42 protein-coding genes are annotated in these 45220 nt (G+C 69.4%); 24 read left to right on the top strand and 18 right to left on the bottom strand.

Annotation, left to right across the window (positions count from 1 at the left end; all coding sequences use genetic code 11):
- The 6 genes from EVS83_RS13020 to EVS83_RS12995 all read left to right on the top strand — a co-directional run.
- The coding region (locus EVS83_RS13020) for a M48 family metallopeptidase (protein ID WP_166636906.1) at nucleotides 1–728 on the top strand (728 nt) is incomplete at its 5' end.
- A gap of 369 nt (nucleotides 729–1097) precedes the next feature.
- Nucleotides 1098–2111, top strand: coding sequence for a hypothetical protein (locus tag EVS83_RS13015; protein ID WP_133501474.1), 1014 nt, complete (start codon nucleotides 1098–1100; stop codon nucleotides 2109–2111).
- Between the two features lie 94 nt (nucleotides 2112–2205).
- Nucleotides 2206–2643 (top strand): hypothetical protein, encoded by a 438-nt coding sequence (locus EVS83_RS13010; RefSeq protein ID WP_133501473.1) that lies wholly within the window; start codon nucleotides 2206–2208, stop codon nucleotides 2641–2643.
- The gene (locus EVS83_RS13005) at nucleotides 2640–3323 is read left to right on the top strand and encodes a C39 family peptidase (RefSeq protein WP_133501472.1); all 684 of its coding nucleotides are present in this window, start codon (nucleotides 2640–2642) and stop codon (nucleotides 3321–3323) included. Before EVS83_RS13010 ends, EVS83_RS13005 begins: the two co-directional genes overlap by 4 nt.
- Nucleotides 3323–3799: a hypothetical protein gene (locus tag EVS83_RS13000; RefSeq protein ID WP_133501471.1), complete on the top strand. Its 477-nt coding sequence runs from the start codon at nucleotides 3323–3325 to the stop codon at nucleotides 3797–3799. The genes EVS83_RS13005 and EVS83_RS13000 overlap by 1 nt, the downstream gene beginning before the upstream one ends.
- Before the next feature lie 22 nt (nucleotides 3800–3821).
- Nucleotides 3822–5243, top strand: a complete 1422-nt coding sequence (locus EVS83_RS12995) for an acetate kinase (protein ID WP_208108744.1) — start codon at nucleotides 3822–3824, stop codon at nucleotides 5241–5243.
- A gap of 70 nt (nucleotides 5244–5313) precedes the next feature.
- Here EVS83_RS12995 and EVS83_RS12990 read toward each other — a convergent pair whose 3' ends face one another.
- Nucleotides 5314–6162 carry an alpha/beta fold hydrolase gene (locus tag EVS83_RS12990; protein ID WP_133501469.1) on the bottom strand — a complete coding sequence of 283 codons (849 nt, stop codon included), beginning with the start codon at nucleotides 6160–6162 and terminating at the stop codon, nucleotides 5314–5316.
- The gene (gene hemH / locus EVS83_RS12985) at nucleotides 6162–7133 is read right to left on the bottom strand and encodes a ferrochelatase (protein WP_425456106.1); all 972 of its coding nucleotides are present in this window, start codon (nucleotides 7131–7133) and stop codon (nucleotides 6162–6164) included. The genes EVS83_RS12990 and hemH overlap by 1 nt, the downstream gene beginning before the upstream one ends.
- A 149-nt stretch (nucleotides 7134–7282) precedes the next feature.
- On the opposite strand from hemH, the gene EVS83_RS12980 reads away from it, so the two are divergent.
- Genes EVS83_RS12980 through tatC form a run of 4 tightly spaced genes read left to right on the top strand, consistent with a single transcriptional unit; the run spans nucleotide 7283 to nucleotide 9616 of the window.
- A complete protein-coding gene (locus EVS83_RS12980) occupies nucleotides 7283–8170 on the top strand; it encodes a lipid-binding SYLF domain-containing protein (protein WP_133501467.1) in 888 nt (295 codons plus the stop codon).
- 59 nt (nucleotides 8171–8229) lie between these two features.
- The gene (tatA, locus tag EVS83_RS12975) at nucleotides 8230–8460 is read left to right on the top strand and encodes a twin-arginine translocase TatA/TatE family subunit (protein WP_133501466.1); all 231 of its coding nucleotides are present in this window, start codon (nucleotides 8230–8232) and stop codon (nucleotides 8458–8460) included.
- Nucleotides 8461–8478: 18 nt separating this feature from the next.
- A complete protein-coding gene (gene tatB, locus EVS83_RS12970; RefSeq protein WP_133501465.1) occupies nucleotides 8479–8892 on the top strand; it encodes a Sec-independent protein translocase protein TatB in 414 nt (137 codons plus the stop codon).
- Nucleotides 8879–9616 carry a twin-arginine translocase subunit TatC gene (gene tatC, locus EVS83_RS12965; protein WP_133501464.1) on the top strand — a complete coding sequence of 246 codons (738 nt, stop codon included), beginning with the start codon at nucleotides 8879–8881 and terminating at the stop codon, nucleotides 9614–9616. The genes tatB and tatC overlap by 14 nt, the downstream gene beginning before the upstream one ends.
- 1 nt (nucleotide 9617) lies before the next feature.
- On the opposite strand, the gene EVS83_RS12960 is transcribed toward tatC, so the two are convergent.
- Nucleotides 9618–10538: a BPSS1780 family membrane protein gene (locus tag EVS83_RS12960; protein ID WP_133501463.1), complete on the bottom strand. Its 921-nt coding sequence runs from the start codon at nucleotides 10536–10538 to the stop codon at nucleotides 9618–9620.
- On the bottom strand, nucleotides 10535–11332 hold the full coding sequence (locus EVS83_RS12955; protein ID WP_133501462.1) for a glutamine amidotransferase: 798 nt from the start codon (nucleotides 11330–11332) through the stop codon (nucleotides 10535–10537). The genes EVS83_RS12960 and EVS83_RS12955 overlap by 4 nt, the downstream gene beginning before the upstream one ends.
- Nucleotides 11333–11452: 120 nt before the next feature.
- Here EVS83_RS12955 and glyQ point away from each other — a divergent pair, with 120 nt between their 5' ends.
- The 6 genes from glyQ to EVS83_RS12925 all read left to right on the top strand — a co-directional run bounded on the left by glyQ (nucleotide 11453) and on the right by EVS83_RS12925 (nucleotide 21402).
- On the top strand, nucleotides 11453–12361 hold the full coding sequence (gene glyQ, locus EVS83_RS12950; protein ID WP_425456105.1) for a glycine--tRNA ligase subunit alpha: 909 nt from the start codon (nucleotides 11453–11455) through the stop codon (nucleotides 12359–12361).
- Nucleotides 12358–13008 carry a glutathione S-transferase family protein gene (locus EVS83_RS12945; RefSeq protein WP_133501460.1) on the top strand — a complete coding sequence of 217 codons (651 nt, stop codon included), beginning with the start codon at nucleotides 12358–12360 and terminating at the stop codon, nucleotides 13006–13008. Before glyQ ends, EVS83_RS12945 begins: the two co-directional genes overlap by 4 nt.
- The gene (gene glyS / locus EVS83_RS12940; RefSeq protein ID WP_133501459.1) at nucleotides 13005–15095 is read left to right on the top strand and encodes a glycine--tRNA ligase subunit beta; all 2091 of its coding nucleotides are present in this window, start codon (nucleotides 13005–13007) and stop codon (nucleotides 15093–15095) included. Before EVS83_RS12945 ends, glyS begins: the two co-directional genes overlap by 4 nt.
- 99 nt (nucleotides 15096–15194) lie before the next feature.
- The gene (locus tag EVS83_RS12935; protein WP_133501458.1) at nucleotides 15195–16985 is read left to right on the top strand and encodes an autotransporter assembly complex protein TamA; all 1791 of its coding nucleotides are present in this window, start codon (nucleotides 15195–15197) and stop codon (nucleotides 16983–16985) included.
- On the top strand, nucleotides 16982–21118 hold the full coding sequence (locus EVS83_RS12930) for a translocation/assembly module TamB domain-containing protein (RefSeq protein ID WP_133501457.1): 4137 nt from the start codon (nucleotides 16982–16984) through the stop codon (nucleotides 21116–21118). Before EVS83_RS12935 ends, EVS83_RS12930 begins: the two co-directional genes overlap by 4 nt.
- A gap of 62 nt (nucleotides 21119–21180) precedes the next feature.
- Nucleotides 21181–21402: a hypothetical protein gene (locus EVS83_RS12925; RefSeq protein ID WP_133501456.1), complete on the top strand. Its 222-nt coding sequence runs from the start codon at nucleotides 21181–21183 to the stop codon at nucleotides 21400–21402.
- 7 nt (nucleotides 21403–21409) lie between these two features.
- Here EVS83_RS12925 and EVS83_RS15705 read toward each other — a convergent pair whose 3' ends face one another.
- The 3 genes from EVS83_RS15705 to EVS83_RS12915 all read right to left on the bottom strand — a co-directional run bounded on the left by EVS83_RS15705 (nucleotide 21410) and on the right by EVS83_RS12915 (nucleotide 22948).
- Nucleotides 21410–21586, bottom strand: coding sequence for a hypothetical protein (locus tag EVS83_RS15705; RefSeq protein WP_166636905.1), 177 nt, complete (start codon nucleotides 21584–21586; stop codon nucleotides 21410–21412).
- 147 nt (nucleotides 21587–21733) lie between these two features.
- On the bottom strand, nucleotides 21734–22426 hold the full coding sequence (locus tag EVS83_RS12920) for a DUF4142 domain-containing protein (protein WP_133501455.1): 693 nt from the start codon (nucleotides 22424–22426) through the stop codon (nucleotides 21734–21736).
- A gap of 228 nt (nucleotides 22427–22654) precedes the next feature.
- Nucleotides 22655–22948, bottom strand: a complete 294-nt coding sequence (locus tag EVS83_RS12915) for a hypothetical protein (RefSeq protein WP_133501454.1) — start codon at nucleotides 22946–22948, stop codon at nucleotides 22655–22657.
- 268 nt (nucleotides 22949–23216) lie between these two features.
- On the opposite strand from EVS83_RS12915, the gene EVS83_RS12910 reads away from it, so the two are divergent.
- From EVS83_RS12910 to EVS83_RS12900, 3 genes are all read left to right on the top strand, one after another.
- Nucleotides 23217–23396, top strand: coding sequence for a hypothetical protein (locus EVS83_RS12910; protein WP_133501453.1), 180 nt, complete (start codon nucleotides 23217–23219; stop codon nucleotides 23394–23396).
- 110 nt (nucleotides 23397–23506) lie between these two features.
- Nucleotides 23507–25441: a S9 family peptidase gene (locus EVS83_RS12905; RefSeq protein WP_133501452.1), complete on the top strand. Its 1935-nt coding sequence runs from the start codon at nucleotides 23507–23509 to the stop codon at nucleotides 25439–25441.
- Between the two features lie 67 nt (nucleotides 25442–25508).
- On the top strand, nucleotides 25509–26045 hold the full coding sequence (locus EVS83_RS12900) for a PA2171 family ribosome-binding persister protein (protein ID WP_133501451.1): 537 nt from the start codon (nucleotides 25509–25511) through the stop codon (nucleotides 26043–26045).
- A gap of 61 nt (nucleotides 26046–26106) precedes the next feature.
- Here the strand turns inward: EVS83_RS12900 and EVS83_RS12895 are convergent, their stop codons facing one another.
- Both EVS83_RS12895 and EVS83_RS12890 read right to left on the bottom strand, forming a co-directional pair.
- Nucleotides 26107–26805 (bottom strand): response regulator, encoded by a 699-nt coding sequence (locus EVS83_RS12895; RefSeq protein ID WP_133501450.1) that lies wholly within the window; start codon nucleotides 26803–26805, stop codon nucleotides 26107–26109.
- The gene (locus tag EVS83_RS12890; RefSeq protein WP_166636904.1) at nucleotides 26802–28229 is read right to left on the bottom strand and encodes a sensor histidine kinase; all 1428 of its coding nucleotides are present in this window, start codon (nucleotides 28227–28229) and stop codon (nucleotides 26802–26804) included. The genes EVS83_RS12895 and EVS83_RS12890 overlap by 4 nt, the downstream gene beginning before the upstream one ends.
- A gap of 167 nt (nucleotides 28230–28396) precedes the next feature.
- On the opposite strand from EVS83_RS12890, the gene EVS83_RS12885 reads away from it, so the two are divergent.
- The gene (locus EVS83_RS12885; protein WP_133501448.1) at nucleotides 28397–30289 is read left to right on the top strand and encodes a potassium transporter Kup; all 1893 of its coding nucleotides are present in this window, start codon (nucleotides 28397–28399) and stop codon (nucleotides 30287–30289) included.
- 3 nt (nucleotides 30290–30292) lie between these two features.
- Here the strand turns inward: EVS83_RS12885 and mnmG are convergent, their stop codons facing one another.
- Nucleotides 30293–32185, bottom strand: a complete 1893-nt coding sequence (gene mnmG, locus EVS83_RS12880; RefSeq protein ID WP_133501447.1) for a tRNA uridine-5-carboxymethylaminomethyl(34) synthesis enzyme MnmG — start codon at nucleotides 32183–32185, stop codon at nucleotides 30293–30295.
- 541 nt (nucleotides 32186–32726) lie between these two features.
- Nucleotides 32727–33323: a hypothetical protein gene (locus tag EVS83_RS12875; RefSeq protein WP_133501446.1), complete on the bottom strand. Its 597-nt coding sequence runs from the start codon at nucleotides 33321–33323 to the stop codon at nucleotides 32727–32729.
- Nucleotides 33324–33526: 203 nt separating this feature from the next.
- Here EVS83_RS12875 and EVS83_RS12870 point away from each other — a divergent pair, with 203 nt between their 5' ends.
- From EVS83_RS12870 to EVS83_RS12860, 3 genes are all read left to right on the top strand, one after another.
- A complete protein-coding gene (locus tag EVS83_RS12870) occupies nucleotides 33527–34474 on the top strand; it encodes a DMT family transporter (protein ID WP_166636903.1) in 948 nt (315 codons plus the stop codon).
- A gap of 66 nt (nucleotides 34475–34540) precedes the next feature.
- Entirely contained in the window at nucleotides 34541–35485 is a 945-nt protein-coding gene (locus tag EVS83_RS12865; protein ID WP_133501445.1) for a pyridoxal-phosphate dependent enzyme, read from the top strand.
- Nucleotides 35482–37017 carry an ArnT family glycosyltransferase gene (locus EVS83_RS12860; protein ID WP_133501444.1) on the top strand — a complete coding sequence of 512 codons (1536 nt, stop codon included), beginning with the start codon at nucleotides 35482–35484 and terminating at the stop codon, nucleotides 37015–37017. Before EVS83_RS12865 ends, EVS83_RS12860 begins: the two co-directional genes overlap by 4 nt.
- Here EVS83_RS12860 and EVS83_RS12855 read toward each other — a convergent pair.
- The 6 genes from EVS83_RS12855 to bioB are packed head-to-tail and all read right to left on the bottom strand — an operon-like array spanning nucleotide 36977 to nucleotide 42313.
- Nucleotides 36977–37930 carry a multidrug resistance efflux transporter family protein gene (locus EVS83_RS12855; RefSeq protein WP_133501443.1) on the bottom strand — a complete coding sequence of 318 codons (954 nt, stop codon included), beginning with the start codon at nucleotides 37928–37930 and terminating at the stop codon, nucleotides 36977–36979. The genes EVS83_RS12860 and EVS83_RS12855 overlap by 41 nt on opposite strands.
- Nucleotides 37927–38841 carry a malonyl-ACP O-methyltransferase BioC gene (gene bioC, locus EVS83_RS12850; protein WP_133501442.1) on the bottom strand — a complete coding sequence of 305 codons (915 nt, stop codon included), beginning with the start codon at nucleotides 38839–38841 and terminating at the stop codon, nucleotides 37927–37929. Before bioC ends, EVS83_RS12855 begins: the two co-directional genes overlap by 4 nt.
- Before the next feature lie 33 nt (nucleotides 38842–38874).
- Nucleotides 38875–39651, bottom strand: a complete 777-nt coding sequence (gene bioH / locus EVS83_RS12845; RefSeq protein WP_133501441.1) for a pimeloyl-ACP methyl ester esterase BioH — start codon at nucleotides 39649–39651, stop codon at nucleotides 38875–38877.
- Between the two features lies 1 nt (nucleotide 39652).
- On the bottom strand, nucleotides 39653–40048 hold the full coding sequence (locus EVS83_RS12840) for an ACT domain-containing protein (protein WP_133501440.1): 396 nt from the start codon (nucleotides 40046–40048) through the stop codon (nucleotides 39653–39655).
- On the bottom strand, nucleotides 40045–41313 hold the full coding sequence (gene bioF, locus EVS83_RS12835; protein ID WP_133501439.1) for an 8-amino-7-oxononanoate synthase: 1269 nt from the start codon (nucleotides 41311–41313) through the stop codon (nucleotides 40045–40047). Before bioF ends, EVS83_RS12840 begins: the two co-directional genes overlap by 4 nt.
- Nucleotides 41234–42313, bottom strand: a complete 1080-nt coding sequence (gene bioB, locus EVS83_RS12830) for a biotin synthase BioB (protein ID WP_425456104.1) — start codon at nucleotides 42311–42313, stop codon at nucleotides 41234–41236. Before bioB ends, bioF begins: the two co-directional genes overlap by 80 nt.
- A 49-nt stretch (nucleotides 42314–42362) precedes the next feature.
- Here bioB and EVS83_RS12825 point away from each other — a divergent pair, with 49 nt between their 5' ends.
- Complete coding sequence (locus EVS83_RS12825; RefSeq protein ID WP_133501438.1) at nucleotides 42363–43118, top strand: double zinc ribbon domain-containing protein; 756 nt, start codon at nucleotides 42363–42365, stop codon at nucleotides 43116–43118.
- Between the two features lie 250 nt (nucleotides 43119–43368).
- On the opposite strand, the gene EVS83_RS12820 is transcribed toward EVS83_RS12825, so the two are convergent.
- Nucleotides 43369–45220, bottom strand: a 1852-nt coding sequence (locus tag EVS83_RS12820; protein ID WP_133501437.1) for an autotransporter domain-containing protein, incomplete at its 5' end; no start/stop codon positions are given.

Below are 45220 nucleotides of genomic sequence, written 5' to 3'. Positions count from 1 at the left end.
CGCTGCCGGACGGTCGCATCGTGGACGTGCAGCGCGTCGACAACCGCCGCGTGCGCGGGCTGCGCCTGACCGTCACCGAGCGGGGCATCCGGCTCACGGTGCCGCCGCGCACGAGCGATCGTCGCGCGCTCGCCTTCGTGCAGGAACATGCCGCCTGGCTCGCCGGCCAGCTCGCGCATACGTTCGGCGACGTGCAGCCGCTGCGCATCGGCGAAAGCACGACGCTGCCGTTGCGCGGCGTCGATGCGCCGCTGCAGTGGCGCGAAGGCCGTTTCCTGCGCGTCGAGCTCGACCATGAGCAGGTAGTCGCCACGCTGCCGCCTGCGCTTGGCGAAGCCGCGGTGCGCAAGGCGTTCTCGAATTTCTATCTGGCGCAAGCGAAGGCGGACGTCGGGCGCTGGATGCCGAAATACCTGCCGACGCTGCCGCGCGCGCCGCGCACGACGACGATCCGTCCGCTCACGTCGCTGTGGGGCTCGCTCGCTCCGGACGACCGCATGCGCCTGGATCTCGCGCTCGTGCTCGCGCCGCCCGCGGCGTTCGAATACGTGCTCGTGCACGAGCTCTGCCATCTGATACAGGCGAACCACTCGCCCGCATTCTGGGCGGAAGTCGAACAGCGCTTTCCCGACTGGCAGACGCAACGCGAACTGTTGCGTTCGCGTGGTCGGCCGATCAAGGCCGCGTTGCGCGCCGTCTGCGAAGTGCGCGCGATCCCGCACGATTGAATTGCGTCGGCACGGTTTCGCATGGTCGTGTCCGCTGCCCGCGTTGGTCGTTGTCAGAGCTCCACACGCGCGAAAACGTGCACTGCGTGCGAAACGGCCATCTCGTTTTCGTGCTCGTTCGGTTAAAGCGGACTCGTGCGTGCAGCTTCATGCGCGGAAAAATTTTCGATGCTGTTGAACGGTTTGCAGACACGACATGTGAATTTCGAACGCCTCGCTTGACGCTCGGGTTCGCAAAGCATTCATCCATGTGGGGCGCGCGCGAATTCGTGACGTAGGTCACGGGTTGGCACGGGATATGCGACGAGGGCGATGCGTCCGAAAAGGGGCGCTTCCTCCCCTGAAATTCGACATCCCAAGGAGAACCACATGCGCAAGAACCTCATCGCCGCCTCCGTCGCACTGGCGCTCGGCTTTGCCGCTGCCCCGGCGTTCGCGCAGAGCGTGACCGACGCGTTGAACAGCAACGACCGCCTGACGCTCGCCGGCACCACCGCGACCGACAGCTCCACCAACGACGCCTACAACGACAACTCGACGAACGACTCGAACAACGACAACCGTTCGGGCTTCAATAACGACTCCACGAACGATTCGTACAACGACAACTCCACCAACCTCGACCTTGCGATCTCGGACTCGGGCAACGACAACTCGACGACCGACTCGCACGACGACAACTCGACGGACAACTCCACCGACAACAGCGTCGCCCTCGCCACGCTCGGCAGCGCGGCGGCCAACAACGGCGGCACCGCGTCGTCGAACATCTCCGACTCGTTCAACACCAACAGCGCGACGGCCAGCTCCGTGCTCGCGGGCGCGGTGAGCGGCAACGGCTTCGGCCAGGTCGGCAACTACGCCGACAACAGCGGCAGCGCGCGCGGCGGTAGCGGCGGCGACGGCCTGGGCCTGGGACTTGGCGTCGGTCTGGCCGGCAGCGGCAGCAACGACGGTGCCGACGGCCGTGGTGGCCGCGCACGTGGCGGCCGCGGCGGTGACGACGGTGGCGCGGCGGCCTCCGGCGGTACGCAGGCCCTCATCCCGATCCTGAGCGCGGTCGGTGGTGGCGACACCACGTCCGCGGTCGGTGGCGCGGGCGGCGACGGCGGAGACGCCACTGCCGGCGACGGCACCGGCGGTTCCAACACCAGCGGCGATGCGACGGCCGATGCGTCCGGCACCGGCACGGGCAGCGGCGGCGCCGGCGGCGCGGGTGGCACGGCCTATGCCGATGCGGGTTCGTTCGACATGTCGAACCAGGCCAACGGCTCGGCGAATGCCGCGGCCGGGATCATGGTCATCGGCCAGAACAGCGGCGCGATGTCGATGGTGCAGCAGGCGGTCACCGTGCAGTCCAACCTCAACGTGGGCGGTCACTGAGTCCGGCTCGGATGCGCCGCTTCGGCGGCGCATCTCCGGTTCCAACGATGCCGGCGGGGTTCGCCCCGCCGGTTCCGCCCATCAGGAGACTGCCATGCGACTGCTTTTCCCCACGGCCCTCGTGATCGCGGGCGCGTCCATGTTCGCGGCCCCCGCCGCGCGCGCGGGCGACGTCATCGATCCGCTCCTCGTTCCCGTCGTCGCCGCGGCCGCGGCCCAGCTTCCGGCTGCACCCGCCGACGGCACGATGCTGGCACCACCCGTCGCCACCGATGCACTGGACGATCTGCGCGGCGGTACCGACGTCAACATCGTCAACAGCAACAACAAGACCATCATCACCAACACGTCCGACGTGGACGGCACGGTCGACAACAACGTCGCACTCAACACGATCAGCGGCGGCAACATGGTCGGCGGCGGCTCGTTCGGCAATGCGGCCGGCCTGTCGACGGTGATCCAGAACAGCGGCAACAACGTGCTGATCCAGAACAGCACGGTGGTCAGCATCCAGTTCGCGCCGATGCCATGAGGCCCGGTGCGTCGCTGCTGCTGATGGTCGGGCTCGCCTTCGCGTCCTGCGCGACGGCGTCGACGGTCGATGTGCGGCCGCCCGGCCAAGAGTACACGGTGCCCGTCACCAGCCTGAAGGAGGCCCGCTTCCGCACCACGGTGCGCCAGCAGTTCGACTTCAGCTGCGGATCGGCGGCCACCGCCACGTTGCTCACCTTCCAGTACGGCAAGCCGGTGACCGAAGCGGAGGTGTTCAAGCAGATGTTCGCCACCGGCGATGCACGGCGCATCCGCAAGGAAGGCTTCTCGATGCTCGACATGCGGCGCTACCTCGCGTCGCAGGGCTACGAGGCCGACGGCTTCCAGCTGCCGCTGGACAAGCTGGCCGAGGAAGGCCTGCCGGCGATCGTGCTGCTCAACGACCGCGGCTACCGGCATTTCGTGGTGGTGAAAGGCATTCGCGGCGAACGCGTGCTGCTCGGGGATCCCTCCCGCGGTACGCGCTCGATGCCGCGCAGCCAGTTCGAACGGCTGTGGGACAACCGGGTGCTGTTCGTCGTGCACAACCGCCGTGAGTTCGCGCAGTTCAACAAGCCGGCCGACTGGCGCATCGCGCCCGCCGCGCCGATCGACACCGTCATCCAGCGTGAGGGCCTGCAGAACATCGCGATGCCCAAGCGCGGGCCGGGAGATTTCTGATGCGCTTTCCCGCCTTACTCGCTCCATTCCTGTTCGCGATCGTGGTGTTCGCCGCACCCGCGCGTGCCGACGAGGTCGATCTCGGCCCGCCGGTGCCGCAGGAGCGCCTGGACGAACTGCGCGGTGGGTTCGACCTGCCGACCGGGCTGTCTGTGGCGTTCGGCTTCGAACGCACCGTCACCGTCAACGGCGAACTGCTGGTCACGCAGCACGTCAACATCCCCGACATCTCCACCATGACCTCCGACCAGGCCGCGCAACTCGCCTCGGTCACGCAGGGCGTCACGGTGCAGATCGGCGGCGGTACGACGATCACGCCGAACGCCGGCACGTTGATCATCCAGAACGCGTTGGACGGTCAGTCGATCGAATCGTTGACATCCCTTCACGCCACCGTGAATACGCTGAGCCTGTTGCACGACATTCATTTCCAGCAGTCGCTGGGTGACACGTTGCAGCTCGGCGGCACGCACTGACGCCATTGCCATGAGGATTCCTATGTCACGGATGCTGGGTCGTCTTTCCCTCGCGGCGTCGATCTCGATCGCGGTCGCCGGCCACGCGCAGGCGCAGGAGGTCGATCGCGTCACGCAGCTCGAGGCGCTGGTGCATGCACAGGCCGACGAGCTCGCGACGTTGAAACAGACGATGGACGCGCAATCGCGTGACATCGCCGATCTTCGCCAGCAATTGCACGAGCGCGAACTCGACGCACTGCGCGGCGAAGGTGCGCCGGCCTCGTCACTGGCTGGTGCGGCAGCGACGGCGACGAGCGTGGTGTCGGCAGCGGCGACGCTCGATGCGATGTCCCCCCTCGCACCGCCGTCGTCGGGCGGCAGCGCACCGCTGATGGCGGGCGCAGCGCCCGCACCGCAGCAGTCGACGGGCACGGCGCCCGGCGGCCAGCAGCCGGTGGGTCGCGCACCGACCGAGGAGAGCACGCGTCCGCAGGTCGCGCAGATCTTCGACCAGCCGGGCGTGCTCACGCCGCAGGGCAAGTTCGTGCTCGAGCCGTCGGTGCAGCTCGGTTATTCGGCGTCCGACCGCGTCGCGCTGATCGGCTACACGATCATCCCGGCGATCCTGATCGGCCTGATCGACGTGCGCCAGGTGAAGGCCACCACCGCCACCGCGACGCTCACCGGCCGCTGGGGCGTGACCAACCGCTTCGAGCTCGAAGGCCGCGTTCCGTACCTGTACGCGAACACCGACACGATCAGCCGCGAGATCTTCACCGGCTCCGCGACCGATCGCGTGTTCAACACGCACGGCAGCGGCCTGGGCGACGTCGAGATGACCGCGCGCTACCAGTTCAACCAGGGCGGCCCGAACAAGGCGTACTGGGTCGGCTGGCTGCGCTACAAGTCGCGTACGGGCAAGGACCTGTTCGAAGTGCCGACCGACTGCGTCACGCGTTGCGTCGACAACGCCACCGGCACCGGCCTGCCGCTCGAACTGCCGACCGGCACCGGCTTCGAATCGCTGCAGCCGGGCGTGACCTGGCTGTTCGCGTCCGACCCGGTCGTGTTCTTCGGCGGCTTCAGCTATCTGCACAACTTCGAGCGCAATAACGTCTCGCGCACGGTGCTCACCGGCGCGCCCGACGGCTTCCCGCAGACGACGACCGAACCGCTCGGCGATCTGAAGGCGGGCGACGTGCTCGGCTTCAACGTCGGCCTCGGCCTCGCGCTCAACGAGAAGGCGGCGATCTCGCTCGGTTACGACCATTCGTGGGTCGACACGATCAAGCAGAACGGCGAAACACTGCCCGGCTCCGCGCGCCTGATGCTGGGCACGCTGCTGATCGGCGCGTCGTACACGTTCAACCAGCACGCGAGCCTCAACGTGTCGCTAGGCGTGGGTGTCACGCGTGACACCCCGGATACGACTTTCACCGTGCGTGTGCCCGTGACGTTCTGAACTCCCCCACGCCGAACGTCACCGCCCGCAACCCCGCGCCCCACGGCGCGGGGTTTTTATTTGCACAGTCTCAATGCTCGCCGCGCAGGAACGGGCCGATCGCGGCGGCCACGGTCTCGGGAATTTCCATGTGCAGGTGATGGCCGCCTTCGATGCCGACGACCTCGACCGTGCGCAGGTTCGCCGCGCGTGCATCGCGTGCATCGGCGGGGAAGAACCGGAACGCCGGCACCGCGTGCACCAGTCGCACTGGGCATTCGATCGCGGCGATCACGTCGCGCATCTGCCCTTCGGTCATGCGCACTGCCGTCGGCCGCGTGAGGCGCGCATCGCTGCGCCAGGTGAAGCCGCCTTCGGCCGCCGGCGCGAGCCCGCGTTCGACGATCGGACGCGCTGCCGCTTCGGTCAGGCCGCCCGCCTGCAACCGCGCACGCACCGCCATCGCGACGTCGGGGAATACACGGCGCCGTGCGCCCGCCGGTTCGCCGTGCACCGCGAACGCCTCGCGCAGACGGGTCGCGGTGCGGTCCTCGGCTTCGGTCAAACCGCCAAGCGCTTCGATCAGCGCGAGCCTTTCGATGCGCTGCGGTGCGGCGGCCGCGACCAGCGTCGACGTCGCGCCGCCCATCGAATGGCCGAGCAGCGAGAACGTCGACCAGCCGAGTGTGTCCGCCGCCGACAGCACCGCGCGCGCCGCGGCGACGAGCGTGTAGTCGGCGGATGGCGGCAGATGCGCGCTCGCGCCGTGACCCGGCAGATCCAGCGCGACGAGATCGAGGCCGTGCAGATGCGCCGACAGCGGCAGGAAGCTCGCCGCGTTGTCGAGCCAGCCGTGCAGCGCGAGCACTGGCACACCGCCGTGGCCGAAGCGCAGCCCGGCGAGGCGGCCGAACGGTGTGTCGAGATGGATCTCGCGCATCAGCCCGCCAGCGCGCGTCGCGCGAGATCCGTGATCACCCGCGCATGCGCGGGCGAGTCGTTGAGGCACGGGATGTAATTCAGACGCCCGCCCGCCTCCGCGAACTCGTGCGCGAGCATCTCGGCGATCTCCTCGAGCGTCTCCAGGCAGTCGACGGCGAAGCCCGGGCAGACGACATCGACGTCGAGCACACCGCGCGCCGCGAACGCCTGCAGCGTGGACTGCGTCGACGGGCCGATCCACCTCTCCTTGCCGAACTGCGACTGGTACGACAGCGACCACCGCGACGCATCGAGCCCGAGCGCGTCCGCGATCGCCTTCGACGACGCCTCGCACTGCCGCTGGTACGGATCGCCGCGGCGGATGAAGCGCTCCGGGAGGCCGTGGTACGAGAACAGCAGGTGGCGATCACCGCCGCGTTCGGCGCGTGTCGCACGGATGCTGTCGGCGACGGCCGCCACCCAGCCGGCGTCGAGGTGGTAGTCCTCGATCACCTGCGGCTTGAGCCTGTCCATGCGTGCGACGACGTCCTCGACCGATGCGGTCGTCGACGTCGAATACTGCGGATACAGCGGCAGCACGACGACGCGCGCGTAGCCCTCACGTTCGAGACGTGCCACCACGCCGCGCAGCGACGGCGCGCCGTAGCGCATCGCGTCGACGACGTGCACGTCCGGCATTTCCGCCTGCACCGCCCGCGCCAGTCGACGCGTGTACACGGCGAGCGGCGAGCCGCCGTCGGGCCCGTCCATCCAGATCGACGCGTACTTCTTCGCCACCGGCTTGCCACGCACCGGCAGGATCACGAAGTGCAGCAGCGGGCACCACAGCCAGCGCGTGAGGTCGACGACGCGATGATCGTGCAGGAATTCGGCGAGATAGCGACGCACGGCCACGGGCGTCGGGGCATCGGGCGTGCCGAGGTTGGCAAGGACGAGCGCAGTGCGCGAAGCGGCGGAAGTCATCGGCATAGCATGACAGCGCACCGCGTCCGGACGCCCGTGCGCTGACGCAACGCCGCGTCGTCATTGCGGATCGACACGGTCCGCCGCCACGGTTGCTTGATATTCATCGCGGCATCACTAGCCTGAACCACCCCGACCCCCCTCCGGTATCCGCCATGGCCCGTCGTCCCCGCCTGTCCGGCCTCGTCCTCGCGTTGAGCCTCGCCGCCGCCGCACCTGCCGCGTTCGCCGGCCCCGTCGAGGACGACCGCGCCCGCAACGCGCTGCGCGTGCTGCGGGAGATCCGCGAGATCCCCGAGTCGGCGATTCCGGACAAGCTGCTGGACGAGGCGCGCGCGATTGTCGTGGTGCCCGACACGCTCAAGATCGGCCTGGTCGTCGGCGGCCGCCGCGGCCACGGCCTGATGGCGGTCAAGAACGCGGACGGCACCTGGTCGCAGCCCGCGTTCGTGAAGCTCACGGGCGGCTCGATCGGTTTCCAGGCCGGCCTGCAGTCGTCCGATATCGTGCTGGTGTTCCGCGGCGATCGCGGCGTCGATTCGATCGTCAACGGCAAGGTGACGCTGGGCGCGGATGCGTCGGTCGCCGCCGGCCCGGTCGGCCGCAGCGCCGCCACCGCCACCGACGGCCAGCTCAAGGCCGAGATCTGGTCGTGGTCGCGCGCGCGCGGCCTGTTCGCGGGCATCGCGCTCGACGGCGCGGCGCTGCAGGTCGACGACGAAGCGGACCAGCTCGCCTACGGTGCCGGCACCACGCCGCGCATGATTTTCGAAGGCCGTGCGACCGGCAAGCCGTCCAACGCGCTCGTGGATTTCCGCGATGCGCTGGAGGAAGCCAGTGCCGCCGCGCGCGCCGAGCGCAACGGGACGTCGTCGTCGGTGGCGGCCAGCGCCGCGCAGCCGGTGACCCCGGTGAATGCGCCGACGACCGCACCCGCGAGCACCAGCACCCCGGTGCCGGCGAGCGCGCCCGCAGCGGCCGACCCCAAGCCGCAGCCGTTCCAGAACGCGGAACCTGCGGTGAAAACCGAACCGCTGCCGTAATTTCCGTCGCGGGCGCTGCGTTATCCTGATCGTCTTCCTTTTTCGCAGCGAGCAGCGCCATGGGCGGCATGAGTCTTACCCACTGGTTGATCGTGCTGGTCATCGTCGTGCTCGTGTTCGGCACGAAGCGCCTGACCAGCGGAGCCCGCGACCTCGGCGACGCCGTGCGCGAGTTCAAGAAGGGCGTGCGCGGCGATGACGAGGCGCAGCGCCTGCGCGACGAGCGTCGCAACGACGACGTCGATACGCGCAGCCGCGACACCAGCGACACCGATCGCGACCGCCGCTAAGCGCCGCCGCGGCGCGCCATGTTCGACGTCGGCTTCTCGGAGCTGCTGCTCACCGCGCTCGTCGCGCTGATCGTGCTCGGACCCGAACGCCTGCCCAAGGCGGCGCGCCTGGCCGGCACGTGGATCCGCCGCGCGCGCCTGCAGTGGCAGGCGGTCAAGAACGAGCTCGAGAACGAGCTGGCCGACGACGAGATGCGCCGCAGCATCCTGCGCGCCCGTGACGAACTGCGCGAGGCGCAGGATTCGTTGCGTGCGCAGCTCGCCGATGTCGAAGCGCGCATGACGCGTGCGCCGGACGCACCGGAACCCGCGCCGTCCCCCGCGTCCACCGACGCCGCACCGCTGCAGGCGCAGCTCGCCGACGTCGAGGCATCGATGACCGCGCCGTCCGCCGACGCCTCGACTCCGGCTTCCCCGAATGAGCAGCGCTGACGCGCACCTTCCGCCCGAAACGCCGCGCCTGCTCGATCACCTGATCGAGCTGCGCGCCCGGCTGCTGCGTGGTGCGATGGGCGTGATCGTCGCCTTCGTCGCGCTGATGCCGATCGCCGGCAAGCTGTACACGCTGCTCGCGCATCCGCTCCTCAAGACGCTGCCGGGGTCCGGCCATCTCGTCGCGACCGATCCCGCCGGCGGCTTCTTCGTGCCGATGAAGCTGGCCTTCATGACGGCGATCTTCATCACCGCGCCGTGGCTGCTCTACCAGGCGTGGGCGTTCGTGGCGCCGGGCCTGTACAAGCGCGAGAAGCGCATCGCGCTGCCGTTGCTGGTGTCGGCGGTGACGCTGTTCTACGCCGGCTGCGCGTTCGCGTATTTCGTCGTGCTGCCCGCCGCCTTCGCGTTCCTCGCGCGCTTCACGCCCGACGTCGTCGCGCAGACGCCCGACATCGGCAAGTACCTCGACTTCGTGTCGGTGATCTTTCTCGCGTTCGGCGTGAGCTTCGAGCTGCCGGTCGCGCTCGTCATCCTGTCGCTGCTCGGCTGGGTGACGCCGGCGCAGCTGCGCGAATGGCGCGGCTATGCGGTGGTCGGCATCTTCGTCGTCGCGGCGGTGATCACCCCGCCGGACGTCGTCTCGCAGCTCATGCTCGCGGTGCCGATGTGCCTGCTCTACGAGGCGGGCATCGTCGCGTCCGCGCTCGTCGCCAGGCGCTGACTCAGGCTTCGATCTGCATGCGCGTGTCGGCCGCGGCCGTGGTCGGTGCGTCGAACATGTCGCGCCAGGCGTAATAGCTCGCGGCGACGAGCACGACCAGCACGATGACCGCGAACGCCGCCCACACCGCGAGCGCGACGAACGCCGCGAACGCCGGATGGATCAGCGACGCGATGCCGACGACCACGGCCGTGATGAGCGTGACGATGACCGCCGCGATCACGAAGCCGACCACGAACACCAGCGACGCCAGCAGGTTCGCGCCGAGGTTCACGACCGACGCGCGGAAGCCCAGGCGCAGGCTTTCGACGATGCCGACGTTCGACAGCGCGATCAGCGGCACGCACAGCAGCATCAGCGCCGCGCTGAAATAGTTGAAGGCCAGCTGCAGCAACTGCACGAAGAACAGCAGCGCAGGATGCTCCGGCTCCGGCGGCACGACGTAGTGGCCGCTCAGCGCGCCCTGCAGCGCCTTCATGCTCTCGGTCCAGTAATCCGGGCCGGTCAGCAGCACGAGCACCGCGACGCAGGCGAGGTTGAACACGATCTGCACGAGGCCCAGCGTCATCAGCGGACGCGCGCGGCCGTGCCCGAACGCGGCGAACAGGTCGCGCGCCCGCGTCGGCCGCCCGTGTTCGGCTTCGTGCATCACATGGATCAGGCCGGCGAGCAGCACCGGCATCACCAGCGTCAGCACGACGAACAGCGGAATGCCGACGGCAATGGATTCGCCGAGCGAGAGTTCGCTGCGGCCCTGCAGGCGCGACGCCACCGGCAACACCGCCAGCACCGACGCCAAGTACAGCGTGCACAGGAACAGCACCGCCGCACCGAACACCGCGCGCGGATTGCGGCGACCGATGTTCACCGCTTCCTTCATCCATTCCACGCCCTGCGCGACGGGCACCTTGCGCACGTTCATGCGCGGCCCTCCGAACGGGCGTGGGCGAAGCGCACGAAGCGGCGCAGCACGCGGCGCGAATGCGGCGTCGCGCTGACGCTGCGCTCGGTCGACACCGCGCAACGACCTTCGCCGTGCAACGCCTCGCGGCGTGCGCGGACGTAGCCGCGCATGTGCGTCGTGCTGAATTCGGGATGGAACTGCACGCCCCAGACGTGCTCCTTCCAGCGGTACGCGTGCACCGGGTCGTGGTCGGACTTGGCGAGCAGCGTGGCGCCGTCGGGCAGCTTCAGCACCGACTGCAGGTGCGTGGCCTGCGCGGCGAAACGCTCGGGCAGGCGCGCGAACAGCGGATCCTCGTTCGACGGCGCGAGGCGCTCGATCTCGACCGTGCCCATCTCGCGGCCTTCCGGATGCCAGCCCACCTCGCCGCCCAGCGCGTGCGCGATGAGCTGGTGGCCGTAGCAGATACCGAACAGCGGAAGGCCGGCCTGCGCGGCATCGCCCAGCCACTCGGCGGTGCGCTCGCTCCAGTCGCGGCGTTCGGTGACCATCGCGCCCGAACCGGTGACGATCACCCCAGCGAAGCCTTCGCGCGACGGCAGTGCTTCGCCGCGTTCGACGTCGACCACCACCGCGGCGTCGCGCGGCAGGCCGGCGGCGGTGCGGATCCAGTGCGGAAATCCGCCATGGCGACGCATCGACGCGACCGGTTGGCCGGTTTCGACGATCAGGAAGGGCGAGGTCTCGCCTGCGGGACGGGGCCGGCCGGAGTCGGCGGGGCCCGAAGTTTCGATGCGCGGGGGCTGCGCCATGGACGGCACGATCAGGTAGGGGACTCGACGCTCGCAGCCCGGTGCGGACGCGAGGAAAAAGGGTCGAAAAGCGCGTCGCTATACTAGCCCGCTTTCTCGCGCACGGGCATGGAACGCAGCATGACGGCCCCCACGTTCCAGGAACTCATCCAGCGTCTGAACGCCTTCTGGGGCGCGCAGGGCTGCACCCTCATCCAGCCGCTCGACCTCGAGGTCGGCGCCGGCACCTTCCACCCCGCGACGTTCCTGCGCGCGCTCGGCCCGGAGCCGTGGAACGCGGCCTACGTGCAGCCGTGCCGCCGTCCCACCGACGGCCGCTACGGCGAGAACCCGAACCGCCTGCAGCGCTACTACCAGTACCAGGTGGTGATGAAGCCGTCGCCGCCGAACATCGTCGAGCTCTACTTCGACTCGCTGAAGGCGCTGGGCGTCGACCCGCAGGTGCACGACCTGCGCCTGGTCGAGGACAACTGGGAGTCGCCGACGCTCGGCGCCTGGGGCCTCGGCTGGGAGGTCTGGCTCAACGGCATGGAAGTCACGCAGTTCACGTACTTCCAGCAGGCCGGCGGCCTCGAATGCCGCCCGGTGCTCGGCGAGATCACCTACGGCCTCGAGCGCATGTGCATGTACCTGCAGAACGTCGACAACGTGTTCGACCTGGTGTGGACGATCGGCCCCGATGGCACGCCGGTCACCTATCGCGACGTCTACCACCAGAACGAGGTGGAGCAGAGCGCGTACAACTTCGAATACGCGGACGTCGCCGAACTGTTCCATCGCTTCGACGCCTGCGAGGCCGAAGCACTGAAGCTCATCGAGCTCGGCCTGCCGCTCCCGGCGTACGACCAGGTCTGCAAGGCGTCGCATTCGTTCAACCTGCTCGACGCCCGCCGCGCGATCAGCGTGACCGAGCGCCAGCGCTACATCCTGCGCGTGCGCAAGCTGGCGCAGGGCGTGGCGCAGGCCTACTTCGCGCAGCGCGAGAAGCTGGGCTTCCCCGGGCTGAAGAAGCCGGCGGAGGCCGCATGATCCTGATCGGCATGTACGACTCGCCGTTTACGCGTCGCGTCGCGATCGCCCTGGCGCTGCGCGGCATCGCGTTCGAGCACCGCCCGTGGTCGGTCGGTGCGGACTTCGACCGGATCCGCGAGTACTCGCCGCTCGGCCGCGTGCCGGTCCTGGTGCTCGACGACGGCGAAGTGCTGATGGAGTCGTCGTCCATCCTCGACTGGATCGAGCACGAGACAACCGGTGAGCCATTGCTGCCGGCAGGCGGCAAGGATCGTCGCGAAGCGATGCGCCTGATCGGGATGGCGAGCGGCGCAGCCGATCGCGCCGTCGGCATCGTGCTCGAACGCGTGTTCCATGCGCCCGAAGCGCGCTCGCAGGCGCTGCTCGATCGCAGCCTCAAGCAGATCGAAGGCACGTACGACGCGCTCGATGCCGCCTGCGCGGCGCGTGCCGGCCAATGGCTCGTCGGCGACACGATGACGCTCGCCGACATCACCGTCGCCACGTACGTCACGCACGGGTCCAACGCGGCGCCGGTCGACCTGACGCGCTGGCCCGCACTCAAGGCGCACGTCGATCGCTGCGAAGCACTCGACGTGTTCGCCCAGCATTTCGTTCCGTTCTTCGTTCCGCAGCCCAAGGGCGCCAAGGAAGTCACCGCATGAAGCCGCTGCTGATCGAACTCGGCACCGAAGAGCTGCCGGTCAAGGCGCTGCCGGGCCTCGCGCAGGCGTTCTTCGATGGCGTCGTCAACGGGCTGCAGAAGCGCGGCATCGAGGTCGACACGACGGGTGCGAAGCCGCTCTACACGCCGCGCCGCCTAGCCGTCGCGCTGCCGAAGGTGGCGACGACGCAGCCGGAGCAGAAGTCGGAAGTGCTCGGTCCGTACCTCAACGTCGCGCTCGACGCGAACGGCACGCCGACGCGCGCGCTGGAAGGATTCGCGCAGAAGGCCGGCGTCGAGTGGACGCAGCTCGAGCGCACCACCGACAACAAGGGCGAGCGTTTCGTGCATCGCGCGGTGAAGCCGGGCGCGAATACCGCGTCGCTGCTCGGCGAGATCCTCGCCGAGGCCGTCGCCGGCATGCCGATTCCCAAGCCCATGCGCTGGGGCGCGAACGACTTCGGCTTCGCGCGCCCGGTGCACTGGCTGGTCGTGCTGTTCGGCACCGACATCGTCGACGTCGAACTGCTCGGCGTGAAGGGCGACCGCATGAGCCGCGGTCATCGCTTCATGTATGACAAGCCGGTGTGGTTCACCGATCCCACCGACTACGTCGAATCGCTGCGTTCGGCCAAGGTGCTGGTCGATCCCGACGAGCGTCGCGGCCGCATCCGCGGCGAGGTCGAGCGTGCGGCCAAGTCGGTCGATGGCGTCGCGCGCATCGAGCCCGGCATCCTCGAAGAGGTGAACGGCCTCGTCGAATGGCCGAAGGCCGTGCTGTGCAGCTTCGAGCGCGAGTTCCTCGAGGTGCCGCAGGAAGCGCTGATCGCCACGATGGAGGCGAACCAGAAATTCTTCCCGGTGCTCGACGGCAGCGACCGCCTGAGCGAGCACTTCGTCGGCATCGCGAATATCGAATCGAAGGACGAATCGGAAGTCCGCAAGGGCTACGAGCGCGTGATCCGCCCGCGCTTCGCGGATGCGAAGTTCTTCTTCGACGAAGACTTGAAGCAGGGTCTCGTGGCGATGGGCGACGGGCTGTCGGGCGTGACCTACCAGGCCAAGCTCGGTTCCATCGCGGACAAAGCCGCACGCATCGCCTCGCTCGCCGAGTCGATCGCCGAGCAGATCGACGTCGACCCGATGCTCGCGCGTCGTGCGGCCGAGCTGTCGAAGAACGACCTGCAGTCGCGCATGGTCGGCGAGTTCCCGGAACTGCAGGGCATCGCGGGCCGCTATTACGCGCTACGTGACGAGGCACTGTCCGATGTCGCCGATACCGCGCGCTACGAACTCGCGCAGGCGCTCGACGAGATCTACATGCCGCGCTTCGCCGGCGATTCAATCGCGCCGTCGACGCTGGGCCAGGTGCTCGCGATCGCCGAACGCCTCGACACGCTCGCGGGCGGCTTCGCCGCGGGTCTGCGTCCCACCGGCAACAAGGATCCCTTCGCCCTGCGTCGCAACGCGCTGGGTCTCGCGCGCACGCTGCTCGAGGGCCGCCATGATGTCGTGCTGCACGAGCTGGTCGAACGCGCCGTCGCGTTGCAGCCGACGCAGGCGCCGGACCTCAGCGCCTACGACGTCACGAACTTCGTCTACGACCGCCTGCGCGGCTACTACGCCGACCGCGGCGTCATCCCGCAGCAGTTCGACGCCGTGCTCAACGCGGTGCACGAATCGCTGCCGGATTTCGATGCGCGCCTCAACGCGATCGGCGACTTCGTGAAGCTGCCGGAAGCCGAAGCGCTGGCCGCGGCGAACAAGCGCATCCGCAACATCCTGCGCAAGGCCGAAGGCGAGGTCGGCACGACGCTCGATCCGTCGCTGTACACCGAAGACGCCGAGCGCGAACTCGCCGCGGCGGTCGATGCCGCGATCGCCGACACCGATCCGCTGCTCGACGCACGCGACTACGCCGGCACGCTCGCGCGCCTCGCACGGTTGCGCCCGGCCGTCGACACATTCTTCGACAAGGTGATGGTCAACGTCGAGGACATGGCGGTGCGCCGCAACCGCTTGGCGCTGCTGCAGCGCCTCGCCGACCGCCTCGGCAGCGTCGCCGCGATCGAATATCTGTCGATCTGATGCATGACCGCGCCGGGCATCGCGCCCGGTGATCGGGATACCGGCCGTGACGATGCGTCGTCACGGCCGCATTAACGCTGCCGTCGCTATCCTGACCCGATGCCGACCCGTCCGCGCGCGCGCCGCGCCGTCCTTGCCCTGCTGCTCGCGTTCGGCGTCGCGCTTCCGGCGTGGGCGGCGCGCGTCGCGCGTGTCGAGGTGCACGGGCTCGACGAGGTGATGACGACGAACGTCGTGGAGTCGCTGTCGATCAACGACGAGACGGGCACCGACATCGGCGACCGCCGGCTCGACTACCTGCTCGACCAGGCCGAGTCCGAAACGCGCGGCGCGCTGGAACCGTTCGGCTACTACTCGCCCACCGTGAAAGTGACGCGCGACGGCGAGGTGGTGCGCATCGACGTGACGCTCGGCCCGCAGGTGACGGTGCGTCGCGCGGCCGTGCACGTCGGCGGCGATGCGGCCAAGGACAAGGTCGTGACCGACCAGGTCGACGCGTTCCATCCCGTCACCGGCGAACCGCTCGATCACACGATCTACGAAGCGAGCAAGACGCGCATCTCGCGCACGCTCGCCGATCGCGGCTATTTCGATGCCGACCTCACCGCGCATCGCGTCGAAGTGACGCGCGCGACCGGCAGCGCGACCATCGACCTCGAATGGGCGAGCGGCGTGCGCTACGGCATGGGTGCGGTCACGTTCGTGCAGACGCCGAAATCCATCGTCGACGATTCGCTGCTGCGCAAGATGGTGCGCTGGGACATCGGCGCGCCGTACCAGCAGGGCCGCGTCGAGCGCCTGCGCGAATCGCTGCAGCGCCTCGACTACTTCTCCGGCATCGACGTCGCGGTGCATCCGGAGAAGGCGGTCGACCACAACGTGCCGATCGACGTCACGCTGACGCCGGCCAAGCGCACCGTCTACACCGTCGGCCTGAGTTACGGGTCCGACAGCGGCGCGGGCGCGCGACTCGGCATGGATCGCCGCTGGCTCAACCGCCGGGGCCACAAGGTGACGATCGACCTCGACTACGCGCAGCGTCGCAAGACGATGACGCTGCAGTACCGCATCCCCGCGTTCGCGTGGGTGGACGGTTGGTACACGATCGCGCTCCAGGGCGCGGACGAACAGACCGACTTCATCGACAACCGCCGACTCGAGTTCGTCGCGAGCCGCAGCGGGCGCATCAATCGCCGGCTCGATGCGGTCGCCGGCCTGCATGTGCTGCGCGAACGCTGGGCGTATGCCGCCGAAGACGACGGCGATCCGACGACGCCGCCGGACTATCGCTACGCATCGTTCGTGTTTCCGCAACTGGATGCGACCTATGTCGATGTCGACGATCGCCTGATGCCGCGTCGCGGCTACGGCGCGACGGCGTTCGTGCGTGGTGGACGCGGCAGCGCGGAAGGCGTCAGCGGCGTGCTGTTCGTGCAGGCGCATGCGACGCTCAACTGGTATCGCGGCCTCGGCCCGCGCAATCGCTTCCTCGCGCGCGGCGAACTCGGCCAGACCTGGAGCGACACGCCGACCGAGCTGTTGCCGCCGAGCCTGCGCTTCCACGCGGGTGGCGAACGCAGCATCCGCGGCTACGGCTGGCGTGAAGTCGGCCCGCGCATCGGTGCCCCCGGGCAGCGCTTCGCGGTCGGCGCGGAAAAGGTCGTCACCGCGAGCGCGGAGTTCGAGCACTACCTCAACGACAGCTGGGGCGTCGCCGGTTTCATCGACACCGGCAGCGCGTTCAACGACAAGCCCGACCTGCACACCGGTGTCGGCTTCGGCGTGCGCTGGAAGTCGCCGGTCGGCCCGGTGCGCCTCGACATCGCGCACGGCCTGAGCTCGCCCGATTCACCGGTGCAGATCTACCTCAGCCTCGGAGCCGAGCTGTGAGCCCGCTGCCCGACGCCCCGCCACCGGATCCGCGCGAACCGACGCCGGAAGAGCGCGAAGCGCGCATCCGCGAGCTGCGCGCGAAGCGTCGTGCACGCCTGCGCACGCTCGGCATCCGCAGCGCGATCGGCAGCGGCGCACTGCTCGTCGCGATCATCGCGTTCGCGTACTGGCTGCTGACGACGATCGCGGGCCGCGATCTCCTGCTCGCGCAGATCAAGGCACGCCTGCCGGCGGATGCATCGCTCGAGTGGAAGGACGCGGAGGGCCCGGCGTCCGGCCCAATGACGCTCCACGACGTGCGCTTCCGCTGGAAGAAGCTCGCGTTCGCCGCACAACGCGTCACCATCGATCCCGCGTTGCGCCCGTTGCTCGGGCGACGCCTGCGCCTCGACGCGATGCAGGTCGAAAGCGCGACGCTCGATCTTCCGCCGAACGACAAGCCGTTCGAACTGCCGCGCTGGCCGCAGTCACTGCCGCAGATCGTCGTGCCGCTTTCGTTGCAGGCCGACGACATCCGCATCGACGGCCTGCGCGTCACGCGCCAGGCCGCGCCGCTGATCGACATCCGCCGCGTGCGCGGCGGGCTCGATGCGTCGACGGGGCGACTCGTCGTGTCGAAGGTCGCGATCGACAGCGACCGCGGCCGGTTCGCACTCAATGGCACGTATGCGCCGGTCGATCGCTATCGCACCGACTTCGTCGCGACGGCGCTGGTGCCGGTGAAGGGGTCGAGCGCACCGCTGCGCCTGGGCTTCGTGGCGCGCGGCGATCTCGATGCGATGAACGTCGCGCTCGCCGGCGCAGCGCCCGGCCCCGTGCGCGCGACGATGACGCTGCGTGGTGCACACCGGCCGCACTGGGTCGTGCAGGCGAATGCGCACGACGTCGACCTCGGCGCGATCACGGGCACGCCCACCGATCCGCCGCAGATGGCGCAGCTCGACCTCGATGCGCGCGGCACCGGCGGCGACGGCACGGTGCGCGCGTCGTTCGTGCACGGCGACACACGCGTGCTGGTGCATCCGTCGACGCTGCATCTCGAACAGCAGGTGCTCGCGTTCGCGCCGCTCGATGTCGAGATGCTCGGCGGCCGCATCGTCGTGCGCGGCCGCGGCGACTTCGGCGAGCGCCACAACGCACGCGTCGATTACACCGTCGCGGCACGCGGGCTTCGCTGGGGCGAGGCCGCGTCGCAGGTCATCGCGGACGCGGACGTCGCCATCGCCGGCACGCAATCGGCGTGGACGGTGAAGGGAACGAGCGCACTGGTTCGCGGCGGTCGACGCGCCGAGCTCGCGCTCAACGGCGTCGGGCGTCAGGGTGTGCTCACCGTGCAGCGCCTGCAGGCACGCATGCCCACGGGCACGCTCGACGCGAACGGCCGCATCACCGCGCGCCCGCAGCTCGACTGGAACCTGCGCGCGAACCTCGCTGGTTTCGATCCGGGTTACTTCGCGCCGAGCTGGAGCGGCGCGCTGCGCGGTGCATTCGCCACCACCGGTCGTCGCGACGACGCCGGCGTGCTGCATGCGGTCGTCGATGCACCGCAACTCGGCGGCACGCTGCGCGGGCGTCGCGTCGGCGGCAGCGCGCACATCAACCTCGACGACGGCCTGTATCGCGGCGTGCTCGCACTGAATGTCGCGGGCGGGCGCCTGCTCGCGCAGGGCGAGGCCGGCTTCTCGCCGCTCGCGCGCTGGAACGCGACCGCACAGTTACAGCGTTTCGATCCGTCGTTCCTGATCGACGGCTGGCCCGGTGCGGTGGATGCGACCGTGCGCACGCAGGGCCATCGCGAAGCCGGCACGCCCGGTCACGCCGGCGTGCTGGACGCGACGTTCGACGTGCCGCGCCTCGGTGGCACGCTGCGCGGCCGTGCGCTCGCGGGCCACGGCAATGCGCACATTCGCGGTGGCGACATCGACGGCACCGTGCAACTCGTCGCTGGCGGGAGCCGACTGGACGCGAAGGGCCGCATCGGCGACCGGCTCGACATCGACGCGCGCCTCTCACCCGTGCAACTCGCCGATCTGCTGCCGAATGCCCGCGGCGTGGTGCGCGGCACGTTGCGCGTCACCGGTCCGCGCACCGCGCCGGACATCGCCGCGGATCTCGACGGCCGCGACGTCGCGTTCGCCGACTATCGCGCGGCGACGCTGACGGCGAAGGGTCGGCTGCCGTGGCATGCGGGCGCCGCACCCGGCGCACTCGTCGTGCACGGCAACGGCCTGCAACTCGGCATGCCGATGGATTCGCTGGACGCCGACGCACGCGGTGCGGTCGAAGCGCTGCAGCTGCGCGCGAATGCGCATGGGGACTTCGGCGGCGTGGCGGTGAACGGCGCGCTGCGTCGCACCGGCGCACAGTGGCTCGCGAACGTGGCGACGTTGCAGCTCAACCCGCAGCGCGGTGCGTCGTGGCAGCTCACGCGTGCGGCGAACGTGCGGTTCGGCGACGGTCGCATCGCGGTCGATGCCGCCTGCCTGCGTTCGTCCGCTGGCGGAGAACTCTGCGGCAATGCGGACTGGCCGCGGCGAGGCGCCGACATCACCGCGCGCGGCCTGCCGCTCACGCTCGTCACCGGCTACCTGCCCGCGCGCGCCGACGGCACGCCCTGGCTCGTGCGCGGCAACGTCGATGCGCAGGCGCAGCTGCGGCCGGCCGGCGGCGCGTGGCGTGGCACCGCGCACGTCACCTCGGCCGACGGCGGCTTCCGCCTCGATGCGACGCACAGCTACGAAGTGCTGCGCTGGCGCGCGCTCGATGCACGCGTCGCATTCGATCCGCAGCGCCTGCAGGTCGACGTCAATTCGGGCCTGTTCGATCGCGGCCGCGTGCAGGGCCGCGTCGCGATGGGCTGGGCCGCGCATGCGCCGCTGTCGGGCGATGTCAGCGTCGACACCGACGAGCTGACGTGGATGGAGCTGTTCTCGCCGGACATCGTCGACCCGCGCGGTCATCTCACGGGCCGCATCACCCTCGGGGGCACGCGACTGGCGCCGTCGCTCGGCGGCCGCGCGCAGCTCACCGGCTTCACCACCGAGATGCCGGCGCTCGGCATCAACCTCACGCAGGGCGTCGCGACGCTCGACGCGCTGCCCGATGGCACGGCGCGCATCAACGGCAGCGTGCGGTCCGGCGACGGCGTGCTCAATATCGACGGCCGCCTCGGCTGGCGCGACACGGGCGCGCCGTTGCAGCTCACGTTGCGCGGCACGAACGTCGAGGTCGCGAACACGCGCGAGCTGCGCGCGATCGCCAATCCCGACGTGCAGGTGCGCACGGGTGCGGGCCAACCGATCACGGTCACCGGCACCGTCGTCGTGCCGACCGCGCTGCTGATGCTCGAGCGCCTGGACGGACCGGTGAAGACGTCGTCCGACGTCGTGGTGCTCGACCCGGTCGACGCGCATGCCGACGTCAAGACGCCGGTCGCACTCGATCTCGCGCTGGTGGCGGGCAACGACGTGCGCCTGCAGGGTTTCGGCCTCGACGGAAAGCTCAGCGGCCGCGTGCAGGTGCACGGCACACCGGCCGGCGCGACGACCGCGCGCGGCGAGAGGGATGTGTCCGGCCGCTACGTCGCGTACGGACAGAAGCTCGACGTCACGCGCGGACGGTTGACGTGGCAGGGCGGCGACATCGGCGACCCGATCCTGGACGTGCGTGCCGAACGCGACATTGGCGGCGTGACCGCCGGCATCGACGTCACCGGCCGTGCATCGCGGCCGCGCGCGAACGTGTGGTCGAGCGACGGCGGCACGCAGTCCGAAGCGTTGTCGTATCTCGCGCTCGGCCGGCCGCTGCCGTCGGTGGGCGGCGCGCAGGGCGAACAGATCACCGCGGCGAGCGCGGCCTTGACGGCGGGCGGCAGCCTGCTCGCCTCGCAGCTCGGCGCGCGGCTCGGGCTCGACGACGCCGGCGTCAGCGAAAGCCGCACGCTCGGTGGCAGCGTGCTCGGCATCGGCAAGTACCTGTCGCCGCGCCTGTACGTCGGCTACGGCGTGTCGCTGTTCGGCGCGGGCCAGGTGCTCACGCTCAAGTACCTGATCCGTCGCGGCGTCGACTTCACCGTCGAATCGAGCTCGGTCGAGAGCCGTGCGTCGCTGAACTACCGAAAGGAAAAGTGACGCTCACGCAGCGGCAGCGGAGAGGGCGCTAGCGTCGGTGCATCCCCTCGCGGAGCACGACGATGACCAAGCTGCACGGCGACGATCCGAAGAACGAGGAAGTGCGCTTCGAGCAGGGCGAGCTGCGCAAGCCCGACGACCGCACCGACCAGCCCGGCCAGGGCGCGAATCTGACGCCGCCCAACGACGGCCACATGCGCGACGTGCGTCGCGACCCCGACGCCGAACCACGTACCGAGACGGCGCCGCTCGGCACGCCGCGCGAGGACGGCGGCAACAGCTGACGCGGGATCAGATGGTCGACTGACGCGTGTCGTCGGACTCGCGACCGCTGTTACGGCCCGACTCGACATCGCGATCCGCCGCGTTGCGCTGACGGTCCCGTTGTTCCTTGCGCGTGCGCGCGTGTTCGGCGCTCTCGGCCTTCTTCGGCGGCGGCGATGATTCGGGCGGCGTGCGATGGCTCATGACGTTGTCGTCAGCGCGGGTGGATGAGTAACAGCGTGCTGTCGCCGATGTAAGCCGACGTGACGCAGGCGCATTCATCCATGGCATTGCTCCATACGAAACGACCCGCACCGGAGTGCGGGTCGTTCGTCGATGCGTACCGTGCGATTACGCGGCCGGCGCGGTGCTGCCGCCGAGCTTCGCCTGAATGGCCTTGGCCTTGTCGAGATGCTGCTGCACGTGGTCGCGCGTCATCTGCAGGTGCTTCTTGACCGCGTCGTCGGTGGCGGCCGGGATCAGCATGGTGTCGAGCTTGGTGAGCGCGTCCTGGTGGCCGTTGACCATCGCATCGATGTAGGCCTTCGCGTACGCGTCGCCGTCGAGCGCGGCGAGCTGCTGCGTTTCCGCGTCGCCCTTGGTCTTCATGTCGGTGATCGCGGCGCTGTCGGCCGGCGCGCCGCCGTTCTTGTCGAGCAGGGCCTTGGTGTCGGCCATGTTCTTGCTGTGCTCGGTCTGCATCATGTTGGCGTACGCGAGCACGTCGCCGGTGACGTGCTTGCTCTTGGCCTGCTCGGCCGTCTTGACCTCGTGGTCGTTGACGACGTTGAGCAGCGCGAGCGCTTCACTCTGGCTGGGCGGCGTGGCCGGCGGGGTCGCGCTGGTGTCGGCCGGCGGCGTGGCGGTCGGTGCGCCGTTGGCGGTGGTGCCGCCGTTGGTGGCGTCGTTGGTCGCCGTGTCCGATGCGGCCGGGGCCGGTGTGTTGTTCGTGCCACCGGCGGTGTCGGCATTGCGGTTGCAGGCAGTCGTCGCAAACAGCACCAGCGCAGCGGCGGCGAGTGCGAGCGGGGTCTTGGCGTTCATGCGGTCGTCTCCATCGATGGATGTGTCTGCGACGTTCGAGAAAAGGTCCGTCGTCCGGACCGGATCGCGACGCTACCCCCGTTCAGTGGGACGCACCGTGAAGGAACCGCCGCTGCGCATGACCGCGCGAATTGCACGCCGACGAATGGCGTCGCATGTGTTTTGACGTGCATTCGTGATTGGCATGTTCGTGGTGACTCGACATTTCCATCGTCGGCATCAACGACGTCATTGCTCAAAACCATCGCATCGTTTCATCGGGCGAGTTCGCGCAAGCGGCAATGAGCAGCTCAACGACGGCGTGTCTGCTCGCACCTGCATTGTTCTTATCAATGGTCTGGAGCTGGAAGCCGAACGCTTCTCGCGCACGTAAGACCCGCTCGCGCACGCACTGCGGACATTGCTGGCGGCCGAGCTCATCGACAACGCGTCGTGGGATGCCTGATGGATCTCGCCGATCGCTTTCTGCAGTACGAACTCCTCACCGGTTTCGGCAATGCGCCTACCAACCAACAGCGCCATGAAGCGCACGTACCTACATGGTTGTCGAGCGAGTTGCATATCGGTACGCAGGTTCGTCACTAACGCGACGTCGACGTCGGTTAACTCTTCAGTGCCGTTTAGACACATGACGCAACACCGACTTCGAATCGACATGGCTGTAACCGCCAGTCGGGTGTACTGCACCCACGCAAACGACGGGAACAGATCAGACAGCGCCGAGGGCGGCGCCACGAGAGATGAAGGGCCGGCATCAGCCGGCCCGCTTTCCCCCACAGGAGAAGACGAGATGAGCCAGAACAATCAGAACAACAACACCGAGCGTCGCGAAGGCCAGAACAACCAGAACGAGCAGCGCCGCGAAGGCCAGGGCCAGCAGAACAACAACGAGCGTCGCGAAGGCAGCTCGCAGCAGAACGACCAGCGCCGCGAAGGTGGTTCGCAGCAGAACCGCGATCAGCGTCGCTGAGGATGACGAAGACGGCCGCGCATGCGGCCGTCACGTCGAGAGGCGCCCCTGGCCGCTGCCGGGGCGCCTTTTTATTTGTTTGAATTCGCCACGGGAACCGCGTCTCGCCCATGCAAGCTGTCACCACGGACGACATCTACCGACATCGCCATCTCCAGGATCTCAGCGCATCGCCGCATCACACGCATGTGGTCGTCGTGATGTCGCGTGCGAATCGCGATTCCGACAGCTACCGCTCCACCGCATGGCAGTTCGACACGGCGCCTGACGCGCCACGCGGTGCGCGCCGGCTGACCTCGCCCGATTTCAACGCACGTTCGATCCAGGTGGCGCCGGATGGACAGCGCGTCGCGTTCATCAGCCAACGCGACCCGAAGGCGGGGCCGCAGGCGCAGATGATCCGCCTCGACGGCGGCGAAGCCGAAGCGATCACGAATACGAAGGACCCGATCTCGAGCCTGATCGCGTGGTCCGCCGACGGCACGAAGCTTCTCGCGCTGCAGTCGGTGAAGTGGAAGGAAGACGAACGCGACGATCCGAAGGCGAAGAATCGCCCCATCGTCGTGCGTTACCTGCCCTACAAGCTGGATGGGTCGGGTACCAAGACCGGCGAGCGCACTCGACTGGTGTCGATCGATGCCAGGAGTGGCGACATCACGCCGCTGGTCGAAGGCGACTTCGATGTCAGCGATGCGATCTGGTCGCCCGACGGTTCGCGCCTCGCGTTCTCGCGCAAGCGCGACGGTGCGCAGCGTCACCAGGCGGATCTTTGGCTCGCGGATGCGGATGGAACGAACGCGCATCGCGTCACCACCGACCTGTATTCGGTCAGCGGCATCCGTTTTTCGCCGGACGGCCGCCGGCTCGCATTCGGCGCCGGCCGTATCGAAGGCGATTCGCTCGTCCAGCTCTACGTTTACGACATCGAGTCCGGCCGCTGCACCAGCCCCAAGGGCGACGATCTCGAACTCGAAGGCGCGACGGTGATCTGGCATCGCGACGGCGACCGCATCGCGACGATCGCATCGCGGCGCGGGCTGTTCGAGATCGCGGTGCTGCACGTGGACAGCGGCGAGGTCACGACACTCGCGCACCGGCTTCGCCATGTCACCGCATTGGCGGCGAGCGGGGATGGGCTGGTGTTCGTCGCGGCGTCGGTGCGTCGCCTCGACGAGGTCCATCGCATCGACTGGGACGGCGCCAACGAACGTCGCCTCACCGCATTCAATCGCAAGTGGTTCGGCGAACGGCTGCGTCCGCGCGTGAGCAAGCGTCGCTTCGAAGTGCCCGATGCCAAGGGCGGCACCGAGACGATCGAGGCCTTCGTGCTGTTGCCGCCGAAGGGCGACGGGCCGTTTCCCGCACTCGTCGATTTCCACGGCGGCCCCCAGAGCATCGCGCTGCTCGATTTCGCCAGCCACGTGTACTGGTATCCGCTGATCGCGAAGGGCTATGCGGTGATCGCGCCGAACCCGGTGGGCTCGGGCAGCTACGGCGGTGAGTTCGCACGACGCCTGATCGGCCACTGGGGCGAGTACGACCTGCCGCAGGTCGAGGCCGTGCTCGAGCAGCTGCGCCGCCAGGGCGTCATCGGCAAGTCCATCGGCTGCTACGGCAAGTCGTACGGCGGCTACCTGTCGGCGTGGTCCGCGGCGATGAGCGAGATGTTCGAGGCCGCCGTGGTCAGCGCGCCGGTCGCCAACCTGCAATCGCATGGCGGCACGTCGGACACCGGCTACTACGTCACCCCTTATGCGATGGGGGCCGACCTGCACGAGTGTTCCAAGCGCTACGCGCGACTGTCGCCCGTGGAACACGCGGCCAAGGTCGATACGGCGACGCTGCTGCTCAACGGACAGGATGACCAGCGTTGTCCGGTCGGCCAGTGCGAGGAGCTGTTCGCCAACCTGATTCGCGCAGGGCATCGCGAGTGCATGATGGTGGTCTATCCCGGCGGCTCGCATTCATTGTCCGGCAGCGGCACGCCGTCACACCGCGTCGACTATCACGAGCGCGTCGTGAACTGGATCGTCGACAACGTCTGACGCCGGCCTCACGTGGCCGCTGGCATCGTGCATGTCCTTCCTCCTGCACCGCCAAACAGGTACCTGCATGAACGCGATCGAATTGCTCAAGGCCGACCACGAGAAGGTGCGTGGCCTGTTGTCGAAGCTCGCCGACACCACCAAGCGCGCCGAGAAGACGCGCACGGAACTGCTCGAGCAGATCCGCCTCGAACTCGACGTGCATACGCAGATCGAGGAAGAGATTTTCTATCCGGCGTTCAAGGATGCGGTCGGTGAGTCCAAGGACGAAGCCACCGTGTTCGAAGCGCTGGAAGAGCACCGCGCCGCCGGTGAACTCGTACTGCCCGACCTGCTCGCCACCGACGTCACCAGCGACCGCTTCAGCGGCCGCGCGAAGGTGCTGAAGGAGCTGGTCGAACATCACGCCAAGGAAGAAGAAGACGAGATGTTCAAGACCGCGCGTCAGGTACTGTCGAAGGAGCAGCTCGACGAGCTGGGCCAGCAGATGGCGCAGCGCAAGCAGGAGCTGCTGGAGATGGGGGCCGAGCAGATCGAGCTGCTGAAGAAGCAGCGCGGCCAGGTCGGTTCCGAGCAGTCGCCGCCGCGCGCGTCGCTGCAGTAATCCCGTCTCGTGTCGTACTCGACGCCCGCCAATCGGCGGGCGTCGTCGTTTGCGCGGTCGGTCAGTTGCGCACGAGGAAGCGCAGGCCGACGCCCGGTTCCGTCGCGATCCAGCGCGGATGCGCCGCGTCGTCGCCGAGCTTCTGCCGCAGCTTGCCGACAAGAATGCGCAGGTAGTGCGTGTCGCCCTGGTGGGTCGGCCCCCAGACTTCGCGCAGCAGCTGCGGTTGCGTGACCACGCGCCCCGCATGGCGAACCAAGAGTGTGAGCAGCGCGTACTCCTTGCGCGTGAGCGACAGCGCGACGCCGCCGCGCAGCACCTCGCGACGCACCGGATCGATGCGCAGTTCGCCGTCGTCGTACACCGCGGGCTCGTCGTCGGCCGTGGCCTGCATTCGGCGCAGCGCGCGCAGCCGCGCCATCAGTTCGCGGATGCCGAAAGGTTTGGTGACGTAGTCGTTCGCGCCGGCGTCGAGCAACTTCACCTTCTCGTCCTCGTCGCCGCGCGCGGTCAGCACGAGCACCGGCACGCTCGACCACTGCCGCAGGTCGCGCAGCACCTCGACGCCATCGCGATCGGGCAGCCCGAGGTCGAGGATGACGACGTCCGCGCCATCCGTCGCGAGTTGCGCGAGGCCGTCGTCCGCCGTCGCCGCCGCGAGCACGACATAACCCTGCGCGCGCAGCGAGATGTCGAGGAACCGGCGGATCTGCGGTTCGTCGTCGATCACGAGGGTGCGCGCGGGCACGGTCTCACTCATGGCGCGCCCACCGGCAACGTGATGCGCACGCAGGTACCGCCGCCCGGTGCGTCCTCGATCGCGATGTGTCCGCCGTGCGCGAGCACGATCGCGCGCGCGATCGCGAGCCCCAGGCCGGTGCCGGACGGGCCGCGATCGACGCGCTCGACGCGATGGAACATCTCGAACACGCGCTCGCGTTCGGCTGCGGGAATGCCGCGTCCACGGTCGCAGACGGTGATGTCGAACGTGGCGTCGATGTGTGCGATGGCGACGTCCACCACCGAAGCGTCGCCGCCGAACTTCAACGCGTTATCGATGACGTTGTGCAGCGCCTGCTCGATGAGCGCGCCCTGCACGAACGCGGGTGGCAGGCCGGGCGCGGCCTGCACATCGACATTCGCCTGCGGCCGGTGCTGCTGCACGCGCGCAATGGCCGCGCCGACGAGTTCGTCGACGCCGAACCAGTCGCGCACGGGCTCGAGGCCGGAGCCGAGCCGCGTCATGTCGAGCAGGTTCTGGATGTAGCGATCGAGCCGCAGGCCTTCCTCGCGCACGGTGGCGAGCAACGCGCTGCGATCGGCGGCGGGCATGGTGTCGCCCCAGGCGTCGAGGCTGTCGGCGGCGCCGATGATCGACGCCAGCGGCGTACGCAGGTCATGCGAGACCGACGCGAGCAACCCGCTGCGCAGCCGCTCGGTTTCGGTGGCGACGCGTTGCGCTTCGACTTCGGCGACGAGCCGCGTGCGCAGCAGCGCCTGCGCGACGTCGTCGGCCATCGCACGTGCGACTTCGCGTTCGCCCGCATCGAGTCGCGACGGGCTGTCCGGCAGCTTGAGCCCCAGCACGCCGAGCACGCGATCGGGCGCGCCCAGCGGAAGGAACCACCAGCCGTGCTCTTCGACCGTCTCGGTCTGCGCGCCACGCAGCACCTGTCGCGAGTCGTCGCCGAGCCGCAACCAGACGTCGGCATCGAGCGCTTCGCGAAAGGCAGCAGCCGCAGCGCGCACGACGGCGGGTCCGTCCGCGGCCATCGCAAGTTGCTGGCCGAGCGCCTGTCGCGCCGCGCTGTGGCGTTGTGCGTCGCCCAGCGCATCGACCTGTTCGGCGAGCTGCGAGGCGAGCCGTCCTGCGAGCAACGCCGCAGCAAGGAAGGCAAATACGGTTGCGACGCCGTGGCGCGCGCCGATGTACAGCGTGTAGCGCGGCTCGATGAAGAAGAAGTTGTAGGCGACGAAGCAGAGCACGGCGGTCAGCAGTGCCGGCCCCGCATGCGTGCGTGCCGCGACGACGAGCACCGCGAGCATGAACACCAGCGAGAGGTCGGCGACGCCCAGCCAGCGCTGCAGCAGCTGCGCGAGGAGGATGGCGGCCAACGTGCCGGCGGCCGCGAGCGCGTACGCAGCGATCGGTCGATGCGGGCGGGCGATCGGTGGCGCGTTCACGTCCGGCGGCCTCGGGAGTTGCGCCATTGTCGCCGCAGCTTGCGCGCGATGACGCGCTTCGCGACGAATTTATGCGGAATTTACGCGTCGCGGGCGTTCGGTGCCTTCCGCCTTTACGCGCCCCGGATCGAGACTGCGCACCGTCTTTCCGGAACGACGACGCGCGCATGCAAGCCGCCATCGCTTCTTCCCATGCGCCGCAGCAGCGCATGGGCACGCTCGTGCTCGGCGCACTCGGCGTCGTGTTCGGCGACATCGGCACCAGTCCGCTGTACACGCTGAAGGAAGCCTTCCTGCCGCATTACGGCCTGACGCCCGACGTGCCCACCGTGCTCGGCCTGCTGTCGCTGGTGTTCTGGACGCTGATGGTCGTGATCACCGCGAAGTACGTCGGCGTGATCATGCGCGTCGACAACGATGGCGAGGGCGGCATCATGGCGCTGTCGGCTCTGGCCGAACGCACCCTCAAGGGCACGCGTGGCATCTACGTCGTCGGCCTGCTCGGCGTGTTCGGTGCGGCGCTGTTCTTCGGCGACGGTGTGCTCACCCCCGCGATCTCGGTGCTGTCGGCTGTCGAAGGCCTCGAGGTCGCGGCGCCGGGCCTGGCGCACTGGGTGTTGCCGATCACGATCACGGTGCTGCTCGTGCTGTTCGCGACGCAACGCTTCGGCACCGACGCCGTCGGCAAGGCGTTCGGCCCTGTGCTGGTGCTGTGGTTCATCGCGCTCGCGGCGATCGGCGCACGCGGCATCGCCATGCATCCGCAGGTGCTCGCCGCGCTGAACCCGATGTGGGCACTGCGCTTCTTCTCGATGCACGGCCCGCATGGCTTCTTCATCCTCGGCGCCGTGGTGCTCGCCGTCACCGGCGGCGAGGCGCTGTATGCCGACATGGGTCATTTCGGACGCCGGCCGATCCAGCGCGCGTGGCTGGTCGTCGTGCTGCCCGCGCTCGCGCTCAACTACCTCGGCCAGGGCGCGCTCGTGCTCGCGCACCCGTCGGCGGTGGACAACCCGTTCTATCTCGGCGTGCCGGCGTGGGCGCTGTACCCGATGATCGGGCTGTCGACGGTCGCGACGGTCATCGCGTCGCAGGCCGTCATCAGCGGTGCGTATTCGGCGACGCGCCAGGCCGTGCTGCTGGGCTACCTGCCGCGCATGACCATCCGCCAGACCTCGCGCGACGCGTTCGGCCAGATCTACGTGCCGGCGATCAACTGGCTGCTGATGCTCGGCACGATCGCGACGGTGGTCGGCTTCGGCAGTTCGACCGCGCTCGCGACCGCGTACGGCGTGTCGGTGACGGGCACGATGCTCATCACCAGCGTGCTGCTCATCGTCACCACGCGCCACCGCGCGCTGCTGCCGAAGCCGCTGTACTGGCCGATGGTCGCGCTGTTCGTGGGCGTGGACGTCGCGTTCCTCGGTGCCAACCTCGCCAAGTTCTTCGACGGCGCATGGTTCCCGCTGCTGCTCGGCGTGGTCGTGTTCGCAGTGCTGCGCACGTGGCGTCGCGGCCGCCAGCTGCTGCAGGCCGAGGTGCTGAAGGATGGAATCGCGGTCGACGAGTTCGTGCCGCAGCTGATGCTCTCGCCGCCGCTGCGCGTGCCGGGCCCCGCGGTATTCCTGACGTCGCAAACCGCCGTCGTGCCGACCGCGCTGCTGCACAACCTCAAGCACAACCGCGTGCTGCACGAGCGCAACGTGCTGCTCAACGTGGAGACGCGTCCGGTGCCCACGGTGCCGCCGGCGCAACGCCTCGCGATCCGCTGCATCGGCGACAGCTTCTATCGGGCGACGCTGCGCTTCGGCTTCATGGAGACGCCCGACGTGCCGCTCGCATTGATGCGCGCGGTCGACTACGGCGACGTCTGCTTCGATCCGATGGAGACGACCTACTTCGCGAGTCGCGAAACGGTCGTCGCGCGCCGACACCACGGCATGCCGATCTGGCGCGACCGCATCTTCGCCTTCATGCATCGCAACGCGACGGCGGCGAGCAACTTCTTCCGGATCCCGAGCAACCGACTCGTGGAGATGGGCGCGCCGGTCGAGATCTGAGCGTCAGGCGACGACGCGGTTTCGCGTGTTGCGCACGAGGTGCACGAGCAGAAGCGAGATCGCGGCGGGCGTCGTCCCCGGAATGCGCTGCGCCTGCCCGATGGTCTGCGGGCGCACGCGTTCGAGCTTCTGCCGCACTTCGGCCGACAGCCCGCGCACGCTCGCGTAATCGAACGCGTCCGGAATCGACGTCTCCTCATGCCGACGCGCGCGTTCGATCTCCTCGCGCTGGCGATCCAGGTAGCCGGAATACTTGGCGTCGATTTCGACCTGCTCGGCCACCGTCGCGTCGTCGACGGCCGGGCCGAGCGATGGCACGCGCGTCAGCGTCGCGTAGTCCATCTCGGGACGACGCAGCAGATCGAGCGCGTTCGTCTCGCGGCTGACCTCGAGGCCGAGCGTCGCCGCGATCTCGCCGCCGAGCGCGTTGTTCGGCGCGGCCCACATCGCACGCAGGCGGGCGGTTTCGCGTTCGATCGCCTCGCGCTTGGTGGAGAACCACAGCCAGCGCTCGTCGTCGACGAGACCGAGATCGCGGCCGACCGGCGTCAGTCGCAGGTCCGCGTTGTCCTCGCGCAGCTGCAGGCGGTACTCGGCGCGTGAGGTGAACATGCGGTACGGCTCGGACGTGCCGTGCGTCGTGAGGTCGTCGACGAGCACGCCGAGGTAAGCCTCGTCGCGACGCGGGCTCCAGCCCGCTTCGCCGCGCACGAAACGCGCCGCGTTGACGCCCGCGAGAAGGCCCTGCGCCGCGGCTTCCTCGTAACCGGTCGTGCCATTGATCTGGCCGGCGAAGAACAGGCCGTCGATGGATTTGGTTTCGAGTGTCGTCTTCAGGCCGCGCGGATCGAAGAAGTCGTATTCGATGGCGTAGCCGGCGCGCGTGATGTGCGCGTTCTCGAAACCGCGGATCGAACGCACGAGATCGAGCTGCACGTCGAACGGCAGCGAGGTCGAGATGCCGTTCGGGTAGATCTCGGCGACATCGAGCCCTTCGGGTTCGACGAAGATCTGGTGCGACGCCTTCTCGGCGAACCGCACGACCTTGTCCTCGATCGACGGGCAATAGCGCGGGCCGATGCCTTCGATCTGGCCGGTGTAGAGCGGCGAGCGGTCGAGCGCGCCGCGGATGATCTCGTGCGTGCGCTCGGAGGTGTGCGTGATCCAGCAGGACACCTGTGCCGGATGGTCGAGGGTGCTGCCCATGAACGACATCACCGGGCGCGGATCGTCGCCGGGCTGCTCGTCCATCACCGCGTAGTCGAGCGTGCGGCCGTCGATGCGCGGCGGCGTGCCGGTCTTCAGGCGATCGACCGCGAACGGACCTTCGCGCAGCTTCGCGGCGAGCGTGGTCGCCGGCGGATCGCCCGCGCGGCCGGCGGCGTACGTCGTCGCGCCGATGTGCACCTTGCCCGCGAGGAAGGTGCCGGCGGTGAGCACGACGGCGGGCGCGAAGAAGCGCAGGCCGGTCTGCGTGAGGACGGACGACACGCGGCCGTTGTCGAAACCGATGTCGTCGACCGCGGCCTGGAAGATGGTGAGGTTCGGTTGCGACTCGACCGCGCGGCGGATGTAGGCGCGATAGAGCGAACGATCGGCCTGACAGCGCGTCGCGCGCACCGCCGGGCCCTTGCTCGCGTTGAGGCGACGCCACTGGATGCCGGCGGCGTCGGCCGCACGCGCCATCACCCCGCCGAGCGCGTCGATCTCCTTGACCAGGTGGCCCTTGCCGATGCCGCCGATCGCGGGATTGCAGCTCATCGCGCCGACCGTCTCGATCGAATGCGTGAGCAGCAGCGTGCGCGCGCCGGTGCGGGCGGACGCGAGCGCGGCCTCGGTGCCGGCGTGGCCGCCGCCGACCACGATCACGTCGAACCGGTAGAAGGAGTCGCTCATCGGGGTGCCTCGAAATGCCAGCGCATTGTCGCGCAGCCGGCGCGGGCGCATTCCTGAACAGGGGCGGTCGCGAACGTCAGCGCCTGACCGCCGCGGCCGGGCATGGCCGCTCTGCGTCACCTTCGTGCCGGGTCACCTGAACGGATTTGCGGCCGGAACGTGACCACAGTTGGATTCCGGCCATACGGCCGCTTCCACGCGCCCATGGCACGCTTCGTGCACTGCATTCGTTTGCACCCAGCGGGGCAGGCGCTTGCGTCGGCCAGCATTGGAACAGGGGCTGGCCACAGCGCCCGCGGGGAAGCACGAAGGGCCGGATGTCGGGGGACGTCCGGCCCTTCACCTTTTCAGGGGCTTCGCCTTGCACCCGGGATCCGGGTGCCGGCCCCGGCGAGGGGCGGAACAGGGGGGATCCGAAGATCCTCGCCGGGGTCCGACATGGCGGAAACGACGCGCCCGTCCGCATGCGCGGACGGTGCCGACCTAGCTTGAGGCCCGATCGGCGGCATCGCAAGCCGCCGCCGTCACGTTTCGCGGTTCCTCAGCGAGGATCGTTTCCGGCCGCGCTTTCGCGACGCGCGCGACGGATCACATCGCCCGGCGCGCTACCGCCGCGATCATCCCCGCCCATGCGCGGACCGAACGTTCCCGGGCTCGGGCGCGTGACCTCGGGCATCGACGGACGCGGCGCGACCTGCACCATGCCGCCGCCGTTATCGATGGCGCGGCGCCGACGCACGATCTCGTCGGGATTACGCCACGGGCCGCCGTCGGGGCGGTTGTCCGGACGCGGGTCGCCGCCGTAGCCGTTGCCGCCGCGCGGGTCGCCGTGGTGACCGTCGTGGGGCTGGTAGCGCGGGTAGGCGTAGCGATACGGCGAGCCGTAATACGGGTAGCCGTAGGACGGATAGCCGCCACCGTAGTAGCCGCCCCACACCGAGAAACCCGGACGGTACGGGCCGTAGTAGTACGAACCGTAGCCGTAGTACGGCCAGGCGTCCTGGTAGCGGTATTCGACGTACGGCGAGCCGTAGTAGTAGTCGCCATGGCCGTCGGCGCGATAGCCGTAGGGCGGCGAGGTGACGCAGCCGGCGAGCAGCGCGGTCGCGGCGAGGGGAATCAGAAGTCTGCGGATCATGGCGGAACACCCCTGTGTTATCCGATGCAGCTTCGGCCGGTCGGATTGAACTACCGCTTAACTTTTTCGACCGTCGACACACACCGGCTGAGCGGTTCAGCGATGGCGCCACCAGAGTTCGTCGTACGCAGCGGTGCACGTGCGGCGTTGCCGGTCGACGCCGCGCCTGCGAGCATCGCACGCCCTCGCTGCGGACGCCGTCCATGTCGACCCTGCACCGCGCCTCCGGGCGCACGCGCCTCGGACTCGTGCTGAGCCTGGTGACCGCACTGTGCTGGGCGACGCTGCCCGTCGCGCTCAAGGTCACGCTTCAGGCGCTCGACCCGCTCACGCTCACCTGGTTCCGCTTCCTCGTCGCCGCCGTGCTCGTCGGCGGATGGCTGGCTGCACGCGGCCGGCTGCGCGGCTTCGGCGCGCTCGGCCGTCGCGGCGGCGCGCTGCTGGCGATCGCCGCGGTGACGCTCGTCGGCAACTATGTCTTCTACCTGCTCGGCGTCGGCCGGACGTCGCCGGGCAACGCGCAGCTGATCATCCAGCTCGCGCCGCTGCTGATGGCGGTCGGCGGCATCCTCGTGTTCGGCGAGCGCTTCCGCGCCGCGCAGTGGTTCGGCATGGCGCTGCTCGTCGCCGGCCTCGGCCTGTTCTTCCGCGACCAGCTCGTGCACGTCGACGCCACGCCCGGCCACGGCGACGCGCGCACGTACCTCGTCGGCTCGCTGCTGGTCGTGCTCGCTGCCGTGGTGTGGGCGGTCTACGCGCTCGCGCAGAAGCAGTTGCTGGTGAAGCTTGGTTCGATGCAGATCCTCGCGGTGATCTACGTGATCGCGACGCTGCTGCTGTGGCCGTTCGCGCATCCGACGCACCTGGCGCACCTCAGCGGGCTGCAGTGGCTCCTGCTCGGCTACTGCGCGCTCAACACGGTGGTGGCCTACGGCGCGTTCGCCGAGGCGCTCGCTCACTGGGAGGCGTCGCGCGTGTCGGCCGTGCTCGCGACCACGCCGCTGATGTGCCTGGGCGTGGTCGCGCTGGTGCACGGGCTGTGGCCGGCGACGCTCGCGCCGGAGCCGATGTCGGCGGTGGGCTGGATCGGCGCCCTGCTCGTGGTGGCCGGCTCGGCCGCGGTGAGCCTGCTGGGCCGGCGCCGCAAATGACGGCGCGGTAATCCCGGTGCGCGCGCGGAGCCACTACCCTAGTGCGTTTCCGCCGCCGGTCTCCGCATGACCCACCCCGGTTTCGACGACGTCCTCGCCGCCGCCGCGCGCATCGCGCCGCATGCGCACGTCACCCCCGTGCTGACCTCGCGCACGATCGACGAGCTCGCCGGCGGTCGCCTCTACTTCAAGGCCGAGCACCTGCAGCGCATCGGCGCGTTCAAGTTCCGCGGCGCGTGCAATGCGGTGTGGGCACTGAGCGACGACGAGGCGCGACGCGGCGTCGTCACCCATTCCTCCGGCAACCACGGTGCGGCGCTGGCGCTCGCGGCCAAGAGCCGCGGCATCGCCTGCCACGTCGTGGTGCCCGAAGGTGCGGTGCCCGGCAAGCTCGCCGCGATCGCCGCGTACGGCGCGGTGCTGCATCGCTGCGCGCCGACCATCGACGCGCGCGAAGCGATGTGTTCGCAGCTGCAGCAGTCGCTCGGCGCGCGCCTCGTGCATCCCTACACCGATCCGCTGGTGATCGCGGGACAGGGCACCGCCGCACTCGAGCTGCTGGCCGCGCAACCGCTGGATGCCATCGTCGTGCCGGTCGGCGGCGGCGGGCTCGCATCGGGCACGGCGGTCGCCATCGCCGGTGCTTCGCCGTCGACGCCGCTCTATCTCGCCGAACCCGCGGGCGCCGCCGAAACCGCGGCATCGCTCCAACGCGGCGAGCGCGTCACCGCATTCACGCCCGACACGGTCTGCGACGGCCTGCGCGGCACGCTCGGCGCCATCAATTTCGAGATGCTGCGTGCGCAGGGCGCGAAGGCATTGGTGGTCGATGACGCCGCCACGCTCGCCGCCATGCGACTGGTGTGGACGCGCATGAAGCAGTTGATCGAGCCGTCGTCGGCCGTCGCGCTCGCCGCGGTGCTGGCGAATCGCGATCTCTTCGAAGGCCGACGCGTCGGCATCATCCTGTCCGGCGGCAACGCCGATCTGGCCGCACTGGTGAACGCATGAGCACGACGATCCCATCGCGCCCGTGGTGGCGCCATCCCGCGTTCTGGGTCGCGGTGTTCGCGCTCGTCACCACGTTCGCGTTCCTCGGCCTGCGCGGCATCTGGGATCCGGACGAGGGGCGCTACACCAACGTCGCACTCAACATGGTCGACAGCGGCGACTGGCTGATTCCGCGCCGCAGCTACGAAGTCGAGCACTGGACCAAGCCACCGCTCACGTACTGGGCGATCGCCGCGAGCATCAGCGCGCTCGGGTCGTCCGCGCTCGCGGCACGCCTGCCGTCGGCGTTCGCGCACCTGCTGTGCGTGCTCCTGGTCGGACGCATGGCACGACGGCTCGCGCCGGGCAACGGTGTGCGCGCATCGCTCGTCTACGCGGCGATGCTGTTCCCGTTCGGTGCCGCGCAGATGATCACGACGGATTACCTGCTGGCGTCGATGGAAGCGCTCGCGTTGTGGGGCTACGTCGAAGCGCGCTTCGGCAGCGCGCGACCTCGCGCATGGCTCGTGGTGATGTGGGTCGGGTTCGCACTCGCGTTCCTGACGAAGGGTCCGCCCGGCCTGCTGCCGTTGCTGCCCGTCGTGCTGTTCGAGCTGCTCACCCGCGATCGCGAACGCCCGACGCTGTTCCAGCCGCTCGGCCTGCTCGCGTTCGTCGCGATCGCCGCGCCCTGGTACATCGCGGTGACGCAGAAGACGCCCGGCCTGATGGGCTACTTCCTCGGCTCGGAAGTCGTCGGCCGCATCGCGACCGACGAGTTCAAGCGCCATGGCGAGTGGTACGGCTGGATCGCCATCTACGCGCCGACGCTGCTGATCGGCACGCTGCCGTGGTCGCGCACGCTGTGGCGCTGGATCCGCGGGCTGCCCGCACGCGTGCGGGCGTGGCGCGGCGATCGCGCGCTGCGCATCGCGCAGTCGCCGTGGTTGCTGGTCGCGTTGTGGGTGCTGGTGCCGCTCGCGGTGTTCTGCATCTCGCGCTCGCGACTGCCGCTCTACATCCTGCCGCTGTGGGTGCCGATCGCACTCGCGATCACGCTGCAGTCGGCGCACGACGGCCGCGCGCTTCCGCGCTGGCCGGCGATGATGGCGTGGGCGGCGGTCATGCTCGCGCTCGAGGTCGCCGCCGCGCACTACCCGACGCACAAGGACGCCCGCGAGTGGGCGCGCGCGATTCGTGACCGCACGAACGAGCCGATCGAGGAGGTCCTGTTCGTCGAGGACATGGCGCGCTACGGCGTGCATCTGCACACCGGCCCGCACGTGCAGATCGAGAAGCTGTCGATCGAGCGCGTGACCAACGACGCCCGCTTCAATCCCGAATACGACGAATCGCTGGACGGCGAGCTCGCCGAGCACGAACCCGAGCAGCTCTGGATCTGCAAGCAGGAGGATTCGGCCAAGGTGTTCGCGCACGTGCGCGCCGCCGGTTACGAGCCGGTGGTGCTCGGCACGCCGTACCAGGGCCGCGTGTTCTTCCGCACCGTCGCAGCTATGCGTCCGCCGGCGGCCGCAACGCCACCAGCACGCTGAACAACACGATCGCCGCGATCACCACGATCGCGCCGATCGCGGCGATGCCGTGCGGCCACGGCTCGCCGAGCCACATCGCGCCGATCGCTTCGGCGAACAGGATCTCGGCGGCCTGCATCGCTTCGGCCGCGCCGAGCGCGACGGGATCGCGACGCACCAGTCCCGTCGCGCTGAAGAACAGCACGGTGGCGATGACGCCCGCACCAAGCGCGACGCCGCCGGTCAGCATCACCTGCCGCAGCGGCGGCGCGCCTGCCGTCGCACCGGCGTAGATCACGACCGGCAGCCATAACGGCAGGCTCGCGAGCGTCATGCCGAACACGCGCTGGATGGCATCGAGTTCGACACCACGACGCTCCAGATGCAGCAGCAACCCGCGGTTGCCGAGCGGATACGCGAACGCGGCGAACGCGACGCACAGGAACGCGATCCACGCTTCACGATGCAGCGCGCCGTGCGCCTGCGACCACTGCATCATCGCGACGCCCGCCACCGCGATCACGCCGCAACCCAGCGCGGACATCGGCACGCGACGCCGCGCATCGCGATACAGCAGCGGCGCACACAACATGCCGGCGATCACCGTGAGCTGGAACGTGCCTGCGACGAGCCACGCCGGCCCGCTCGACGCCGCGTACGCGAGCCCGATGTAGAACGCGACGAATCCGATCCCGCTCCAGAGAAACCACGGCCCGGGACGCGCGCGCATTTCGTGCCACAGCGACGTCCATCGCCCGCGCATCAACGGCAGCATCAGCGGCACCGTCCACAGATAGCGCAGCGACGCCGTCCACGCCCAGTGTGCACCGTCGACCGCCGCCGCGCGATTGAGCACGTAGGTCGACGTGAAGAAGAACGCCGACAGCAGCGCGAGACCGACGGCGCCGATCGCGGTGCGCGCGTCGGTTCTCACAAACGGCGCCGGATCGGAATACCGGAGGCCGGCACGCGCACTTCCTCCATGCCGCCGATGCGGATCGGTGCACCGGGCGCGGGACCCCACGCCTGTGCGTAGACGACTTCCCACGTCACCGGCAGGCCGTCCGCACCGCGCATCGCTTCGTAGGCCTGCGCCGAGCGTGCGAAACGCGCGCGACCCGTGAGTGCGCGACGACGGTCGTGCATCGCGTTGGTCGCGCCGAGCGTGCGCAGCTCACGCATGATCGTGGGCAGGTCAGGTTGCGCCAGACGGAATACGTCGCGGTCCAGCACCGGATCGCGGAAACCGGCACGCAGGAGCGCATCGCCGAACTGCGCGATGTCGACGAACGGGCTGACGTGCGGCGCCTCGTCGGCGGTGGCGAAGGCCTCGCGCAACTCCATGAGCGTTTGCTGTGCGAAGGTCGAAACGAGCAGCAGGCCGTCCGGCTTCAGTACGCGACGGAAGCCGGCGAACACGCCCGGCAGATCCTCGATCCACTGCAGGCAGAGGTTGGAGAACAGCACGTCGACGCTACCCTCGCGCAGCGGCAACTCGGTCGCATCCGCGCGCGCGATCTGCGGCTTGCGCGAGAAATCGAACAGCCCACGCTTCGCGCCGAGCCGACGCTGTGCTTCGTGCGCCATGCCGGGCGCGAGATCGACGCCGATCACCTGCGCCTTCGGCCAGCGTTGCTGCAGCAGAGCGGTGCCATGACCGGTGCCGCAGCCGACGTCGAGCACCACCTGCGGCGTGCGCGAGCCCAGCGACGAATCCTCGTAGTGCGAGAGCGATTCGGCGAGGCGCTCGCCAACCTCGCGCTGCAGTGCGGCCGCTTCGTCGTAGTGTGTCGCTGCGCGCGAGAACGCGCGGCCGACCTGGCGGTGGTCGAAGACGTCGTTCATCGCCTGCATCCGGAGTGCAACGCGTTGCGCATGTCAGCCGCGCTCCGCGAACAGGGGTGACGCGAATGCGTCGATCGCCTCCGCGACCTCGTCGGCCGCACCGAGGAACGGCGCATGGCCGGCGTCGCGGATGACGAGGCTGGTGGCATTCGGTGCGAGTTGCGCGGCCGCGGGCATCGCGCCCGCGGGCACGAGACGATCGCGTCGGCCGGAGATCCACAGGCTCGGCACGCGCAGATGCTGCAGCTCGTCGCGTGCGTCGAATTCGTCGAGCAGTTCAAGACCGCGCAGCAAGGCGACGGGCGCCGGCTCGCCGCGTTCGAACGCGTGCGCACGCAGGTCGCGCAGTTCGGCCTGCGCACTGGTCGAGCCCAACGCTTCGAGCGCGAGGAAGCCGTCGAGCGTGCCGCGGAAGTCCTGCGACAGTGCCTCACCGAAGTCGCGGAACAGCGTCGGCTTCACGCCGTGCGGCCAGTCTTCGCCGGTCACGAAGCGCGGCGACGATGCCAGCAGGACGAGGCCGCGCACGCGATCCGGATGCTCGAGCGCATTGCGCAGTGCGAACTGTCCGCCAAGCGACCAGCCGAGCCACACCGCATCGGGCACGGCGTCGACGAGCAGCGACGACAGCACGTGCGGATCGAGCGGGATGTCGCTGTCACGCGCATGGCCGTGACCCGGCAGGTCGACGAGGTGCAGCGTGTAGCGATCGCGCAGACGCTCGGCCAACGGCTTGAACAGGCCGCCGTGCATGGCCCAGCCGTGGATGAGCGCGAGGGACGGCCCCTCGCCGTGTGTTTCGATGTGCATGTCAGGCGGATCGCAGGCTGCGGATGGCGGCGATCGCGTCGTCGCGACGCGCGGCCGGTACCAGGATGTGGTCGTGGAAATGGCCGGCGATGATGTTGCAGGCGATGCCGCGTTCGGCGAGCACGCCGGACACCGCGGCGGTGAGACCGACCGCGTTCAACGCCGAATGCACCTTGAGCGTGAGCCAGGCCGCGACAAAGCCCGGCGGCTCGCCGCGGGCGCGCGCGTAGTCCTCGGTGACGACGTAGGTGATGCCTTCGGCTTCGTTGATGCGCGCGGCAGCGACGGCGTCCGCATCCGGATCCGGCGTCGCGCGCGTGATGAGGACGTACGCGCCGGCGCGCAACTGCACGTCGAGGTTCGCGAGGATGTGCGGAAGATGCGTTTCGCCGGTCATGCCGATAGGGGTGTGACGCCCGCGGCGTCGCGCGCGCGGGCAAGGGCATCGACGAGCGCGTCGACTTCGGATTCGGTGTGCAGCGCGGTGAGCGTGACGCGCAAACGCGCACGGCCTTCCGGCACGGTCGGCGGACGGATCGCGGAAACCCAGAAGCCGGCATCTTCGAGCACCTGCGACATGCGCAGGGCGATGCGGTCGTCGAACGCCATCACCGCCTGGATCGGCGTGGTCGACGGCAGGACGTCGAGGCCATGCTCGTTGGCGCCGTCGCGGAACCGTTGGATGAGCGCGTGCAGCGTCGCGCGTCGATCGTTCGCCGTGCGCGCGATGCGTACCGCCGCGATCGACGCAGCGGCGAGCGCAGGCGGCAACGCGGTCGAATACACATGGCCGCGCGCGGTTTCGGCGAGATGCCCGACGAGATCCGCTTCACCAGCGACAAGTGCGCCATAGGTGCCGAGCGCCTTGCCGAGCGTCGCGAGCTGCAGCGGCACGTCCTGCGTCGACAGGCCGGCGTCGGCCACGCTGCCGCGACCGTCCGGACCGAGCACACCGACGCCGTGCGCATCGTCGACGTAGAGCAGTGGATCGTGGGTTCGCGCGAGCGTGGCGAGTTCCCGCAGCGGCGCGACGTCGCCGTCCATGCTGAAGACGCCGTCGGTTGCGATCAGCGCGAGGCCGTCGCCTTCATGCGTCGCGAGTTGGCGTGCCGCGCCGTCGGCATCGCCGTGCGGATAGCGACGCAGCGTCGCGCCGCTGAGCTTCGCCGCGTCGATCAGCGAGGCGTGGTTGAGCCGATCCTGCACGCAGGTGTCGCCGCCCTGCAGCAGCGCCTGCAGCACGGCCAGGTTCGCGGTGAAGCCGCTGCCGAACAGCAGCGCGGCGGGCGCCTGCAACCAGTCGGCCACTTCGCGTTCGAGCGTTGCGTGCAGCGCGTGGTGGCCACAGACTAGTGCGGACGCGGTGCTGCCGACGCCTTCCACGCAGCCGTCGCGCAGCGCCGCGATGACCTGCGCATGCTGCGACAGCCCGAGGTAGTCGTTGCTGCAGAAGTTCAGCAGTTCGCGGCCGTCGACTTCGCAGCGCATGCCCTCGCGCCAGGTGACGGTGCGGCGGACGCGACGGCGTGCCGCGATGTCACGAGCGGCTCTCGAGTCGGCGATGCGCTGCGGCCAGCGCACCTCAGGCCGCGCAGCCGCAGCCGGTGCCGCAGCCCATCGACGACGCGCCGAATGCAGGCTCGGAATCGACGATGTCCGCATGCACCGTGTTCGGCGCCTCGACCACGTTCATCGGACGCAGGCCGAGGCGCGCAAACAGCGCCATGTCGCGTTCGGTGTCGGGGTTGCCGGTGGTGAGCAGCTTCTCGCCGTAGAAGATCGAGTTCGCACCGGCGGCGAAGCACAGCGCCTGCAGTTCGTCGCTCATCGATTCGCGCCCGGCGGACAGGCGCACCATCGAGCGCGGCATCATGATCCGGGCGACGGCGATCATGCGCACGAACTCGAACGGATCGAGTTGCGCGGTGCCCGCAAGCGGCGTGCCTTCGACCTGCACGAGGCGGTTGATCGGCACCGAATCGGGATGCGCCGGTAGATTCGCCAGCGCCTGCAGCAGGCCGGCGCGCTGCTCGCGCGTCTCGCCCATGCCGACGATGCCGCCGCAGCAGGTCTTCATGCCGGCGTCGCGCACGTGCGACAGCGTGTCGAGACGATCCTGGTATTCGCGCGTGTGGATGATCTCGCCGTAGAACTCCGGCGCGGTGTCGAGGTTGTGGTTGTAGTAGTCCAGGCCCGCGTCGCGCAGCGCCTTGGCCTGCGTGTCGCTGAGCATGCCGAGCGTCGCGCAGGTTTCGAGGCCGAGCGCCTTCACCTCGCGGATCATCGCGGCGACCTTCGGGATGTCCCGGTCGGCCGGCGAACGCCACGCCGCGCCCATGCAGAAGCGCGAGGCGCCGGCGGCCTTGGCCTGCTTCGCCTTGTCGAGCACGGCGTCGGTCGACATGAGCTTCGTCGCGTTGACGCCGGTGTGGTAGCGCTGCGCCTGCGGGCAGTAGGCGCAATCCTCCGGGCAGCCGCCGGTCTTGACCGACAGCAGCGTCGAGACCTGCACCTCGGCGGGGTCGAAGTGCTGGCGGTGCACGGTGCCGGCGCGGTGCAGCAGCTCGGTCAGCGGCAGCCCGAACAGGGCGAGGATCTCGTCGCGGGACCAGTCGTGGCGCAGGCCGGTGGGCACGGCGCGCAGTTCACTGACAGCTTCCATAGGAGTTTTCCGACAGCCGCGGCGGGGTGGGCCCGGCAGTCTGGAAACCATGAACACCGCTGTCAACCTGACGACCCCGATCCCGGTTGACGGGCTCCGCGCCCGCCTCGGCTTCTGGCTGCGCAACGATGCGACCCGCCTGCTGTGGCCGACCCGCTGCCTCGCCTGCGAGGACCCGGGCCTCGATGGCATGGACCTCTGCTTCGCCTGCGAAGCCGCCCTGCCCGAGCTCGAGGTCGCCTGCCCCGGCTGCGCATTGCCGGTGCCCGAGGCCGGCGCGGTCTGCGGCAGCTGCCTGACGGCACGGCCGGGTGCGCTGAGCGAGATCCACGCCGCCTTCCTCTATGCCGCACCGCTGGATCGCCTGATCCCGCGCCTGAAGTTCGCCGGCGATCTCGCGGCCGGCCGACTGATCGCGCAGCTGATGGCCGAACGCCTGCGCCGTGCGCCGCAGCCGCAGGCGCTGATCCCGGTCCCGCTGCATCGCGCCCGCCTGCGCCAGCGCGGTTTCGACCAGGCGCTGGAGATCACCCGTCCGCTCGGCACGGCGCTCGGCCTGCCGGTGCTCGACCACGCACTGATTCGCCACCGGGCGACGCAAGAGCAGTCGCGCCTGTCGGCAGTGGCCCGCCGACGCAACCTCAAGGACGCGTTCCAGGCCTGGCCCAAGCTGCCGTTGCCCGAACACGTCGCGGTCGTCGACGACGTCATGACCACCGGCGCGACGCTGCGCGCGGCCGCGGCGGCACTGAAGAAGGCGGGCGTGAAGCGGGTCGACGCGTGGGTCGCGGCGCGGGTGCCGTGACGTTACCCATCCCGCGGTCGTGAGCGACGCGTCGAGTTCGTTCTCTGGCGCGCGGCTCAGGATCGGCGCTCGCAGTCGCGTCTCGCGTGCAACGCGGCGCCATCGCTTGCGTTGCGCAACACGACGTCACGCAAGCATGGGAGCGAGCGAGTAGCGCCGACCGCAACATCCCGTCGCGTGAAAAACAAAGCGCCGGCATTACGCCGGCGCTTTGCTTACTCCATTGCGGCCACGAAGGCCGCGCATCCGGTCAGTACGACTTGTGGATGTACAGCTGCAGGCCGTTGTCGCGATCGCCCGACGCGCCGAACACGCCGCTGTAGTCGAGGCGGATCGAGAAGTCGTCGCGCAGGATCCACGTCGCACCCGCGCCCAGCATGTAACGCGTGCGGTCGAAGCCGGCGACGCGCGTCGTGTACAACGCGCCTGCCGGTAGATCCGCGTAACGCACGGACGTCTCGCCATCACCCTGGAAGTCGCGCTGGACTTCCACGCGGAACTCCGGCGCGAACGCACCCCAGCTCGTCGCGCGATGCGTGCCGAAGCGCGTGCCGAGGTTGCCCGTGGTGGTATCGACGGACTGCGTGCCGTAGGCGAGTGCGTACAACGCATCGCCGTGCTCGGTGTACGCGTCGAGCGTGGCGCGGCTGACATCGGCGCGCGCATACGGCGTGATCTGCCAAGCGTTGCGAGTCAGGTCGGCACCGGTCGACAGCGAACCGAACCATTGCGTGCCGTCATGTGCGCCCGACACCGTTGCGCCATTCGTGGTGACGTAGCGACGCAGGTCGAACGACAGGCGCTGGTAGCCGAGCACGCCGTCGAGGAAGAACATCGCGCCGGGGTGGTAGCTCGCGTACGCAGCGATCGCATACGAGCGGCTCGTGGTCCGCGTGTCGTGACTTCCGATATCGGTGGCGTCACGCCCGTAGCCGAGGCCGGCACCGAACGCGAATGCATCGTCGAGTCGGTAGTCGGCGCCGAAGCTCACGCCGTCGGTTTCGAAGTCCGAACCGGTCGAGCCGCCGCGCGCACCCGTGCTGCCCGAGCGCAGACCGCCGCCGATCCACAGGCCGACGCCCGATGACGTATCACGCGCCGCCGCGGCTGGCGCGTCGACGTCGCCACCGCCCGCGTCCGCAGCACCGATGCCCTTTCGCTCTATGCGCGCAGTGCCGCACGCGTCGTCGGCATGCGGGTTGTCGCTGCAGTGCGTGCTGTCGGCGAAGGTCAAGGCGTTCTGCAGGCCGCCGCTGCGACCACCGCCATGCAGGCTTTCGAGGCGCGTCTGGAAATTGCGGATCTGCGCGTCGGCGAAGCGTTGCGTCGCCTGCGCCTGCGCGTCGAGCAGGCCGCGCACTTCCGCATCACGCGACGGATCCGGGCGCGGCGCGACGGTGAACGCGTAGGCCTGCGTCGCGGTGAAGCCGAGCGCGTCGGTCGCAGTGACGGTGAAGCTGAAGGCGCCATCGGCGGTCGGCGTGCCGGACAACGTGCCGTTCGATGCGAGCGTGAGGCCGGCCGGCAACGTGCCCGTCGTGACGGTGAAGCGATACGGACCGGTGCCCCCGCTGGCGCTGAGCGTCTGCGTGTACGCGGTGTTGGCCACGGCGGCCGGCAATGTCGTCGGCGTGATCGCGATCACCGGGGCCGACATCGCGAGCGTGTAGCTCGTCGTCACCGACGCCGGCGTGCCGGTGGTGCTGTCCGTCGCGCGGATGGCGAAGGTGAAACTGCCTGCCGCGGTCGGCGTGCCGGTGAGTGCGCCGGTGTTCGCGTCGAGCGCGAGGCCGGTCGGCAGCGTGCCACTTGCCACGGCGTAGCGGTACGGCGCGATGCCGCCGCTCGCGGCGAACGTCTGCGTGTACGCGACGCCCGCGGTACCTGCGGCGACCGTCGTGGGGCTCAACGTGAGCGTCGGCGCGGCGACGGTCAGCACGTAGTGCGCGGTCACGCGGCCGGGCGTGCCCGCCGTGCTGTCGCTCACCGTGACGTCGATGGCGAACGTGCCGGACTGCGTCGGCGTGCCGGCCAGCGTGCGCGTTGCGGCGTCGAACGTGATGCCCGTCGGCAGCGCGCCGGTGAGGCTCGCGGTGTACGGC

The organism is Cognatilysobacter terrigena, from assembly GCF_004361065.1.
Classification (GTDB): Bacteria; Pseudomonadota; Gammaproteobacteria; order Xanthomonadales; family Xanthomonadaceae; genus Cognatilysobacter; species Cognatilysobacter terrigena.
Note: the sequence above shows the minus strand (reverse complement) of the source record. Positions and strands in the feature narration are given on the sequence as shown.

What these genes read in the sequence shown, in the direction of transcription:
- EVS83_RS12935 (WP_133501458.1), top strand. Translation starts at nt 15,195, where the DNA reads ATGCCGACCCGTCCGCGCGCGCGCCGCGCCGTCCTTGCCCTGCTGCTC.
- EVS83_RS12885 (WP_133501448.1), top strand. Translation starts at nt 28,397, where the DNA reads ATGCAAGCCGCCATCGCTTCTTCCCATGCGCCGCAGCAGCGCATGGGC.
- EVS83_RS12910 (WP_133501453.1), top strand. Translation starts at nt 23,217, where the DNA reads ATGAGCCAGAACAATCAGAACAACAACACCGAGCGTCGCGAAGGCCAG.
- EVS83_RS12915 (WP_133501454.1), bottom strand. Translation starts at nt 22,948, where the DNA reads ATGGCGCTGTTGGTTGGTAGGCGCATTGCCGAAACCGGTGAGGAGTTC.
- glyS (WP_133501459.1), top strand. Translation starts at nt 13,005, where the DNA reads ATGAAGCCGCTGCTGATCGAACTCGGCACCGAAGAGCTGCCGGTCAAG.
- EVS83_RS12900 (WP_133501451.1), top strand. Translation starts at nt 25,509, where the DNA reads ATGAACGCGATCGAATTGCTCAAGGCCGACCACGAGAAGGTGCGTGGC.
- bioC (WP_133501442.1), bottom strand. Translation starts at nt 38,841, where the DNA reads ATGAACGACGTCTTCGACCACCGCCAGGTCGGCCGCGCGTTCTCGCGC.
- EVS83_RS12840 (WP_133501440.1), bottom strand. Translation starts at nt 40,048, where the DNA reads ATGACCGGCGAAACGCATCTTCCGCACATCCTCGCGAACCTCGACGTG.
- EVS83_RS12945 (WP_133501460.1), top strand. Translation starts at nt 12,358, where the DNA reads ATGATCCTGATCGGCATGTACGACTCGCCGTTTACGCGTCGCGTCGCG.
- EVS83_RS13000 (WP_133501471.1), top strand. Translation starts at nt 3,323, where the DNA reads ATGCGCTTTCCCGCCTTACTCGCTCCATTCCTGTTCGCGATCGTGGTG.
- EVS83_RS12865 (WP_133501445.1), top strand. Translation starts at nt 34,541, where the DNA reads ATGACCCACCCCGGTTTCGACGACGTCCTCGCCGCCGCCGCGCGCATC.
- EVS83_RS13015 (WP_133501474.1), top strand. Translation starts at nt 1,098, where the DNA reads ATGCGCAAGAACCTCATCGCCGCCTCCGTCGCACTGGCGCTCGGCTTT.
- EVS83_RS12905 (WP_133501452.1), top strand. Translation starts at nt 23,507, where the DNA reads ATGCAAGCTGTCACCACGGACGACATCTACCGACATCGCCATCTCCAG.
- EVS83_RS12980 (WP_133501467.1), top strand. Translation starts at nt 7,283, where the DNA reads ATGGCCCGTCGTCCCCGCCTGTCCGGCCTCGTCCTCGCGTTGAGCCTC.
- EVS83_RS12995 (WP_208108744.1), top strand. Translation starts at nt 3,822, where the DNA reads ATGTCACGGATGCTGGGTCGTCTTTCCCTCGCGGCGTCGATCTCGATC.
- tatA (WP_133501466.1), top strand. Translation starts at nt 8,230, where the DNA reads ATGGGCGGCATGAGTCTTACCCACTGGTTGATCGTGCTGGTCATCGTC.
- EVS83_RS12925 (WP_133501456.1), top strand. Translation starts at nt 21,181, where the DNA reads ATGACCAAGCTGCACGGCGACGATCCGAAGAACGAGGAAGTGCGCTTC.
- bioF (WP_133501439.1), bottom strand. Translation starts at nt 41,313, where the DNA reads ATGCGGACATCGTCGATTCCGAGCCTGCATTCGGCGCGTCGTCGATGG.
- EVS83_RS13005 (WP_133501472.1), top strand. Translation starts at nt 2,640, where the DNA reads ATGAGGCCCGGTGCGTCGCTGCTGCTGATGGTCGGGCTCGCCTTCGCG.
- EVS83_RS15705 (WP_166636905.1), bottom strand. Translation starts at nt 21,586, where the DNA reads ATGAGCCATCGCACGCCGCCCGAATCATCGCCGCCGCCGAAGAAGGCC.
- EVS83_RS12825 (WP_133501438.1), top strand. Translation starts at nt 42,363, where the DNA reads ATGAACACCGCTGTCAACCTGACGACCCCGATCCCGGTTGACGGGCTC.
- EVS83_RS12955 (WP_133501462.1), bottom strand. Translation starts at nt 11,332, where the DNA reads ATGGCGCAGCCCCCGCGCATCGAAACTTCGGGCCCCGCCGACTCCGGC.
- EVS83_RS12870 (WP_166636903.1), top strand. Translation starts at nt 33,527, where the DNA reads ATGTCGACCCTGCACCGCGCCTCCGGGCGCACGCGCCTCGGACTCGTG.
- EVS83_RS12960 (WP_133501463.1), bottom strand. Translation starts at nt 10,538, where the DNA reads ATGAACGTGCGCAAGGTGCCCGTCGCGCAGGGCGTGGAATGGATGAAG.
- EVS83_RS12875 (WP_133501446.1), bottom strand. Translation starts at nt 33,323, where the DNA reads ATGATCCGCAGACTTCTGATTCCCCTCGCCGCGACCGCGCTGCTCGCC.
- bioB (WP_425456104.1), bottom strand. Translation starts at nt 42,313, where the DNA reads ATGGAAGCTGTCAGTGAACTGCGCGCCGTGCCCACCGGCCTGCGCCAC.
- EVS83_RS12990 (WP_133501469.1), bottom strand. Translation starts at nt 6,162, where the DNA reads ATGCGCGAGATCCATCTCGACACACCGTTCGGCCGCCTCGCCGGGCTG.
- hemH (WP_425456106.1), bottom strand. Translation starts at nt 7,133, where the DNA reads ATGCCGATGACTTCCGCCGCTTCGCGCACTGCGCTCGTCCTTGCCAAC.
- glyQ (WP_425456105.1), top strand. Translation starts at nt 11,453, where the DNA reads ATGACGGCCCCCACGTTCCAGGAACTCATCCAGCGTCTGAACGCCTTC.
- tatC (WP_133501464.1), top strand. Translation starts at nt 8,879, where the DNA reads ATGAGCAGCGCTGACGCGCACCTTCCGCCCGAAACGCCGCGCCTGCTC.
- EVS83_RS12860 (WP_133501444.1), top strand. Translation starts at nt 35,482, where the DNA reads ATGAGCACGACGATCCCATCGCGCCCGTGGTGGCGCCATCCCGCGTTC.
- EVS83_RS12920 (WP_133501455.1), bottom strand. Translation starts at nt 22,426, where the DNA reads ATGAACGCCAAGACCCCGCTCGCACTCGCCGCCGCTGCGCTGGTGCTG.
- mnmG (WP_133501447.1), bottom strand. Translation starts at nt 32,185, where the DNA reads ATGAGCGACTCCTTCTACCGGTTCGACGTGATCGTGGTCGGCGGCGGC.
- bioH (WP_133501441.1), bottom strand. Translation starts at nt 39,651, where the DNA reads ATGCACATCGAAACACACGGCGAGGGGCCGTCCCTCGCGCTCATCCAC.
- tatB (WP_133501465.1), top strand. Translation starts at nt 8,479, where the DNA reads ATGTTCGACGTCGGCTTCTCGGAGCTGCTGCTCACCGCGCTCGTCGCG.
- EVS83_RS13010 (WP_133501473.1), top strand. Translation starts at nt 2,206, where the DNA reads ATGCGACTGCTTTTCCCCACGGCCCTCGTGATCGCGGGCGCGTCCATG.
- EVS83_RS12895 (WP_133501450.1), bottom strand. Translation starts at nt 26,805, where the DNA reads ATGAGTGAGACCGTGCCCGCGCGCACCCTCGTGATCGACGACGAACCG.